Source organism: Streptomyces sp. NPDC040545 (assembly GCF_055595065.1).
In genome coordinates this window covers 1-54,070 of the sequence record NZ_JBVIWA010000011.1, presented here as the reverse complement: position 1 = coordinate 54,070, position 54,070 = coordinate 1, and the positions used below count along the sequence as shown (strand labels likewise).

The window sequence follows — 54,070 nt, the reverse complement described above, 5'->3', positions numbered from 1 at the left end:
ACGGCGGCCGCATCGTCAACGTCGGCTCCTGCCTCGCCACGCAGGTCCCCGCCGCGGGCTTCACCCCGTACGCCATGTCGAAGGCGGCGATCCAGGGCCTGACCGTGGGCCTCGCCCGCGACCTGGGCGAACGCGCCATCACCGTCAACCAGGTGGCGCCCGGCTCCATCGACACCGACATGAACCCCGCCGACGGCCCGTCCGCCGACTTCCAGCGCGGCCTGAACATCTTCGGCCGCTACGGCCGGGCCGCGGAGATCGCGAGCGCGGTCCTCTACCTGGCGAGCGACGAGGCCTCCTTCGTCACGGGCACCACCCTGACCGTCGACGGCGGCGCCAACGCCTGACCGGCAGGACAGCCCTGCCCAACCCCCCAGACCCCGGGCCCCGGAGGCGCACAGAGCCCCCCGCTCGCCTCCGGGGCCCGGCTTCACACCCAGGCCGTCTCTTCCGGATCTTGCCTGACCCGGCAAGATCCGGAAGAGACGGCCTACCCATCGCACAGCCCCGTACCGCACTCGCGCCACGCAAGGGAACCTGTCATGCCGCATCTGGACCGCCGCGGATTCCTCGCCGCCTCGGCCGTCGCCGCGGGCGCCGGGGCAGCCGGCCCCCTCACCGCCACGGACGCCGCCGCCTCCACCGCCCCCGGGGCGGCGGGCCCGAAGATCCTGCCCTCCGACGCCCGCTACCCCTCGCTCCGGACGGGCATCAACCGCCGCCTGACGCTGCTGGTCATCGCGGCCTTCGCGGCCTTCGCGGCGATCCTGTGCTCGATGCTGTTCACCGCGCAGACCCGCCCCCAGCCAAGGGCCGGAGGAGGTCTGCCGAGTTGCGGTTCGTCAACACGGTAAGGTAAGTAAACGGTGTTTGTACGGGGGTAGAAGCCGCGACGCGCTCCCCGAGGAGGCGACCGCGGCCCGGCTCCTCGCGGTCGCGGACACCTTCCGGGAGTGGGCCCGGACCCGCCCGGCGGAGTTCCGCCTCACCTACGGGGACAGCTCGCCGGGGTACGCGCCGACCCACGACATCGTCGTGGCGGCCGCCCGCCGGTGCTGCATGATCCTCCTCGGCCTGGTGGACGCCGCCTGGCCCGCCGCTCCCGAGCAGCTCAAGCGGGCCGAGGCGCAGTGGAGCGACTTCGTGCCCTCCCTCGCGGCCCTCGCCCGGGAGTGCTTCCCCCACCTGCCGCCGCAGGCGCTGCTGGCCTCGCTGCGCGTGTGGGGCCGTATGTACGGCCCCGTCGCGCTGGAGGTCTACGGTCAGTTCGGCCCCGAGGCCAACCCCCGCGTGCTGTTCCAGGCGGAGATGGACTCTGCCCTGGAGATGCTCGGCCTGGACCAGCCCCGGCCGGGCGGCGCCGGGGCCTGAGCCCGTCCCGTCACCCGCCCGCGCTGGGCGGGGCCGCGACGTTCAGCTGCCAGGAGACGCCGAAGCGGTCGTTCACCCAGCCGAACCGGTGGCTGAATCCGTACGAGCCCAGCGGCATCAGCTCCTGGCCCTGCTCGGCGAGCGCGCGGTAGAGGCGGTCGATCTCGGCGTCGTCCTCGCACTGGACGTACAGCGATACCGCGGGCGTGAAGCCGAACGCGTGCTGGGCCGGGCTGTCGATGCACATGAACTGCTGGCCGGCCAGGGAGAAGGTCGCGTGGCGCACCGTTCCCGCGGGCCCGGCCCCGGGTCCGGTCTCGTCGGGGCCGTAACGGCTGACGGCGAGCACCTCGGCGTCGTCGAAGAGCGAGACGTAGAAGCCCATGGCTTCCTCGGCCCGCCCCTCGAACATCAGGAACGTGGTGATCTTCTGCGGGGTCGGCGTGACGGCCATCGTCGGTTCGTGTCCCTTCGGCTCGTGTCCCGGACCAGGAACCATAGCCTCCGCCGCCGCCGCCGGGACCGGACCGGCTTCCCGCTACCGCGCGCCGTACACCGGCAGCGGAGCCTGCGCCGCGGCGAGGAGTTTCAGCGTGGCCTCGCCCGCCTCGGCAGGGGTCCAGCGGGAGTCGCGGTCGGCCGTGGGGCCGGGCCGCCAGCCCTCCATGACCGTGATCCGGCCGCCCTCCGCCTCGAAGACCCGGCCCGTGACCCCCGCCGAGGCGTCCGCCCCCAGCCACACCACCAGCGGGGACACGTTCTCCGGGGCCATCGCGTCGAAGCCGCCCGCCTCGGGGGCGGCCATGGTCTGCGCGAAGGTCCGCTCCGTCATCCGGGTCCGCGCCGCCGGGGCGATCGCGTTGACCTGGACCCCGTAGCGGCCCATCTCCTGCGCCGCGACCACGGTGAGGCCGAGGATGCCGGCCTTGGCCGCGCTGTAGTTGCCCTGGCCGACCGAGCCCAGCAGCCCGGCCCCCGAGGAGGTGTTGACCACCCGGGCCGCGACCTGCCGGCCGGCCTTCGCCTCGGCCCGCCACCACCGGGCCGCCGCCTTCAGCGGCAGGAAATGCCCCTTCAGGTGGACGCGCATGACCGCGTCCCAGTCGTCCTCGTCCAGGTTGACCAGCATCCGGTCCCGCAGGAACCCGGCGTTGTTGACCAGGGTGTCCAGGCGCCCGAATGCGCCGAGCGCCGTCTCCACGAGGGAGGTCGCGCCACCGGAGGTCGCGATGTCCCCGCCGTGCGCCACCGCCTCCCCGCCGAGCGCCTCGATCTCGGCGACCACCTGGGCCGCCGGGCCGTCCGGCCCCGGCAGTCCGTCGAGCCCGACCCCGAGGTCGTTCACGACGACCTTCGCCCCCTCCGCCGCGAAGGCCAGCGCATGGGCCCGCCCCAGCCCCCGCCCCGCGCCCGTCACGATCACGACCCGGCCTTCACACAGTCCCGCCATCTCAGCTCTCCTTGTTGACAGTTGCCGCGTCCAGGAACGCCGGGCGCTCCCCGCCCCCGTGCACCAGCAGGCTCGCCCCGCTCACGTACGCCGCCCGGCCGGAGGCCAGGAACACCGCCGCCTCCCCCACGTCCGAGGGCTGGGCCAGCCGCCCGAGCGGGACGGTCGCGGACACGGCCGCGACCCCGGCCTCGTCCCCGTAGTGCAGGTGCGCCAGCTCGGTCCGCACCATGCCCAGGACCAGCGAGTTCACCCGTACCTCGGGCGCCCACTCCACGGCCATGGACCGGGCCAGGTTCTCCAGGCCCGCCTTCGCCGCCCCGTACGCCGCCGTCCCCGGCGAGGGCCGGGTCCCGCTGACGCTGCCGATCATCACCACCGAGCCGCGGGCCTCCCGCAGCCACGGGTACGCGGCGAGCGAGGCCGTCATCGGCGCCACCAGGTTCAGCTCGACGACCCGGGCGTGGCGTTCGGCCTCGCCCTCTCCCAGCAGCCGGTACGGGGTGCCGCCGGCGTTGTTGACCAGGCAGTCGAGGCGCCCGTACCGGCCGGCGACCGTGCCGAAGAAGTCGTGTACGGCAGCGGGGTTGCGCAGGTCGACGGCGTTGAAGGAGGCCTTCCTGCCGTCCGCCGAGACCGGTTCCTCCGGCGGCCGCCGGGCGCAGACGACGACCTCCGCGCCGGCCGCGAGGAACGACCGGGCGATCCCGGCGCCGACGCCCCGGGTCCCTCCGGTGACGACGACGACCCTCCCGTCGAGCTCCATAGGCTGCTACCTTCCTCGCCTAACAAATGTTTGGTGGAAAGGTAGCTGATCCGCTCATGGGTGTCTCCACCTCCAGCCCCGACAAGGGCATCGCACTCGTCACAGTCGACTTCCCACCCGTCAACGCGCTCCCGGTGCAGGGCTGGTACGACCTCGCCGACGCCCTGCGGGCGGCCGGACGCGACCCCGGGATCCGGTGCGTCGTCCTCGCCGCCGAGGGCCGCGGCTTCAACGCCGGCGTCGACATCAAGGAGATGCAGCGCGACAGCGGACACGCCGCCCTGGTCGGCGCCAACCGGGGCTGCTACGAGGCCTTCGCCGCCGTGTACGAGTGCGAGGTGCCGGTGGTCGCGGCCGTGCACGGGTTCTGCCTGGGCGGCGGCATCGGGCTCGTCGGCAACGCCGACGCGATCGTCGCCTCCGAGGACGCCACCTTCGGGCTGCCCGAGCTGGACCGGGGCGCGCTCGGCGCCGCCACCCACCTGGCGCGGCTGGTCCCGCAGCACCTGATGCGCGCGCTGTACTACACCTCGCGCACCGCGACCGCCGCCGAACTGCACGCCCACGGCTCGGTCTGGAAGGTGGTCCCGCGTACGGAGCTGCGCGCCGCCGCCCTGGAGCTGGCCGCCGAGATCGCGAAGAAGGACGGCTACCTGATCCGGCTCGCCAAGGCGGCCATCAACGGGATCGACCCCGTGGACGTGCGCCGCAGCTACCGCTTCGAGCAGGGCTTCACCTTCGAGGCCAACCTCATCGGGGTGGCCGACCGGGTCCGCGACACCTTCGGGAAGGAAGAGCGCGCATGACCGACAAGTCCATGACCCCCGACGAGGTGGTCGGACAGCTGCGCAGCGGGATGACCATCGGCATCGGCGGCTGGGGATCCCGGCGCAAGCCCATGGCCCTGGTGCGGGCACTGCTCCGCTCCGAGATCACCGATCTCACCGTGATCTCCTACGGCGGCCCCGACGTCGGGCTGCTGGCCGCCGCCGGCCGCATCCGCCACCTCGTCGCCCCCTTCGCCACCCTCGACTCCATCCCCCTGGAGCCCCACTTCCGGGCCGCCCGCGAGGCCGCCGCCTTCACCCTCACCGAGCTCGACGAAGCCATGTTCATGTGGGGCCTGCACGCCGCCGCCAACCGGCTCCCCTTCCTCCCCGTCCGCGCCGGCCTCGGCTCCGACGTGATGCGGGTCAACCCGCAGCTGCGCACGGTCACCTCCCCCTACGCCGACGGCGAGGAGCTCGTCGCCGTCCCCGCCCTGCGCATGGACGCCGCCCTGGTCCACCTCAACCGCGCCGACCGCCTCGGCAACGCCCAGTACCTGGGCCCGGACCCGTACTTCGACGACCTCTTCTGCGAGGCCGCCGACGCCGCCTACGTCTCCTGCGAGCAGCTCGTCGAGACCGCCGAGCTCACCAAGGCCGGGCCCCCGCAGTCCCTCCTCGTCAGCCGGCACTCCGTGACCGGGGTCGTGGAAACACCGAACGGGGCGCACTTCACCTCCTGCGTCCCCGACTACGACCGCGACGAGGCCTTCCAGAAGCTGTACGCGGCCACCCCCTGGGACGAGTTCGCCGGCCGCTTCCTGTCCGGAGCGGGCGAGCACGACTACCAGCTGGCCGTCCGGACCTGGCACGAGGAGCAGCAGTGACGAACACCGACGCCACCACCCCCGCGCCCCGCGCCGTCTCCCGCGCCGAGTACTGCGTGATCGCCTGCGCCGAGGCCTGGCGCGACAACGGCGAGGTGCTCGCCAGCCCGATGGGTCTGATCCCCTCCTTCGGGGCCCGGCTCGCGAAGCGGACCTTCTCCCCCGACCTGCTGCTGACCGACGGCGAGGCCCTGCTCGTCGGCCTCGACGGGACGGCCGAGGGCTGGCTCCCGTACCGGCGCCATCTGACGATGGTCACCGGCGGCCGGCGGCACGTGATGATGGGCGCCAGCCAGATCGACCGGTTCGGCAATCAGAACATCTCGTGCATCGGCGACTGGGAGCGGCCGGCCCGCCAGCTCCTGGGGGTGCGCGGCGCCCCCGTGAACACCCTGAACAACCCGGTGAGTTACTGGGTGCCCAAGCACTCGAAGCGGGTGTTCGTCGAGCGCGTCGACATGGTCAGCGGGGTCGGCTACGACCGCGCGGAGGCGGCCGGGGTGACCCGCTTCCACCGTCTGCCCCGGGTGGTCAGCGATCTCGGCGTCTTCGACTTCGCCGGGCCCGGTCACTCGATGCGGCTGGTCTCCGTACACCCCGGGGTCACCGTCGGGGAGGTCCGGGCGGCCACCGGGTTCGAGCTGGCCGCCGTCGAGGAGGTCCCGTACACGCGGGAGCCGACGCCGGACGAGCTGCGGCTGATCCGCGAGGTGATCGACCCCAAGGGGCTGCGCGACCGCGAAGTGCGGGGCTGATCCGATGGAAACGGCATTCACCAAGCTGGCCGGTGTCGAGCACCCGATCGTGCAGACGGGCATGGGCTGGGTCGCCGGCCCCCGCCTGGTGTCGGGCGCGGCCAACGCGGGGGCGCTGGGCATCCTGGCCTCGGCCACGATGACGCTGGACCAGCTGCGTTCGGCGGTCCGCGAGGTCAAGTCCCGCACGCCGGACGGGACCCCCTTCGGCGTCAATCTGCGGGCGGACGCCGGGGACGCGGCCGAGCGCGCCCAGCTGATCATCGACGAGGGGGTGCGGGTCGCCTCGTTCGCGCTGGCGCCCTCCGAGGAGCTGATCGGGCGGCTCAAGGACGCGGGCGTGGTCGTCATCCCGTCGATCGGGGCCCGGCGGCACGCCGAGAAGGTGGCCGCGTGGGGCGCCGACGCGGTGATCGTGCAGGGCGGCGAGGGCGGAGGTCACACGGGGGACGTGGCCACGACGGTGCTGCTGCCGCAGGTCGTGGACGCCGTGGACATCCCGGTGATCGCGGCGGGCGGTTTCAGCGACGGGCGCGGCCTGGTCGCTGCCCTGTCGTACGGGGCCGCTGGCATCGCCATGGGCACCCGGTTCCTGCTGACCTCGGACTCGACCGTCCCGGACGCCGTGAAGGCCGAGTACCTGAAGGCCACGGTCAAGGACGTCACCGTCACCACGGCCGTCGACGGGCTGCCGCACCGCATGCTCCGTACCGAGCTGGTCGCCTCCCTGGAGCGGGCGGGCCGCGCCCGGGCGCTGGTCCGGGCGGTCCGGCACGCGGCCGGCTTCCGCAAGCTGTCCGGGCTGGGCTGGCCGCAGATGGTCCGCGACGGCCTCGCGATGAAACACGGCAAGGACCTGTCCTGGAGCCAGGTCCTGCTCGCCGCGAACACCCCGATGCTCCTCAAGGCGTCCATGGTCGAGGGCCGTACGGACCTCGGCGTCATGGCATCGGGCCAGGTCGCGGGGGTGATCGACGATCTTCCGTCCTGTGCGGAGCTCGTCTCCCGCGTCATGGCCGAAGCACGACAGGCACTGGAATCACTCGAAGCACTGCACTCGCTCCGCACCCTGCCACCACCAGGGTGATCCCCCTTCTCCGTCACAGGAGTCGCCCCTATGAGCCGTGCCCGCATCCGCCTGGCGAGAGCGGCGGCCGCCGCCGCTCTCGCCGTCGGGACCCTGCCCGCCGCCGCGTACGCGGCGGCGGCGCCCGGAGCCGGGGTCAGCGCCCGGAACCACCAGTACCAGCAGCAAGCCGAAACGATTCGACAGATCCCCCTCCAGGGCGCCGTCAACCTCCGGGACATCGGCGGCTACCGCACCTGGACCGGCGGCCAGGTCCGCCAGGGCCTGGTCTACCGCTCCGACGCACTGAGCAAGCTGACCGACGCCGACGTCACCACCGTCTCCGGTCTCGGCCTCACGAAGGTCGTCGATTTCCGCATTCCGATGGAGCTCCAGTACGACGGCGCCGACCGGCTGCCCTCCGGGCTCTCCCCCACCTCGCGCGCCGTCAGCGACCTCGGCCTCTACGGAACCCTCGTCGGCGCGATCGGCAGCGGCGATCCCGTCGTCCAGGAGCAGATGCTCGGCGGCGGCCGCGCCGAGGCCTACATGCGCGACATCTACCGCACCTTCGTGAGCAGCCCCGAGAACCGGGCGCAGTTCGCGGCGACCCTGCGGGAGATCGCCGACGGCCGCCAGGGCCCGGTCCTGTACCACTGCACGTCCGGCAAGGACCGGACCGGCTGGATGAGTTACGTCCTGCTGCGCGCCCTCGCCGTCCCCGAGGACACCGCGGAGCGCGACTACCTGGCGTCGAACACCTTCCGCGGCGCCTACGACGCCCGGGTGCGGGCGGGCCTCAAGCAGTCGGGCCGGATGCAGAACCCGGACCTGCTGATCCCGCTCCAGGAGGTCCGCCAGGACTACCTGAACGCGGCGACGGCGCAGCTGGAGGCCGACTACGGCAGCTTCTACGGTTACCTGACCCAGGGTCTCGGCCTGGATCTGCGGACGCTGGCGAAGCTCCAGGACAGGATGGTCCGCTAGCGGACAGCACGACGCCGGGCCGTGCGAGAAGCACGGCCCGGCGTCGTGGTCACTGCGTACGGTCAGATCGCGCGGCGGCGGCCCTGCCCACCCGATCCGACGCGGCTGCGCGCCGAAGCCGCGGCCGCACCGCCGGAGGCGGCGCCGCCACCGGTGCGCCGGCCGCGCTCGCCGGAGCCGGCGGCCCCGCCGCCGCCCTGGCCGCCGCGCCGGGCCTGGCCCGAACCGGAGGCCGCCGGGGCCTGCCCGGAGGCACCCCCACCGGAACGGCGGCTGCGACCGCCGGCCGCCGGAGCACCGACCGTGGCGGCACCGGTGCGCGGCCCGCCGCCCGAGCGGCGGCGCGAGCCGGAGCCCGCACCGGAGCCGGAACGCGGCTTGGGCGCGGTCGGCTGCGGAACCTCCAGCACGACCGGGATGCCCGAGGGCTCCTTGGCGCCGGTCAGCCGGGCCAGCTCCTCGTCGGAGGACTTGATCTGCGCGGTGCGCGGGGAGATCCCGGCGTCCGACATCAGACGGGTCATGTCCCGCTTCTGGTCGGGGAGGACCAGGGTGACCACGCTGCCGGACTCGCCGGCCCGGGCGGTACGGCCGCCGCGGTGCAGGTAGTCCTTGTGGTCGGTCGGCGGGTCCACGTTGACGACCAGGTCGAGGTCGTCGATGTGGATGCCACGGGCCGCGACGTTGGTGGCGACCAGCGCGGTGACCTCGCCCGTCTTGAACCAGTCGAGGGTGCGGTTGCGCTGCGGCTGGGAGCGGCCGCCGTGCAGGCCGGAGGCGCGCACGCCGTCCGCCAGCAGCTTCTTGACCATGCGGTCGACCCCGCGCTTGGTGTCGACGAACATGATCACCCGGCCGTCGCGAGCGGCTATACGCGTCGCCACGGCCTTCTTGTCGGTCTCGTCCATGACGTACAGGACGTGGTGCTCCATGGTGGTGACCGCACCGGCCGACGGGTCGACGGAGTGGCCGACCGGGTCGGTCAGGAACATCTTGACGAGCTTGTCGATGTTCTTGTCCAGCGTCGCCGAGAACAGCATCCGCTGACCGCCGGCCTCGACCTGCTTGAGCAGCGCCGTGACCTGCGGCATGAAGCCCATGTCGGTCATCTGGTCGGCCTCGTCGAGGACGGTGATCGAGACCTGCGAGAGGTCGGCGTCACCGCGGTCGATGAGGTCCTTGAGGCGGCCGGGGGTGGCGACGAGCACCTCGGCGCCGCGGCGCAGGGCGCCCGACTGCCGGTTGATCGACATGCCGCCGACGACGGTCGCGATGCGCAGGTTGACGGCCGTGGCGTACGGGGCCAGGGCGTCGGTGACCTGCTGCGCGAGCTCACGGGTCGGTACGAGGACCAGCGCGAGCGGCGCCTTCGGCTGCGCGCGGCGGCCGGCGGTACGGGCCAGCAGCGCCAGGCCGAAGGCCAGCGTCTTGCCGGAGCCGGTACGGCCGCGGCCGAGCAGGTCACGGCCGGCGAGGGAGTTCGGCAGCGTCGCGGCCTGGATCGGGAACGGCTCGGTGACGCCCTGGGCGGCGAGGGTCTTCAGCAGCGCCTCGGGCATGTCCATGTCCCCGAACGACTCGACCGGCGGCAGCGCCGGGTCGATCGGCTCGGGCATGGTGAATTCCTGGGGCCGGGCGACGGGCGCGGACTTCTGCCGTCCCGCGCCAGACTTCGGACGCCCCTGGGCCGCACCTCGGCCCCGGGTGGGGCGGCGGCTGGGTCGTGCGGAGCTGGAGCTGGTCATGCGAGAAAGCCCTCCTGAAACCGGCAGGTAAAACAAAGGTCGAGACAGCAGACAAGCCGGGGCCCGCACCTCGCGGTGCGGACCCCGGCATGCTGAAGAACTTAGGCGGGGATGATGTTCTCCGCCTGGGGGCCCTTCTGGCCCTGGGTGACGTCGAAGGACACGCGCTGGCCCTCCTGGAGCTCACGGAAGCCCTGGGTGGCGATGTTCGAGTAGTGGGCGAAGACGTCCGGGCCGCCACCGTCCTGCTCGATGAAGCCGAAGCCCTTTTCCGAGTTGAACCACTTCACGGTGCCAAGTGCCATTTTAAATCTCCTGAATAGGCGGCAAAGGGCCCCATCCGGAGATTCCGGCAAAACAATAAAAGCGCCTGCGGAGCATTCCCGTCAGGCGCACATAAAGTTCATGGGTACCACAACTGCAACGAGCTCTAAGCTAGCACACCTCGCTGCGGGGAGTCCCGGGGCGAGTGGTGTGACCTGCACCCTCCGCCCCGCCGGCCCGCGGTGCGCCGGCCGGCCGGGTGGAGTGGTCCGCGGGCCGGATCCCCCGCCCCCCTTGGGTCGTGGGCGGTCCTGGGCCTCGCGGACGCCCGCCCCGACCGGGCGGCCCGGCTCCGCCGACGGCGAAAAGATTCATCCCTACGAGGCAGGAGCGGGGTCGGACCGGGGTCGGTCAGGGGTCGGCCAGGGGTCGGACAGGGCGGGCCGGTACGGCCGTACCGGCGGCACAAGCCCCTGGCGGCGACCCGCCCCAGCTGGTTTGATCATGGAATGGCAGCGATCAAGGAGCCCTGGGGGCTCAGTGTGCTCGGCGCGGGCAGCGTGTCCGCCGAACCCCGGCTCGCCCACGTGGACCTGGCGGTCGATCTCCTCGCCCCGACGCCGAAGGCGGCCTTCGCCGAGGCGGGCGCGGCGGTCACCCGGCTGCGGGACGTCCTGCGTGAGCACGGCATACCGGACTCGGACGTGTCCGGCTCCCGGCTGCAGCTCACCTCGCAGTACAAGGGCTACGGCGCGGACCGGACCTTCCACGGATACGGCTGCGAGGCCGCATACACCGTGCGGACGGAGGAGCTGGCCGGGCTGGAGCTTTTGATCGAGGACGCGGTGACGGCCGGTGCGAACCGCGTCGACGCCGTGCGGTTCGAGGTGGAGGACAAGCCCGCGATGCGGGACGAGGCCCGGCGCCGGGCGGTGGCGGCCGCCCGGCGCAAGGCCGAGGTGTACGCGCAGGCGTGCGGGGTGCGGCTGGGGCCGATCATCCACATCGAGGACGTCGACCCGGAGTCGGTGGGCAGCTACAGCCACGGCCGCCGGAAGGGCGGGGACCCCGAGGAGGACGGCGCCCTCACCCCGGGCTCGGTACGCGTCGAGGCGGCCGTCCTCCTCGGCTTCGCCCTGCTCCCGGAGTGACCGGCGGGCCGGTCCGGGCGCCTACAGCCGTTCGATGATGGTGACGTTGGCCTGGCCGCCGCCCTCGCACATCGTCTGGAGGCCGAAACGGCCGCCGGTGCGTTCCAGTTCGTGCAGGAGGGTGGTCATCAGCTTCACCCCGGTCGCGCCCAGCGGGTGGCCGAGCGCGATCGCGCCGCCGTTGACGTTGACCCGCTCCGGGTCGGCCCCGGTCTCCTTCAGCCAGGCCAGCACCACCGGGGCGAACGCCTCGTTGATCTCCACCAGGTCGATGTCGGCCAGCGACATGCCGGTCTTCTTCAGCGCGTAGGCGGTGGCCGGGATCGGCGCGGACAGCATGCGGATGGGGTCCTCGCCCCGTACCGAGAGGTGGTGGATGCGGGCGCGCGGCCGCAGGCCGTGTTCCCGTACCGCCCGCTCGGAGGCGATCAGCATCGCCGCGGCCCCGTCCGACACCTGCGAGGAGACGGCCGCCGTGATGGTGCCGCCCTCGACCACCGGCCCCAGGGTGGCCATCTTCTCCAGGGTCGTGTCCCGGCGCGGGCCCTCGTCCACGCTCACCTCCCCGTACGCCACCGTCTCGCGCGCGAAGCGGCCCTCGTCGATGGCCCGGACCGCCCGCCGGTGGGAGCGGAGCGCGAACTCCTCCATGTCCTGCCGGGTGATCCCCCATTTCTGCGCGATGAGCTGGGCGCCGTGGAACTGGTTCACCGGGGCGTCCCCGTACCGGGCCCGCCAGCCCGCCGAGCCCGCGTACGGCCCCTCCGTGAGGCCGAGGGGCTCCGCCGCCTGCCGCGAGGCGAAGGCGATCGGGATCATCGACATGTTCTGGGTGCCGCCCGCGACCACCAGGTCCTGCGTGCCGGACAGGACGCCCTGCGCCGCGAAGTGCACGGCCTGCTGCGAGGACCCGCACTGGCGGTCGACGGTGACCCCGGGCACCTCCTCGGGCAGGCCGGCCGCCAGCCAGGCCGTCCGGGCGATGTCCCCCGCCTGCGGCCCCACCGTGTCGAGACAGCCGAACACCACGTCCTCCACGGCGGCCGGGTCCACCCCGGACCGCTCGATCAGTGCCTTCAGGACGTGGGCGCCCAGGTCGGCGGGGTGGACGGCGGACAGACCGCCGCCCCGCCGCCCCACGGGCGTGCGTACCGCATCGACTATGTAGGCCTCGGGCATCGGGACTCCTCAGACGGTCGGGTCGGTCGGTCAGGTGGGGCGCAGTGCGATCCCGTCCAGCACCATCGACAGGTACTGGCGGGCGATCTCCTCGGGGCTGTGCTGTCCGCCCGGCCGGTACCAGGAGGCCGCGACCCACACCGTGTCGCGCACGAAGCGGTAGGTGAGGCGGATGTCGAGGTCGGCGCGGAAGACCTGGGCCTCGACGCCCCGCTCCAGCGTCCCCAGCCAGGCTTTCTCGAACTTCTGCTGCGAGTCGGACAGGTAGTGGAAGCGGGGCTGGGCGGAGAGGGTGCGGGACTCCTTCTGGTAGATGGCGACGGCGGCGCGGTGCCGGTCGATCTCCCGGAAGGACTCGGTGACGAGGGCCTCGATGGTCTCCCTGGGGCCGAGCCCGGCGGCGAGGACGGTGTCGTACCCGTCCCACAGTTCGGTCAGGAAGGCCGAGAGGATCTCGTCGAGCATCGATTCCTTGGAATCGAAGTGGTAGTAGAGGCTGCCGGCGAGCATCCCGGCGGCGTCGGCGATCTTGCGGACGGTGGTGGCGTTGTAGCCCTGCGCGGCGAAGACCTCGGCGGCGGTGTCGAGGAGTTCACGACGCCGTTCGGGGGAGGCCGTCACCTGGGGCTTCTTCTGGGATGTCGGCTTGTTCGTTGGCACGCGTCCATTCTCGGCCAAGGCATTCGTCAGGCGTGCTGGCTGCTGACCGAGACCGTCTCGCCGGTCATGTACGACGAGTAGGCGCTGGCCAGGAAGACGATGACGTTGGCGACCTCCCAGGGTTCGGCGTAGCGGCCGAAGGCCTCGCGGGCGGTGAGTTCGGCCAGGAGTTCCTCGCTGGTGACCTTCACCAGGTGCGGGTGCATGGCCAGGCTCGGGGCGACCGCGTTGACGCGTACGCCGAACTCGGCGGCCTCCAGGGCCGCGCAGCGGGTCAGGGCCATCACCCCGGCCTTGGCGGCGGCGTAGTGGGCCTGGCCGGTCTGGGCGCGCCAGCCGATGACGGAGGCGTTGTTGACGATCACTCCGCCGCCGCCGGACGCCCGGAACGCGCGCAGGGCGGCGCGGGTGCAGCGGAAGGTTCCGTTCAGGGTGACGTCGAGGACGCGGGACCACTGGTCGTCGGTCATGTCGACGAGGGCGGCGGTGCCGCCGAGGCCGGCGTTGTTGACGACGATGTCGAGGCGGCCGTGGGTGTGCTCGGCGAGCACGAAGAGGGCCTGGACCTGGTCCTCCTCGGTGACGTCGCAGGGCAGGGAGGTGACGCGGTCGGCGCCGAACTCGGCAGAGAGCGCCTCCTCGGTCTCCTTCAGGCGGCGGGCGTGGGCATCGCCGATGACGATGCGGGCGCCCTCCTCCAGGAGGCGGCGGGCGGTGGCTCCGCCGATGCCGGCCCCGGCGGCGGCGGTGACGACGGCGGTGCGGTCCTTCAGCAGTCCGTGCCCGGGGACATAGGCGGGAGCGGTCACGCCGGTACCTCCATGGGAAGGCCGAGGATCCGCTCGGCGATGAGAGTGCGCTGGATCTCGTCCGGGCCCGCGCAGATGGTGCCGGCGCGGGAGAAGAGGAAGAGCCACCCCCGGACCTCGGTGCGGGACTCCTCGACGCTGCTCATGGCCGTACGTTAACCTACCAAACACTTGTTAGGGAAGCTTCGCTCGTGAAGGATGGACGCCGCATGCCCGACGACCGCAGGCCCCACGACCGCTCGCCCGACGACACACCCGTGCTCCACGAGCGCCGCGGCCCGGTCGCGTACGTGACCATGAACCGCCCCCGCTACCGCAACGCGCACAGCTCGGGGACTGCGGCGGACTCGCTCGGCGGCATCGGCATCGCCGCCCTGAAGGAGGCGAACACCTGATGGACCTCACACACACGGCGGACGTGGAGGCCTTCCGGGCCGAGGCCCGTGCCTGGCTCCGCGCCCATGTCCCGGCACGGCCCCTGCCCTCCCTGGAGACGGCCGGGGGCTTCGCGGCGCACCGGGAGTGGGAGGCGCTGCTGCACGCGGAGCGCTGGTCGGTGGTCTCGTGGCCCGAGGAGTACGGGGGCCGGGGCGTGGACATCGTCAAGTGGCTGGTCTTCGAGGAGGAGTACTGGGCCGCGGGCGCGCCCGGCCGGGTCTCGCAGAACGGCATCAGCCTCCTCGCCCCCACCCTCTTCGACCACGCGAGCGCGCGGCAGCGCGCGCGGGTGCTGCCGTCCATGGCGAGCGGCGAGGTGATCTGGGCGCAGGCCTGGTCGGAGCCCGAGTCGGGGTCCGACCTGGCCTCGCTGACGTCGCGGGCGGTCCGCACGGAAGGCGGCTGGCTGCTGACCGGGCAGAAGACCTGGTCCTCACGGGCGGCCTTCGCGGACCGCGCCTTCGGGATCTTCCGCACCGACCCGGACACCCCGAAACCCCACCAGGGGCTGACGTACCTGATGTTCGACCTGCGGGCGCCGGGTGTGACGGTGCGGCCCATCGGGCGCCTCGACGGCAAGCCGGCCTTCGCGGAGCTCTTCCTGGACCAGGTCTTCGTGCCGGACGAGGACGTGATCGGGGAGCCTGGGCAGGGCTGGCGGATCGCCATGTCGACGACCGGCAACGAGCGCGGGCTGACCCTGCGCTCCCCCGGCCGTTTCCTGGCCGCCGCGGACCGGCTGGTCGGGCTGTGGCGCGAACACGGGGACCCGTCCGACACCGCGCTGCGGGACCGGGTGGCGGACGCGGTGGTCGGGGCCCGCGCGTACGAGCTGTTCACCTGGGCGAACGCCTCCCGCTTCGCGGCGGGCGCGACGATCGGCGCCGAGTCCAGTCTGAACAAGGTGTTCTGGTCGCAGTACGACATCGCCCTGCACGAGACGGCGCTGGACCTGCTGGCCCCGGACGCGGAGCTGGCGGAGGGCGAGTGGGCCGAGCCGTGGGTGTTCTCCCTGGCCGGACCGATCTACGCGGGGACGAACGAGATCCAGCGCGACATCATCGCCGAGCGGCTGCTCGGCCTCCCGAAGGGCCGCCGCTGATGCGCTTCCTGCTGACCGACGAGCAGTCCGACTTCGCCCGTACGCTGCGCTCCCTGCTGAGCTCGGCACAGGTCCCGGCGGCGGTACGGGCCTGGGCGGACGGCGATGCGGGGCCCGGGCGGACGGTGTGGTCCCGGCTCGCGGGGACGGGGCTGTTCGCGCTGGCCGTCCCGGAGCCCTACGAGGGTGCGGGCCTGCTCCCGGCGGAGCTGTCCCTCGGTTTCGTGGAGCTGGGCCGGGCCGGGGTGCCGGGGCCGGTGGTGGAGAGCGCCGCGGTGTCGGTGCTGCTGGCGGAGCTGGCGGACGAGGCGCTCGCCAAGCGGTTCCTGCCGGGGCTGGCGCAGGGCGGGACCTCGGCCACGCTGACCCTGCCGGGCGGGAGCCCGTACGCCCTGGACGCGGACGCGGCGACGTACTGCTTCACGGTGTCCCCGGCGGGCGAACTGCGCGTGGCGGGTGGCGCGGCCGGCGCGGACGCGGCGGGCAGGGCGGACGCGGCGGACGGGGCGGGTGGTACGGGCGGCGCGGGCCCGGCGGACGGGTCGCTGCGGTCGACGGACCCCGCACGCCGGCTGTCCCGCCCGCCGGCCGGTGCGGGTGAACTGCTGGCGGCGGGCCCGGCGGTGGCCCGGGCGGCCGAGGTGGCCGGACGCTGGGCCCGGCTGCTGACGGCGGCCCAGTGCCTGGGCGTCGGCGAGGCGCTGCTGGCCAGGACGGTGGAGTACGTGAAGCGGCGCACGCAGTTCGGGACGCTGATCGGGACCTTCCAGGCGGTGAAGCACCGGCTGGCGGACACCCTGCTCGACCTGGAGTTCGCCCGCCCGCTGGTGTGGGCGGCGGCGCTGTCGCTCGACCCGGGCGAGGTGGCGGCCGCGAAACTGGCCGCCGGCGAGGCGTCCTACCGGGCGGCGATGACGGCGCTCCAGCTCCACGGTGCGGTGGGCTACACCGAGGAGCTGGACCTGTCCCTGTGGCTGCGCAAGGCCCGCCCGCTGCGGGACGCCTGGGGAACGCCGTCGGCCTGCCGGGCCGAAGTCCTGCGGTCCCTCACACCACCGCGACGCTGAGGCTCACGACGTACTGCTCCTCGACGATGCCGTCCGGGAAGAGCGGGTTCAGCAGCTCCCGCTCCGCCGCGAAGTACGCGCGGGTGCGGTCCTCGCCCAGGACCAGGAAGGCGGAGTGGCTGGCGAGGTTGGCGAGGTGGTCGTCCAGGGTGATGCGCCGGGACCACGTCACCGACCGGGTGGTGAACGCGCCGAGCCCCTCGGGCAGGGTGCGGTGGGTCTCCTCCTCGACCCCGAAGAAGACCCGGAGCCGCTCCTCCTGTCCGGCGATCCACGGCACGGTGGCGTCCACGTCGTTCCACCAGAGCGCGAGCGCCCCGCCCGGGCGCAGCACCCGGCGGGCCTCGGGCACGGAGCGGGCCGGGTCGGTCCAGTGCCAGGCCTGGGCGTAGGTGAGCAGGTCGAACGCGCCGGTGGCCAGCGGCAGCCGGTCCCCGTCGCCGCGCACGATCGGGATCCCGGGGCAGGTGCGGCGGAACTGGGCGGCCATCCCGTCCCCGGGCTCCACGGCGACGACCTCGGCCCCGCGCTCGTGCAGGAGCGCGGTGGCGATCCCGGTCCCGGCTCCTACGTCGGCCACCCGGGCCCCGGCGAGCGGGCGCCCGGTGAGGGACTCGACGGCGTCGAAGAGCGCCGGGGGGTAGCTGGGGCGGTGGGCCGCGTACGAAGCGGCTGCTGCGTCGAAGGAACGGGCACGTGTGGTCATGCGTCCATTGTTTTCGATCACGCAACCGGCAACAAGATCCACATACTTGCATCATGCGCGTTCGGCGGTCCAGGCCGTACGGCTTCGCCACACGGCCTGGACCGAACTCGACGGTTCATGTCGACGATGGGTTCTTCCCGTCTCGCCGGCTTACCAGCCCCAGCCACCGCCCCATTGCCAGTTGCCGTAACAATGGCTGTGGTGATGGTGGCCGTGGTGATGGTGACCGTGACCACCGTGTTTGACTGCCATCGTGCTGGTTGCGGTGCTGACGTGCGGCGTCGCCGGCGCGGCGAATGCGCTGGAGGGCAGCAGTGCACCCGCTGCGGCCAGGGCGGACGCGGCCGTGAGGATGGCGAAACGCCGTGTGACGAATGCGTGAGTCATGAGAATCGACCTCCGGTGAGAAAGGACCACGCCGCCAGATCCGTTCCGGACGGCGCGGGTGGGTCACCTGCTCTGCGTGATCCCATGACTCCATTAGGCCCAGCGCGGCGAAATGCCTCACGTCCCGGGATTTCGGGACTTGACGAACGGCAGCGGTCGCGAATCACCGGCGGCAGCCCCAAGACACCCCCTAGTTGCGGGGGCGCAGGGAGAGCCGGCCGACGAGGGTGGTCTGGAGCAGGATCAGGGCCCCGGTGCCGGCCACCGGCCAGAACGGGCGGTCCGGGCGGCCGCCCACGGCCCAGGCCGGGCCGTCGGGGTCCACCGTCACGGTGAGCCGGGCGCCGACCGGGAGGTCCGTCGCCACGGGTCCGGGCAGGTCCCGGCCGGCCGCCGTGCGCAGCCGCAGCGACGGGGAGCTGGTCGAGCCGTCCTGCACCATGGTCCGCTCGGCGACGACCGCCTGTTCCTCCCGGCCCCGGTCGTGCAGGGTGTGCCGGTCCCAGGTGATCCCGCCGGCCACCGCGATGCCGACCGCGAGGAGGGCGACGCAGGTGCGGGCGACGAATTCCGCGCCGGTGCCGTGCGGTACGGCCGCGCCCGCGACGAAGACGGCCAGCAGGACCGGGATCCAGGCTCCCCCGGGCCCCCGGAGCAGCCAGATCGCACCGAACTCCACTGCCAGGAGGAGGCAGTTGCGCAGGACCGCGCCCGGCAGTCTCCCTATCAGTTCGGCCATGGACACATCATGCCTGGGGGTCCGGCCGCCCCGCCCTCCCCACCCCCGCCCCCGCCACCCAGGCCGCAGCCGCCCGGAGCGCGGCGGCGCCCGCCGGAAGCGGCAGGCCCAGGAAGCCGTGGAAGACCCCCGGGTGGAGCTGGAGCGTGCAGTCGACGCCGGCCGCCGCCAGCCGGCGGGCGTACGCGAGCCCCTCGTCGCGCAGCACGTCGCAGTCGGCGAGGACGATCAGGGCGGGCGGCAGGCCCGACAGGTCGGGGGCGCGCAGCGGCGAGACGTGCGGGTGCTCCGGGTCGCCGCCGTACTGGTCCCAGTACCAGGCCATGTGGGCTGCGGTGTGGAAGTAGCCCTCCGCGTACGTCTCCACGGAGGCGGAGTCCATCCAGGCGTCCAGCGGCGGATAGAACAGCACCTGTCCCGCTACGAGTCCGGGCGCGCGCAGGGCCGTCACGGCCGCGAGGTTGCCGCCGCTGGAGTCCCCGGCCAGCACCACCCGGCCGGGGTCGCAGCCGAGCGCCCGGGCCCGGTCCCGGGCCCAGAGCAGGACGGTGAGCGCGTCGTCCGGCGCCGCCGGCCAGGGGTGTTCCGGGGCCAGCCGGTAGTCCGCCGAGACGACCACCGCTCCCGCGGCCACGGCCAGAGAGCGGCAGGTCGCGTCGTGGCTGTCCAGGCCGCACATCACCCAGCCGCCGCCGTGCAGGAAGACGACCAGGGGCCGGCCGGACCGGCCGGGCGCGGGATCGTAGACGCGGACCGGGACCCCGCCCGCGACGGTGTCGGACACCGAGGCCACGGCCGGGCCCTCGCGGCCGGACCCGGACGCGGCGGCCGCCCGCAGCGCGCGGATGTCGCCCGGGCCGGGGAAGCCGGCGGTCATCGCGTCGCACAGCTGCCTGGCGTGCGGTGAGAGGGGATCGGGTGCGCCGAGGCCGCTCATGCCGTCGTCATCCCCCCGTCCACGGTGAACTCGCTGCCCGTCACGTACGAGGACGCGTCCGAGCAGAGGAAGAGGACCAGCTCCGCGACCTCCTCCGGGCGGCCGATGCGCCCCAGCGGTACGTGCGACCAGTCCCGGCCGGCGACCGCCTCGGCCACCATCGGGGTGTCGATGGCCCCCGGGTGCACCGAGTTGACCCGGATCCGGTCCCCGGCGAGGTCGAGCGCCGCCGACCGGGTCAGTCCGCGCAGCCCGAACTTGGTGGATCCGTAGGCGGCGTGGCCCGGTATCCCGACCAGTCCGGCGGTGGAGGAGATGTTGACGACCGAGCCGCCCCCGCCCGCCCGCAGCACCGGCGCGACCGCCTGGATGCCGAGGAACGGGCCGAGCAGGTTGACCCGCAGAAGCGCTTCGAAGTCCTCCAGCTGCTGCTCTTCCACGTGGGCGGTGCGCCACAGGGCCGCATTGTTGACCAGCGCCGATACCGTCCCGAAGGCACGGATCGTCTCCTTCACCACCGTCGCCCAGCCCGCCGCGTCGGCCACGTCGTGGCGGACGTACAGTCCCTGGTCGCCGAGTTCGGCGGCGACCGCCCGGCCCTCGTCCTCCCGTACGTCGGTGACGACGACCCGGGCCCCCGCCTCCGCGCACAGCCGGGCCTCGGCGGCGCCCTGGCCGCGCCCGGCGCCGGTGATGACGACGACCTTCCCGCCGAGCCGCTCCCCCATGGCTCAGCCCTCCAGCGCGCGGAAGTGCGGGATGACCTTCTCGCCCCACTGGCGGATGGTCTCCATGCACGCTTCCTGGGGGACGGTGCCCATCTGGATCAGGCACATCACCTCGTCGACGCCGATCTCGCGCAGCTGCTCGACGTAGGCGATGGCCGCTTCGGCGCTGCCGTACGCGTGCTCCGCGTTGTAGGTGCCGGTGTCGACGGGCCGGGCGGGGATGTTCGCCTCGTGCAGCCGGGCGACGAGCTCCTCCCGGCCCCTGGCCAGCGCCCCCACATGGTCCTCCTCCTCCGCGTGGCCGGTGGGCTCGGGGCCGTTCCCGTACCAGTGCGCGATGGACTCGGCGAAGAAGCGCTGCCCGCGCGTGCCCAGCCGCAGGGCGCGCTCGGCGTCGTCGAGGACGACGGTCGGGCAGAGGGCGGAGAGGTGGTCGTTGACCTCGGCCGAGACGAAGCGCTCGCCGGTGCGCGTGGCGATGGCCTCGTCGTAGACCTTGCGCATGGCGCGTACGTCGTCGGCGCCGGCGAAGCCCATCACCAGGGCTCCGATGCCGAGCTCGGCGGCCAGCTTGAGGGTGTCGTGCTTGGAGCAGGCCATGAACAGCGGCGGGTGCGGGTCCTGGACCGGGCGGGGCAGGATCGCGCCGGGGCCGATGTCGATGGAGCCGTGCCATTCGAAGGTCTCCTCCTTCCAGGCCGAGGAGAAGATCCGCAGCGCCTCCTCCATCTGCGGGTAGGTGTCCTCGGGCCTGACCCCGTACATGGACATCTCCTGGCGGGTGGCGCCGCGCCCGGCGCCGATGTCGACGCGGCCGCCGGAGAGCACGTCGAGCATGGCGGCGCGCTCGGCGACGCGCACCGGGTGCTGGTAGCCGAAGGGCATGGTGACGACGCCGTGGCCGATCCGGATCCGCTGCGTGCGGGCTGCCACCCAGGTCAGGAAGATCTCGGAGGCGCTCATGTGCGCGTACCGGGTCAGGGAGTGGTGTTCGACGGCCCAGATCCGGTCGAAGCCCATCTCCTCGGCGTGGACGGCCTGTTCGACGCAGTCGTGGATGACCTGGCGTTCACGTTCGGGGGTGGGGTCGACGAGCTGCGCCTCGAAGATCATCGAGAACTTCACGGTGAGGTCCCTCCGTCCAGTACTTCGAGCCCGCGTGCCAATATTTCGAATAGGAATACATCTAGCAGTCATATCTCGCAGCGGGAAGGGTGCCGTGAGGACCGGTCGTAGACTGCGCCGCGTGGCACACGAGACGAACAGGCGCACGCTCCCCGCGACCAGCTGGGCGGTGCTCGGGCTGCTCTCCTTCGGAGAGGAGCTCTCCGGTTACGACCTGAAGAAGTGGTCGGACCAGTCACTGCGGTTCTTCTACTGGAGCCCGTCGTTCAGCCAGATCTACAGCGAGCTCAAGCGTCTGGAGAAGGCGGGCTACGCGTCCTCGCGGATGGTCGCCCAGGACACCGGGACGCGCGACAAGCGGGTCTACCGGATCACGGACGAGGGCATGACGGCCGTACGGGAGTGGGCCCGCGAGGCCCCCGTCGACCCGCCCGTCCTCAAGCACGGACCGATGCTGCGGCTGTGGCTGGGCCACCTGCTGGAGCCGGAGCAGTTGCGCGAAGTCCTCCTCCAGCACCAGGAGTTCGCGGAGAAGATGCGCCGTCGCGCGGTGGCCGACGGGGAAGGCGCCAAGGACGAGAGCGCCTGGGCGTACCCGACGCTCACCCTCAAGTGGGCCGAGCGGTACTACGCCTCCGAGCGCGACCTCGCGGCGGGCATGCTCGCCGACATCGACGGGCTCGAAGGGCTCGGCAAGCTGCCGTAGGAGCGCCGGAAGTACAGCAACGGCGGCCCGTCGCCGTGCATGGTCAGGGCGGTGACCCGGCCGAGCGCGGCCGGCCGCGGAGATCGCGGCGGCCGCGCGAGCCCTGGAGGTGACGGTCCGGTACGCGAAGGACCGGGTCCGGTTCGGCCGGCCCATCGGCTCCTTCCAGGCGGTCAAGCCCCGGCTCGCCGACATGCACACGGGGGTGGAGACGGCCCGGGCGCTCGCCCGCGCGGCGGCCGCGCGTGGGGCACCGCCGCACCTCGCGGCCGCCGCGAAGTCGGCCTGCTCGCAGGCGTTCTCGCACCTGGCCGGGGAGATGATCCAGCTGCACGGCGGCATCGGCATCACCTGGGAGCACGAGGCGCACGAGTTCTTCAAACGGACCCACGGCTCCGCCCTCCTGCTCGGCGCACCGGGCGCGCACCGGGCGCGGCCGGCAGCGGGTCTGGGTTTCACCATGGAGGGCCGACCGGCTGACCAGCTGCCGTACGCTCGCCCCATGACGGGCAGCGCTATCAACCTCCGCAAGGTCGAGGAGACGGCTCCGGCGCTCGTGAGCCTCTACAAGAGCGCCGGGGTCTCCCTGCGCAAGTACGGCATGGAGGGCGGACGGGCCGCGGTCTACCTGGTCCTGGACTACTCCGGGTCGATGAAGCCGTACTACGCGGACGGCAGCGTGCAGGCCCTCGCGGACCGGGTGCTGGGGCTGTCCGCGCACCTGGACGACGACGCCCGCGTGCCGGTGGTCTTCTTCTCCACCGAGGTCGACGCGGTGGAGGAGATCTCCCTGGCCGGGCACGAGGGACGGGTCACCGAGATCGCCTCCCGGCTGGGCCACATGGGCAAGACGGCGTACCACGCGGCGATGGACGCGGTCATCGACCACTACCTGGACTCGGGGGCGACGGCCCCCGCCCTGGTCGTCTTCCAGACCGACGGGGGGCCGATCAACAAGCTCGCGGCGGAACGGTACCTGTGCAAGGCGGCCCGGCTGCCGCTCTTCTGGCAGTTCGTCGGCTTCGGGAACACGCGCAGCACGCAGTTCGACTTCCTGCGCCGGCTGGACGAGCTACCGGTGCCGGCACAGCGGGCCGTGGACAACGCGGGCTACTTCCACGCGGGAGCGGATCCCCGCGCGGTGCCGGACGGCGAACTGTACGACCGCCTGGTCGGGGAGTTCCCGGAATGGCTGGCGGCGGCGCGGAGTGCGGGCATCGTGCGCGCCTGACCTGCGCCCGCCGGTACCCGCGCTTTGATGGACGTATGACGCATACCAGCTGGGCAGTCTTCGAGACGGCGGAACCGGAGTTCGCTGCGGCCGTCCAGGCCCGTTTCGCGCAGTATCCGCACCACGTCCTGGCCACGCTGCGCAAGGACGGCTCCCCCCGCGCGACCGGGCTGAACGTCGACATCCGGGGCGGGGAGCTGTGGCTCGGCATGATGTTCGGCTCGATGAAGGCCAGGGACCTCCAGCACGACCCGCGCTTCGCCCTGCACACCAACCCGGGCGCGGACGAGGACATGCCGGACGGGGACGCACGGATCTCGGGGCGCGCGGTGGAGCTCGTGGACCCGCCCGAACTGCACCGGTACGCGGAGGAGACGGCGACCCCGCACCCCTTCCACCTCTTCTACGCCGACCTGACGGAGGTCGTCCGGGTCCGCGTGGAGGGCGACGAGCTGGTGGTGCGGTCGTGGACCCCGGAGCACGGCCTGCGCACCCTGCGCCGGGGCGACGACGACGAACCGCCGCGCGAGGAGACGCCCTGACCGGCAAGACACCCGCTAGCTGAGCGGCGGCAGGCCGCCGACCGGGCCGAGGGCGGCCGGGTTCACGTCCACCCAGCTGCGGTCGATGTTGAGGGTGATCCCGCCGTAGGTGGCGTCGTGGTCGCCGCGGAACTGGTGGGCCCGGCGCGGGCCGGCCCACTGGGCCGTGCCCGCCGGCAGACCCATGTCGGCGTCGCGGACGGAGGGCGACAGGTTCCAGCGGGCGGCCCAGAGCACGTCCGGCATGGCCTGGGGGGCCTGGTGGTAGTGGGCGGTGAGCGCCTTGACCCCGGAGCTCACCGAGACGTAGGCGGCGGAGCGGAAGCCCAGCTCGTGCAGCCGGTCCGTCCAGGCGGTCAGGTAGGCGACGACCGGGGCGTCCCAGGTGGCGCGGTCCGTGTAGTTCTCCAGGTCGTTGTAGAGCACCGTGCCCTCGGCCAGCCCCAGCGACCGGGCCGCGTCCGCCGCGCCCTCGGCGGCCTCCCGGCCCTGCCCGTTGGCTTCGGAGGGGTCGGTGGACAGGCCGGTGGCGGCGTTGTGCCAGGGCTGGGGTCCCACCCAGATCGGCATCAGGTGCCAGCCCGCGGCGGCCTGCCGTTCCACCCAGCGGGCCGTGAGCCGCGGCTGGGCGCAGGCCCGGGCCCGGCCGCCGATGTAGACGCCGACCGCGCCGAAGGGGGAATCGGCCCGCCAGGTGTCCATGGTCTTCTGGGTGGGGGCGGTGCAGGCGTCGAAGCCCTCGCCCTTGAAGGGCTCCTGGGCGGTACGTGGCTTCGGTCCTCGGGCGGCCGGAACGGCGGCGACGGGGGCCGGGCCGGGCGGGGGCGTCATGGCGCGGGCCTGCGCCAGGACGGTGCGTACGGCGTCGGGCGTGGCTCCGTAGGAGACGGTGGCCATGATGCCGGAGCGGTGCAGGGCGTAGCGCAGCTCGTTGCTGTCGGAGCGGGGCGGGGCCTCGCGCAGCACGTTCCAGGAGTCGACGGCGACGGTCGGGATGTCGGCGCGCTCCGGTGCCCCGTCGAGGGGTTCGAGGTGCAGGGTGTCGGCGCGGCTGACGACGGCCCGGCCGGTGCACTCGGCCTGGGTGCCGGCGTGGCCGAGGTACAGGGTGGGCAGGTCGAGGCGCAGGCACGCGCCGGGGTTCCGGTCGAGGTCGACGACCCGCCAGTCGGCCGGGAGGGTGACGCGCAGACCGTGGTAGTCGACGGTCCGGCCGTCGTCGGCGGTGGCGGAGGGCTGGACGGAGACCAGCAGGGCGGCGCCGAGCAGGCCGCTCAGCAGGGTTCGGGTGGGGGCCATGACCCAGATGGGTACCAGACGGCGGGGCCCCTCAACTGTCCTGAGAGGCCCCGCAGATGCTCCGTCCGGCCTAGACCGGCCCTCACGGGCCGACCGGGTCGGTCGCTGGGATCCGTTCCTGCCCTCCGTGCGACCGGCGCGCGGCAGGAGCGTCCCCCGCCCTCCCCCATCGGGTCACCCGCACGAGCGAATCGGGCTCGGCCCCGTCGGCCGGTACGCCGCCGGCCGGGAAGCCGCGCCCGCCGGTCTCACCGCCCCGGCCGCGCCGACGGCCCGGCGGAGATCAACTCCTTCAGCACGTGGTCCAGTTCGGTGGCCCGTACGCCGAGCAGGCGCTCGGTGTCCGAGGCGTCGAGGCGCAGCTCGCCGTCGTACTGGTAGGCCATCTCCGGTATCTCGGCCATCAAGATGGCCGACAGCAACATCGAGGTCGGCTCGCCCGCGAGCGCGAACTGGGCCCCGTACTGGACGGCATCACCGTCCCGGTGCGGTACGTACTGGCTTCGGGAACGTCCTTCGGGAGCAAGGGCGACGAGCAGGAACGGATCCGCGCCGGCCTCGACCCGGTGTTCCGGCGCAATCCGAACATCCAGCTCAGCGCGAAGGTCCCCAGCAACCACGGCGCGATCCTGAGAAAGGACGCTCCGGCCGTCGCCACAGCCGTACGCGAGACCGCCGCCCTGGCCCACGACCGGCCCTGAAGACATGGATCGCCGGTCCGCCGGTCCCGAAGCCCGACCGGGAAACGCCACGGCGCCCGTCATCCCTGTTCGGGGGCATGACGGGCCCGATGCGGGCCGAATCTGTCAGCCGTTGCGCCGGTCAAGGACCTGAACCTCCAGATGCGGCCAGGCCGTGGCCAGGCTCGCATGACCGCCGGCCGCCGGCACGGTCACCGGACCCAACGAACCCTCAGGCATGAAACGGACCAGTGTCCCGGTCGTGCCGTTGATGACAACGGGCTCAAGACCGGTGACGGGGACGCCCTTTTCGTAGCGCTGGGTCCAGGCACCGTTGAGGCGGCGGTTGGTATGGGCGAGCCACTCACTGAGCGCCGCGACCACGGACATGCCACGCCGGGGATGGCCGTCAGGCAGCACCTCGGCCTGCGGGAAATCGAAGAACCGGAGATCCTTCGTGGCCATGACCGGCTTCTTCACGCTCCGGCCGTGCTCGTCCACACGGGTGTCGGTGCCCCGTCCGTCATCCTGGACGGACAGCGAACCGTCGGGATGGAGAACGACGACGCAGCGTCCCCCGCCCGTGCTCGATGCTTCGTCCGCAGCATAGGCAAGTACCTCAAGGACGAGGTGCCAAGGTCCGTCCGGAGCGAACTCCGCGGGACTGTCCCGGATCTGTGCCAGATGATCCGTATCAACGACGCTGGACCAGTCGTGCGTCGTGTTGACCCAGGAAGCCCTCGATATGCCCATCAGGCAAGTATCCAGTGTGACGGACGACGGCTCACGGAATTCGCGCCTGAACCTTCAGGCCCGACCCTTCACGGCCCGGGTGAACGGCGCCCACGCGGCGGCCGGGAACACCACCACCGAGGCCATGCTGGGGAGGTCCCATCTGCTCGGACCTGAACGCCCTCGACAGGCGGACGAAGTAATCCCCGGTGCCGAGCTCCTTGTCGATCAGCTCCACGATCTCCGGACGCAGCCGCCGCGTGCCGCACTCCATCTGCCCGACGTACGCCCCGCTCGTGAAGATCCGCTCGCCCAGACCCTCCTGGGTCAGCCCGGCCGCTTCCCGGTGGCGCCGCAGCTCCTCGTGGGCGAACTCCTCCGGGGCCTGTGCCCCACCCAGATCCTTCGGCTTGGCCATGGGCCAACTCCCCCGCTCCTGCAGTCCCTTGCTCCACGAAAAGCGTAGGCCCCGTCAGGTCCGCGAAACGGCGGAACGGAACGATACGACCACACGACGCCACAGCGCCGGCCGGGAGGACGAAGGCCCCTGTCAGTGCCGCCGGTTAGCGTGATCGGTGTCAGTCGGACCGAAAACACCACAGGGGGACCACATGAAGCAGACACACGGGCGCGGCAAGGCCGCCGCGATCGGCACACTGGCCGCGGCACTCACGCTGACGCTCGCGGCCGGCACGGCCCAGGCCTCGGCGGGGGGCGAGATCGTCGGCTACCCCGGGCCCGACGGGCTGATCTGGATACCCGAGCAGGCCGGCTCCAGCGGCTTCGTCTCGGGCGGCCTCTCGTCCCGGCTGGACACGTTCATCACCTTCGGCTGCGCGGGCGGCGGCACCATAGAGGTGGCCTTCCACCTGGACAACCACCCGGACCGCGACCCGGCCCCGTTCACGGTCGACTGCCCCGAGAGCGACCCGGCGCGCGTCACCGTCCCCCTCGGCACCGGCCTCCAGGGCGGCTTCGGGGCCTGGGTGACGGCCTCGGCCCCGTCCACCCGCTGGGGCGCCACGGTCGTCCAGCCCGAGTAGCCCCGAACACGCCACAGCGCCCGCCACCCCTGGTCGGGGACGTGGCGGGCGCCGTGTCGGGAGTTCCGTACGCCGTTGTACGGACCGTATGAGGGGTCCCGCCCCTTCGCGGGGGCGGGGGTACTGCGCGTAGCCCGGCCCCGCACCGACGGCCGGAGGCCGGCGCAGCCGGGCGAACCCCGGGAGGCCGCCCGCGGCCGAGCGGTGCGAGCGCGGCGTTGAGAAGGGCTACACGGTCAGCGAGCGGTCCGTCGGCTTGACCGGGTACGGGAGGGCGCTGCTGCCGGTCAGGAAGCGGTCCACGCCGCGGGCGGCCGAGCGGCCTTCCGCGATGGCCCAGACGATCAGCGACTGGCCGCGGCCCGCGTCGCCGGCGACGAAGACGCCGTCGACGTTGGTCGCGTAGGAGGCGTCGCGGTCGATGTTGCCGCGCGCGTCCAGCTCCAGGCCGAACTGCTGGACCAGGCCGTTCGCCTGGTCGGTGCCCGTGAAGCCCATCGCCAGGGTGACCAGCTGCGCGGGGAGGACGCGCTCGGTGCCGGGCTTCTGGACGAGCTTGCCGTCCTCGAAGGCGACCTCGACCAGGTGGAGGGCCTGGACGTTGCCGTCCTCGTCGCCCTCGAAGTGGGTGGTGGAGACGGAGTAGACCCGCTCGCCGCCCTCCTCGTGGGCCGAGGTGACCTTGTAGAGCATCGGGAAGGTCGGCCAGGGCTGGTTGGCGTTCCGGTCCTCGCCCGGCTTGGGCATGATCTCCAGCTGCGTGACCGAGGCCGCGCCCTGGCGGTGGGCGGTGCCCACGCAGTCCGCGCCGGTGTCGCCGCCGCCGATGACGACCACGTGCTTGCCCTCGGCCGTGATGGGGGGCGCCATGAAGTCGCCCTCCTGGACCTTGTTGGCGAGCGGCAGGTACTCCATGGCGAAGTGGATGCCGTTCAGCTCGCGGCCCGGGACCGGCAGGTCGCGGGAGACGGTCGCGCCCGCCGCGATGACCACCGCGTCGAACCGCTTGCGCAGGTCGGTGGCGGTGATGTCGCGGCCGACCTCGATGCCGGTGCGGAACTTGGTGCCCTCCGCGCGCATCTGCTCGATGCGGCGGTTGATGTGCACCTTCTCCATCTTGAACTCGGGGATGCCGTAGCGCAGCAGGCCGCCGATGCGGTCGGCGCGCTCGTACACGACCACGGTGTGGCCGGCCCGGGTCAGCTGCTGGGCGGCGGCGAGGCCCGCCGGGCCCGAGCCGATGACGGCGGCCGTCTTGCCGGACAGCCGCTCCGGCGCCTGCGGGGTGACGTCGCCGTTGTCCCACGCCTTGTCGATGATCGAGACTTCGACGTTCTTGATGGTCACGGCGGGCTGGTTGATGCCGAGCACGCAGGCCGACTCGCAGGGGGCCGGGCACAGCCGCCCGGTGAACTCCGGGAAGTTGTTCGTCGCGTGCAGGCGCTCCGACGCGGCGGTCCAGTCCTCGCGGTACGAGAAGTCGTTCCACTCCGGGATCAGGTTCCCGAGCGGGCACCCGTTGTGACAGAACGGGATGCCGCAGTCCATGCAGCGGCCGGCCTGCTTGCTGATGATCGGGAGCAGGGAGCCCGGGACGTAGACCTCGTTCCAGTCCTTCAGCCGATCGGCGACGGGACGGGTGCAGGCGGTCTCGCGCGGGGTGGTGAGGAAGCCCTTCGGGTCAGCCATGGGTCGCCGCCTCCATCATCTTCTCCGTGGTCTCGGATTCCGAGAGTCCGGCGAGCTCAGCGGCGTCCTTGGCGGCGAGCACTGCCTTGTACGTGGTGGGGATGATCTTGCTGAAGCGGTCCACCGAGACGGACCAGTCAGCCAGGAGCTTCGCGGCCACGGTCGAGCCGGTCTCCTCCTCGTGGCGGCGCACCACATCGTGCAGCCACTGCTTGTCGGTGTCGGACAGGGCCTCCACGGCGCCCGCGTTGCCGACGTTGACGTTGTGCGGGTCGAGGTCGATGACGTACGCGACGCCGCCCGACATGCCGGCCGCGAAGTTACGGCCCGTCTCGCCCAGGACGACCGCCCGGCCACCGGTCATGTACTCGCAGCCGTGGTCGCCCACGCCCTCCGAGACGACCAGCGCACCCGAGTTGCGGACGCAGAAGCGCTCGCCGGTGCGGCCGCGCAGGAACATCTCGCCGCCGGTGGCTCCGTAGCCGATGGTGTTGCCGGCGATGGTGGAGTACTCGGCGAGGTGGTCGGCGCCGCGGTCCGGGCGGACCACGATGCGGCCACCGGAGAGGCCCTTGCCGACGTAGTCGTTGGCGTCGCCCTCCAGGCGGAGGGTGACGCCCTTCGGCACGAACGCGCCGAAGGACTGGCCGGCGCTGCCGGTGAAGGTCAGGTCGATGGTGTTGTCGGGCAGGCCCGCGCCACCGAACTTCTTGGTGACGTGGTGGCCGAGCATGGTGCCGACGGTCCGGTTGATGTTGCGGATCGCGACCTGGGCGCGGACCGGCTGGGCCGCCTCGGCGGTCTCGGCGTTCAGCGCGTCGGCGGCGAGCTCGATCAGCTCGTTGTCGAGGGCCTTCTCCAGACCGTGGTCCTGCTCGATCAGGGCGTGGCGGACCGCGCCCTCGGGCAGCTCCGGCACGTAGAAGAGCGGCTCCAGGTCGAGACCCTGCGCCTTCCAGTGCGTGACGGCCTTGGTGGTGTCGAGGAGCTCGGCGTGACCGACGGCCTCCTCGATCGTGCGGAAGCCCAGCTCGGCGAGGATCTCGCGCACCTCCTCCGCGATGTACTCGAAGAAGTTGACGACGAACTCGGGCTTGCCGGAGAAGCGGTCGCGCAGGACCGGGTTCTGGGTGGCGATGCCGACCGGGCAGGTGTCCAGGTGGCAGACGCGCATCATGACGCAGCCGGAGACGACGAGCGGCGCGGTCGCGAAACCGAACTCCTCGGCGCCGAGCAGCGCGGCGATGACCACGTCGCGGCCGGTCTTGAGCTGGCCGTCGGTCTGGACGACGATGCGGTCGCGCAGCCCGTTGAGCAGCAGGGTCTGCTGGGTCTCGGCGAGGCCGAGCTCCCACGGGCCGCCCGCGTGCTTGAGCGAGGTGAGCGGGGAGGCGCCCGTTCCGCCGTCGTGGCCGGAGATGAGGACGACGTCCGCGTGGGCCTTGGAGACCCCCGCGGCGACCGTGCCCACGCCGACCTCGGAGACCAGCTTCACGTGGATGCGGGCGACCGGGTTGGCGTTCTTGAGGTCGTGGATCAGTTGAGCCAGGTCCTCGATGGAGTAGATGTCGTGGTGCGGCGGCGGGGAGATCAGGCCGACGCCCGGGGTGGAGTGGCGGGTCTTGGCGACCCACGGGTACACCTTGTGGCCGGGCAGCTGGCCGCCCTCGCCGGGCTTGGCGCCCTGCGCCATCTTGATCTGGATGTCGTCCGCGTTGACCAGGTACTCCGAGGTCACGCCGAAGCGGCCGGAGGCGACCTGCTTGATGGACGAGCGGCGCGCCGGGTCGTACAGGCGGTCCGGGTCCTCGCCGCCCTCACCGGTGTTGGACTTGGCGCCCAGCTGGTTCATGGCGATGGCGAGGGTCTCGTGCGCCTCCTTGGAGATGGAGCCGTACGACATGGCGCCGGTGGAGAAGCGCTTGACGATGTCGGCGGCCGACTCGACCTCGTCGATGGAGATGGCTTCGCGGTCCGACTTGAAGCCGAAGAGGCCGCGGAGCGTCATCAGGCGCTCGGACTGCTCGTTCACCCGGGCCGTGTACTGCTTGAAGATGTCGTACCGGCGGTTGCGGGTGGCGTGCTGGAGGCGGAAGACCGTCTCCGGGTCGAACAGGTGCGGCTCGCCCTCGCGGCGCCACTGGTACTCGCCGCCGATCTCCAGCGCGCGGTGCGTGGCCGCGATGCCGGAGACGGGGTACGCCTTGGCGTGGCGCGCGGCCACCTCCTTGGCGATGACGTCGAGGCCGGCGCCGCCGATCTTGGTGGCGGTGCCGTTGAAGTAGGTCTCGACGAACTCGTCGTTCAGGCCGACGGCCTCGAAGACCTGGGCGCCGCGGTAGGAGGCGACGGTGGAGATGCCCATCTTGGACATGACCTTCAGGACGCCCTTGCCGAGCGCGTAGATCAGGTTCTTGATGGCCTGCTCCGGCTCCAGGCCGGACAGGAAGGTACCGGCGCGCAGCAGGTCCTCGACGGACTCCATGGCGAGGTACGGGTTGACGGCGGCCGCGCCGTAGCCGATGAGCAGGGCGACGTGGTGGACCTCGCGGACGTCACCGGCCTCGACCAGCAGACCCACCTGGGTGCGCTGCTTGGTGGCGATGAGGTGGTGGTGCACGGCGGAGGTGAGCAGCAGCGACGGGATCGGCGCGTGCTCGGCGTCCGAGTGGCGGTCCGAGAGGACGATCAGGCGGGCGCCGTTGGCGATGGCCGCGTCGGCCTCGGCGCGGATCTCCTCGATCCGGGCGGCCAGGGCCTCGCCGCCGCCGGAGACGCGGTAGAGGCCGGAGAGCGTGGCGGCCTTCATGCCGGGCATGTCGCCGTCGGCGTTGATGTGGATGAGCTTGGCCAGCTCGTCGTTGTCGATCACCGGGAAGGGCAGGGTGACGCTGCGGCAGGACGCGGCGGTCGACTCCAGCAGGTTGCCCTGCGGGCCGAGCGAGGACAGCAGCGAGGTGACGAGCTCCTCGCGGATGGCGTCCAGCGGCGGGTTGGTGACCTGCGCGAAGAGCTGGGTGAAGTAGTCGAAGAGCAGCCGGGGGCGCTCGGACAGGGCCGCGATCGGGGAGTCCGTACCCATGGAGCCGAGCGGCTCGCCTGCGGTACGGGCCATCGGCGCGAGGATGACGCGCAGCTCTTCCTCGGTGTAGCCGAAGGTCTGCTGGCGGCGGGTGACCGAGGCGTGGGTGTGCACGATGTGCTCGCGCTCGGGCAGGTCCGACAGCTCGATCTCGCCGGTCTCCAGCCACTCCGCGTAGGGGGCGGCGGCGGCCAGCTCGTTCTTGATCTCGTCGTCCTCGATGATCCGCTTCTGGGCGGTGTCGACGAGGAACATCTTGCCGGGCTGCAGGCGGCCCTTGCGGACGACCTTGGCGGGGTCGATGTCGAGCACGCCGACCTCGGAGCCGAGGACGACGAGGCCGTCGTCGGTGACCCAGTAGCGGCCGGGGCGCAGACCGTTGCGGTCGAGGACCGCGCCGACCTGGGTGCCGTCGGTGAAGGTGACGCAGGCCGGGCCGTCCCAGGGCTCCATCTGCGTGGAGTGGTACTTGTAGAACGCGCGGCGGGCCGGGTCCATGGAGGTGTGGTTCTCCCACGCCTCCGGGATCATCATCAGCACGCTGTGCGGGAGGGAGCGGCCGCCGAGGTGGAGCAGCTCCAGGACCTCGTCGAAGGAGGCCGAGTCGGATGCGTCCGGGGTGCAGATCGGGAAGATCCGGTCCAGCACGCCGTCGCCGAAGGCCTCGGAGGCCAGCTGGGACTCGCGGGCCTTCATCCAGTTGCGGTTGCCCTTGACCGTGTTGATCTCGCCGTTGTGCGCGACGAAGCGGTACGGGTGGGCGAGCGGCCACGACGGGAAGGTGTTCGTGGAGAAGCGCGAGTGGACCAGGGCGACGGCCGAGGCGAAGCGGCGGTCGGAGAGGTCCGGGAAGAAGGGCTCCAGCTGGCCGGTGGTCAGCATGCCCTTGTAGACGATGGTGCGGGCGGAGAGCGACGGGAAGTAGACACCGGCCTCGCGCTCGGCGCGCTTGCGCAGCACGAAGGCCTTGCGGTCCAGCTCGATGCCCGTGCTGCCGTTGCTGACGAACAGCTGCGAGAAGGCCGGCATGGTGGCGCGGGCGCCGTTGCCGAGCAGGTCCGGGGTGACCGGGACCTCGCGCCAGCCGAGGACCGTGAGGTTCTCCTCGGCGGCGATGGCCTCGATCTGCTCCACGGCGACGGCCTGTGCGGTGCCGTCGGCGGGGAGGAAGGCGATACCGACGGCGTAGCCGCCGGCCGCGGGGAGCTCGAAGCCGGCCACCTCGCGCAGGAACGCGTCGGGGACCTGGCTGAGGATTCCGGCGCCGTCGCCCGAGTCCGGCTCGGAGCCGGTCGCGCCGCGGTGCTCGAGGTTCCGCAATACGGTCAGGGCCTGCTCAACGAGTGTGTGGGTGGCCTCGCCGGTGAGGTTCGCCACGAATCCGACGCCACAGGCGTCCTTCTCGTTGCGCGGGTCGTACATGCCCTGCTGGGCGGGGCGACCGTCCATGGGCGACCAGGCGGTGGTGCTGGAGCCGGTCGCGGAGTGCGTGGATGCGGAACGCATCGGCTCTCCCGTCGTCGTCGTGGCATATGTACATAGCCGAGGGACGACGTTGGCCCTCTGCGAAATTTCGTGCAGATTACATGATGACGACAATCCCGAGAAGCGGATACGCCATTCCAGCATGCGGACTGCACGAGGCAGAAAGAGGGGGACTTTCGCGGCGCTCTACGGAGGTATCGCGCGAGGCGGAGGTCCCGGTGCAGGGCGGGCATCGTTGCCCGGAGCCCTGGTGTGATTCCCGGCGGACACGGATTCGAAACCGCCGGGTAACGGACTACTTATGTTGCGTACTGCATAGTGTCTCACTCCGGCCGCGGTCAGCCTATGGCTCCGCCGATCCAGGTTCCCAGGATGTACGTCACACCGGCGGCCGCGCCACCCAGGACCAGCTGGCGGACGCCGCTGTACCACCAGGACCGCGCGGTGACCCGGGAGACGACCGCACCGCAGGCGAAGAGCCCGGCCAGCGCGAGCAGCACCGCGGGCCACAGGGCGGTGGCGCCGAGCAGGTACGGCAGGACGGGGAGCAGCGCGCCCAGCGCGAACGAACCGAACGACGAGACCGCGGCGACCAGCGGCGAGGGCAGGTCGTCGGGGTCGATCCCGAGCTCCTCGCGGGCGTGGATCTCCAGCGCCTGCTCGGGATCGCGCGAGAGCTGCCTGGCGACCTCGCGGGCGAGCGGCGGCTCGACGCCCCGGGAGACGTAGAGCTCGGCGAGCTCCTCCATCTCGTCGATCGGGTGCCCCAGCAACTGCTGCCGCTCCACGTCCAGTTCGGCGAGGACCAGTTCGCGCTGCGAGGCGACCGAGGTGTATTCGCCGGCCGCCATGGAGAAGGCGCCGGCCGCGAGGCCCGCCAGTCCGGTGATGACGACGGTCTGCGGGGCAACGGCGCCGCCGGCCACACCGGTCATCAGGGCGAGGTTCGAGACGAGCCCGTCCATGGCACCGAAGACGGCCGGCCTCAGCCATCCGCCGTTGACGTCGCGGTGGGTGTGGTTGTCGCGGTGCGCGGTGTGCAGCGGTGCTTCGATGTCGATGATGGACATGCGTGGAATCTCCCCAAATGTGCGATCGGACGCCGCAACGCGCCCCGCTCCCCCTGAACACCTCGAAACTACGCACGATTTCCGCCGTCCGCCAGCAAGGAAGGCCGTACTTACCTGGGCTTTTGCGGGTCGGCGACCGGGTGACGGGGGTGTTCGCGGGGTGTTTCGCGACGGGCGACAAACCACATGCCATGGCACAAATCCCCCAAGGGCTCATGATGAGCCCCATCCAATGTGGGAGAGGCGCGCCATGGAGCCGGTGAAGCTGATTGCATGCAATCCGCAGGTCCTCCTCGAACGGGCCAGGGGCGCTCTTCTCGGACTCGCCGTCGGCGACGCGCTGGGCGCCCCCGCGGAGAACATGAAGCCGTCGGAGATCCGGGCGAAGTGGGGCCGCATCGAGGGGTTCGTGTCGGAGGACCCGGCGGGCACGGACGACACCGAGTACGCGATCTTCTCGGGGCTGCTGCTGGCCCGCCACGGCTCGGCGCTCACCGTCTCCCACGTGGAGCGGGCCTGGCACCACTGGATCGCCGACCTCGACGAAGGCCCGTTCCGGGGCGCCGGGTTCTCGGAGCGCGGCACCCTGGAGAACCTCCGCCGGGGCCTGGCCGCGCCCATCTCCGCCCAGCACCGGCACGCGTGGTCGGACGGCCTGGCCATGCGGGCCGCGCCGTTCGGCGTGTTCGCCGCGGGCCGGCCGGCGGAAGCGGCCCGGCTCGTCGCCATCGACGGCTCGGTCAGCCACGACGGCGAGGGCATCTACGGCGGCCAGGCGGTCGCGGCGGGCGTGGCCGCGGCCATGGCGGGCGGCTCTCCCGCGTCGGTGATCTCGGCGGCCCTGTCCGTCATCCCGTCCGACTCCTGGACGGCCCGCTCCCTGCGCCGGGCGGTCACCGCCGCCCCGCGCGGCGAACGGGCGGTGCGCTCGGCGGTGGTCATCGGCGGCTACCCGTGGACCGACCTGGCCCCGGAGGCGGTGGGCCTGGCGTTCGGCGCCTTCGCCACCTGCCGGGGCGACTTCCCGTCCTCCGTCCTCACCGCCGTGAACATGGGCCGCGACGCCGATACCACCGCGGCGGTGGCGGGCGCCCTGGCCGGCGCGCTGTCGGGCGCCGCCGCGATCCCCGCCGCCTGGTCCTCGGCCATCGGCCCGGTCCGCGGCAGCTGCCTCCCCTCGATGCGGGGCTACCACGTCCTGGACATCGCGGACCTCCTCACCCCGGAATGCGAGGCCGCCCGATGACCCTCACCCCGGACGACCGGAGCCCCGCAGGCCCGCCCCCGGCCCCGGCCGGTCAGGCCCGGTCCGAGGGTCCGGCGCTACCCCCGGCGAACCCGGTCCTGGGTACGGGTCCGGGTACGGCACCGGCGGGGCCGAGGTCCGGAAGCCTGCCCCCGGCCGGTCAGGCCCGGGCCGAGTCGCCCGCGCCGCCCCCGGGTACGGGCCCGGCCCCGTCCGAGGCGCCGCCGCGCACGCTGCCCGCAGCGCACCTGGCCCCGGCCGTCGCAGACCTGGCCACGGGGTCGGGTCCGGCTCCGGCGGAACGGCCCTACGCGGTCCTGGCCCCGGGGCACGCGGCCCCGGCCGGGATTCCACCACGCACGGCACCGGCACTGCCCTCGGGTGCGGAGGGAGGCGGGGTGGGAAGCGTCCTCGCGCCCGCTCCCACGGCGGGATCCCGGATCGTGGTCCGCGCCGGACAGCACGCCCCAGGCACTCCCGGGACCGGGACCGTGACCGTGGCCGGAGCCGGCGCTCCCGAGGCGGGGACCAGGACCGTCGTCCGGGTCGGACAGCACGCTGCGGGCGCGACCACAGCCGCCGGCACGACCGGGGCCGAACCGGATTCCGGGACCGTGGCCGTGGCCGGAGCCGGCGCTCCCGGGGCGGGTACCGGGACCGTGGTCCGGGTCGGACAGCATGACGCAGACACGGCCGACCCCGCCCTCGCGCGGGCCGCCGGCACGACCGCGGTCGAGACGGCGTCCCGGGCCGGGATCAGGGTCCGGGCCCGGGCCCGGGAGCGTTCTGAGCTCCCCGCAGGGGCGCGGCCCATCGAGGGCCTTCTCCTCGGGCTCGCCGCGGGCGACGCGGCCGGGTGGCCCGCCGCCCGCCACCGCGCCAGCCGGATGCCCGAGTGGACCCGCCGCCTCACCCGCGAGCTCGACACCTTCGCCGAGCAGAACGCCACCACCACCCTCCCCGTCCCCATCGCCCTCAACCAGCCCCCCGAACCGCTCCGCCTCGGCCCCTCCGACGACGCCGAATGGGCCGCCTTCGTCGCCGAGTCCGTACTCACCGCCGCCGGTGTGCTGCTCAGCGACCTCTCCCGGTCCCGCCGCATGCGCGCCGCCATCGACCTCGCGTGGAACGCCCTGGCCTCCGAGGTCGCCGCGGCGGCGGAACGCGCGCCCGAGGTCGAGTCCGCCGTCCTCCCCCTCCGCGCCCGGATCTCCGTCCGCGCCGGCCTCGGCAATCTCGCCACCGGCCTGCGTCCGCCCGCCACCGGCCACGACAACCCGCACTACTTCGACGACGCCGCCTGCGTCCGCGCCTGCGTCCTCGCCGTCGTGCATCCCGGCGACGCCCGCGCGGCGGCCGATCTCGCCGAGTTCGACGCCCGCTACACCCAGGACGGCGACGGTGTGCACGGTGCCCGCGCCATGGCCGCCGCCATCGCCACCGCCCTCACCACCTCAGACGTCGACGCCGCCGTGGACGCCGCCCTCGCCCAGCTCCCCGAGGCCACCGAGATCGGCCGCAACGCCCGGCACGCGGTCCGCCTCGCCCGTACCCACAAGGACGGCGGCGCCTTCGCCATCGTCCCCACCCTCGAACACGAGATCGTCGACCACGTCTACAGCTACGGGATCGCCGCCGCCGAGACCGTCCCCGTGGCCCTCGCCCTCGCCACCGCCGCCCGCGGCAGGATGACCGAGGCCGTCCCGGCCGCCGCCTGCCTGTCCCGCGTCGCGGACTCCGCCCCCGCCCTGGCCGGCGCGCTGACCGGCGTCCTCGGCGGCGGCGACTCGATCCCCGCCGCCTGGCGCGAGGCCTGCCGCACCCTCTCCGGCTGCGCCCTCCCGCGCCTCGCCGGCACCGACCTCGTCGAACTCGCCGCGCTCCTCACGGCCACGGAACTCACCTCACCCAAGGGATGATTCGGACATGACGCTCACGTTGGAGGACCGGGCCCGCGGCGCTCTCGTCGGAGCCGCCGTCGGCGACGCGCTCGGCGGCCCGGTGGAGGGCTGGACCCCGGACCAGATCGTGGAACGGCACGGCGGCCGCGTGCACGGCATCGTCGGCCCCTGGTACGAGGACTGGCGCACGGCCCGCCCCATCGCGCCGTACCACAAGGGCGACGGGCACGTCACGGACGACACCCTGATGACGCACGCGCTCGTACGGGTCTACGAGGCCGTACGGGACCACCTCGACGCCTACGCGATCGCCGAGCACCTGGTCCCCGACCTGATGTCCACGCCCCGCTGGATCCCGGAACTGGAGGCCGAGGCACTGCCGTTGCAGCGGATCTTCCTCGCCGAGAAGTGGATCGTGACCCGGCTCCACTACGCGCACGCCGACCCCCGCGAGGCCGGCAGCGGCAACATCGTCAACTGCGGCGCGGCGATGTACATGGCGCCGGTCGGCATCGCCAACGCCGGCAATCCGGCGGGCGCGTACGCGGAGGCCCTGGACATCGCCGGCGCGCACCAGTCCTCGTACGGACGGGAGGCGGCGGGCGTGTTCGCGGCGGCGGTGGCGGCCGCGTGCGTGCCGGGGGCGACGGCCGCCTCGGTGGTGGACACGGCCCTGTCCCTGGCCAAGGACGGCACGCGCGACGCGATCGCGGCCGTCCGCGAAGTCGCCGCCGGTCATCGGGGCTTCGAGTCGGCGCTGGCCCCGCTGCGGGCGGCGGTGACCCCGTACGACTCGGTCGGGCCGGACTACCGCAACCCCTCGCTCGGCGCCCGCCGTCCCTCCCGCCTGCACGCCATCGAGGAGCTCCCGGTCGCGCTGGGGATGCTGCTCGTCGCGGACGGGCGGTACGAGACCGCGGTGCTCGGCGCGGTCAACTACGGCCGGGACTGCGACTCCATCGCCACCATGGCGGGGGCGATCGCCGGGGCCCTGGGCGGCGAGGCCGTGGTCCCGGCCGCCTGGGCCAAGCAGGTCGCCGAGGCCAGCCGCCTCGACCTGCACGCCCCGGCCGAGGCACTGGCCGCGGTGGCCCGGGAGATCTTCGCCCTCGACCGCTCCCGCCGCCGGTCCCACGAGTCGGCCTTCACCGCGATCGCGGACACCCGATGACGGCCGTCCGGCTGACCTGGGCCCAGCCCGAGGACCTCGTCGGGCACGAGCTGCGCCAGGCCGCGGAGGACGGCCGGGACCCGGCCGCCGCCCTCCGCGCCTGGCTCGCGGCGGGCGGCCACCGTGCCCCGGACCGCGCGGGCGCCTCCCCCACCCCCGCCCCACCGGAGCTCCGCGCCCTGGCCACCCGCCTCCTGGACGCCCTGGCACAACTCCCGCTCCCCTCCGGAACCGACGAACCCCAGTCCTGGCCGGCCATCGAGGCTGCCTGCCGGACCGGCCCGATGCCGGGCGCCCACGCGACCGACACCGACGGCCGGACCGGCGGGCCGGGGCGGGAGCCGCAGCCGGCCGGCCGCGCAGCCGCCGCTCCCGGGGAAGGGGGCACCGGCCTGCCGAACCCGGCGGCCCGCCCGCCCGCAGGGCCGGGGAGAGGGGCCGCCACCCCGCGCCCCGCCCGCGCAGCGGAGGCCCTGCCCGCGCCCGATGCCCGGCAGCCGACCCCCTGCGGACCGGCGGTGCGCCCCACCGGCCTCCCGGACCCGGCGGCGCATCCGGGCGAATACTCGACCGCAGGTCTGGGCGCAGGGGCCACCGCCCCGCGCCCCGCACCGGCCCGCGCAGCAGAGGCCGCACCGCCGGCCGGCACCCGCCCAGTGCAACCGCCGAGCGGCGCGGGCTCGCAACCCCTCCTGCGGACCGGGCCGGAGGCCGCCCGGCTGGAAGCCGCCTGGGTGGGGCGGGCCGTCGGGTGTCTGCTCGGGAAGCCCGTCGAGAAGCTGCCCCTGGAGGGGATCCGGGCACTGGCCCGCGCCGCCGGCAACTGGCCGCTGAACGACTGGTTCAGCGAACGCGGCGTACCGCCCCAGGTGCTGGCCGCCCACCCCTGGAACCGCCGTTCCGCCCCCACCTCCCTCGCCGAGAACATCGACGGCATGCCCGAGGACGACGACCTCAACTACCCCCTCCTCGGCCTGCTCCTGCTCCAGCGCCACGGCAAGGGCTTCACCACCGCCGATGTGGCCCGCCTCTGGCTGGACGAGCTGCCGGCCGGGCGGACCTTCACCGCCGAGCGCATCGCCTACCGCAATCTCCTCCTCGGTCTGGAGCCGCCCCTCACCGCCAGCCACCACAACCCCTTCCGCGAGTGGATCGGCGCCCTCATCCGCGCCGACGTCCACGGCTGGACCAATCCGGGCGATCCGGCCGCCGCCGCGGCCCAGGCCTACCGGGACGCCGCCCTGACCCACACCGGCAACGGCGTCTACGCCGCCCTCTTCGTCGCGGCCGCCACCGCCACCGCCGCCACCGGCCGGTCGGACGTCCACACCGCGCTCGGGACCGGGCTGGCCTTCGTACCGCCCCGCTCGCGCCTCGCCGAGGCCGTCCGCTTCGGGATCCGGGCGGCCCGCGCGGAGCCGGAGGACTTCGACCTCGTCGTCGACCGGCTGCACGCCCGCTACGGGCACTACCACTGGGTCCACGCCGTCCCCAACACCGCGCTGATCGCCGCCGCCCTCACCCACGCCGACGGGGACTTCACCCGCTCCGTCTGCCGCGCCGTGTCCGGCGGCTGGGACACCGACTCCAACGGGGCCACGGCCGGCGCCCTCGCCGGGCTGCTCACCGGCTCCCCGCAGGCCCTCCCACACCGCTGGACCGCGCCCCTGAAGAACCGCCTCGCCACCACCGTCCCCGGCTTCGACGGCATCGGCTTCGACACCCTCGCCCATCTCACCGCACAGGAGGCAGCACGCTCATGACGGCCATCGCCGTGCTCGGCAGTACGAACATGGACCTCGTCGCCTACGTCCCCAAGGCTCCCCGCCTCGGGGAGACCGTCACCGGCCGGGCCTTCCGCACGGTCCCCGGTGGCAAGGGCGCCAACCAGGCCGTCGCCGCCGCCCGCTCCGGCGGGGAGGTGGTGATGATCGGCGCGGTCGGGGCCGACGAGTTCGGCGTACGGCTGCGCTCCGCCCTCACCGCGGCCCGGGTCGACACGGCGGCCCTGCGCACCGTCGAGGGCGCCAGCGGCACCGCCCACATCACGGTGGACGACGAGGGTGGCAACAGCATCATCGTCATCCCCGGCGCGAACGCCGCCGTCACCGGCCTGGAGACGGGCGACGAGGCCCGGATCGCCGCCGCCGGTTCCCTCCTCCTCCAGCTCGAACTGCCCTTGGCCGCCGTCCTCGCCGGGGCCCGCGCCGCCCGCGCGCACGGCGTCCGTACGGTGCTCACCCCGGCCCCCGCCCAGCCGCTGCCCGCCGATCTGCTCGCCGCCACCGACCTCCTCGTCCCGAACGAGCACGAGGCGGCGGCCCTCACCGGGCTCACCGACCCGCTCCTGGCCGCCGAGGCCCTGCTGGCCGCGGTGCCCGAGGTGGTGATCACCCTCGGAGCGGCGGGGGCCCTGTACGCCGCCCGCGGCCGGGAGCCGCTGACCGTGCCCGCGCCCCGGGTGCGGGCCATGGACACGACCGCCGCCGGGGACACCTTCGTCGGGGCCCTCGCCGTGGCCCTGGGCGAGGGCCGGCCGATGCCCGAGGCCCTGCGCTGGGCCTCGGCGGCGGCCGCGCTCTCCGTCCAGCGCCCGGGAGCCCAGGACTCGATGCCGACCCGCGCCGAGACCGACGCGTTCGCCGCGGCGCAGCGCGGAGCCGCCTCGTGACCTCCCCCGGGCCGCTGGAAGGGCTGCGCGTGCTCGACCTGGCCACCCTCTTCGCCGGGCCGCTGACCGCCACCCTGCTCGGCGACTTCGGCGCCGAGGTCGTCAAGGTCGAGCACCCCGGCCGTCCCGATCCCTCGCGCGGTCACGGCCCCGCCAAGGACGGCATCGGCCTGTGGTGGAAGCTCCTCGGCCGGAACAAGCGGACGATGACCCTCGACCTGTCCACCCCGGGCGGCCGGGACACCCTGCTGCGCCTGGCCGCCACCGCCGACGTGGTCGTCGAGAACTTCCGCCCCGGCACCCTGGAGAAATGGGGGCTGGGCTGGCCCGAGCTGTCCGCCGCCAACCCGCGCCTGGTCCTCGCACGCGTCACGGCCTTCGGCCAGCACGGCCCGTACGCCCATCGTCCGGGCTTCGGAACGCTCGCCGAGGCGATGAGCGGTTTCGCCGCGATCACCGGGGATCCGGACGGGCCGCCGACCCTGCCGCCCTTCGGGCTCGCCGACTCCATCGCTGCGCTGACCTGCGCGTACGCCGTGATGACCGCCCTCGCCGGACGGGAGCGCACCGGGCACGGTCAAGTCGTGGACCTGGCGATCGTCGAGCCGATCCTCACCGTGCTCGGCCCGCACCCGCTCTGGTACGACCAGCTCGGCTACGTCCAGCCGCGCACCGGCAACCGCTCCACGAACAACGCCCCCCGCAACACCTACCGCAGTGCCGACGGGCGCTGGCTGGCGGTCTCCGCCTCCGCGCAGTCCATCGCCGAGCGGGTGGTGCGGCTGGTGGGCCGGCCCGAGCTGATCGCCGAGCCCTGGTTCGCGACCGGCACCGGGCGGGCCCGGCACGCGGACGTGCTGGACGAGGCGGTCGGCGGCTGGATCGCCCGGCACAAGGCCGAGGAGGTGGTCGCCGCGTTCGAGGACGCCGAGGCCGCCGTCGCCCAGGTCTACGACGTCCGGGACGTGATGGCCGACCCGCAGTTCGCGGCCCTCGACACGGTCACCGAGGTCGAGGACCCGGAGCTGGGCCCGCTGCGCATGCAGAACGTCCTCTTCCGGCTCTCCGAGACCCCGGGAGGGATCCGCTGGGCGGGCCGCCCGCACGGCGCGGACACCGACGAGGTCCTGACCGAGCTCGGTCTGTCCGAGGCCGAGATCACCGCACTGCGGACCGAGGGAGCCCTGTGATCCTGACCTGGCTGTACGCGCCCGGCGACCGTCCGGAGGTGGTCGCCAAGGCCCTCGGCTGCGGGGCGGACGCCGTCATCGTCGACCTGGAGGACGCGGTACCGGCCTCGCGCAAGGAGTACGCGCGCGCCGCGACCGCCGATCTGCTCGCCGAGCGGCCCCCGCTCCCCGTCCACGTCCGCGTCAACGCCCTCGACTCTCCCTGGGGCGGCGCCGACCTCACCGCGCTGGGGGGACTGCACGGACTCGCGGGGCTGCGGCTGCCCAAGATCAGCGCTCCGGGGCAGATCACGGCCGTCGCCGAGCGCACCGGCGGGGTGAACCTGCACGCCCTGCTCGAATCGGCCGTGGGCGTGGAGCGCGCGTACGAGATCGCCCGCGCGCACCCCGCCCTGCGCGGGCTCTCCCTCGGCGAGGCGGACCTGCGGGCCGACCTGGCCGTCAGCGCGGAGACGGGCCTGGACTGGTGCCGGTCCCGGGTGGTGGTCGCTGCCCGGGCCGCGGGGCTGACGCCCCCGGCCCAGTCGGTGTTCCCCGACATCCGGGACCTGGAGTCGCTGGCCGTCTCGTGCGCCCGCGGCCGCTCCCTGGGCTTCCTCGGCCGGGCGGCGATCCATCCGCGCCAGCTCCCGGTGATCGAGCGGGCCTACCTCCCGGCGGACGAGGAGGTCAGCGCCGCCGTGGAGGTGCTGAGCGCGGCCCGCGCCACGCCGGGTGCGCTGGCCCTGCCCGACGGGCGGTTCGTGGATCCGGCGGTGGTGGCGGCGGCGCACCGCACCCTTGAGCTCGCCGCTCGCATGGCGGCCCGCTGACCCGGCGACCGCCGGGCGGAGCCCCCGCCCCGCGGGCTCCGGCCCCGGACCCCGCCTGGTGACCCGCCGAGACCGCGCGCGGCGCCATGTCCCAGGGCTCCGCCCCGGACCCCGCGCCTCACACGCCGGCGGGCCTGAGTTCGGCTGCCGCCGCCGGGCTCGTCACGGCAGCCACAGCGGAAAAGGGGGGTGCCGCGTACGCGACACCCCCCTTCTCGGACCTTCGGGTCAGAGCGTCCCGGCCCCCGGGGCGCCGCCCTCGGCGGGCTGCGCCTTGCGCAGATCGGCCTTGGCGGGCTCGCCCTTCGCCAGAACGGACGCCTGGGCCTTGGCCTCGGCCCCGTCGGTGGCAGAGCCATCGGTGTCCGAGGGCTTGCCCTCGGTTCCCGTGCCCTTCGTCTGCGACGATGCCGCCGCGTCCCCGCCTTCACCGCCGGAGGCACCGGTGTCCGGCTCGACGACCGACTCGCGGCCCGGCCGCAGCTTCGCCGACAGCACCAGGTAGACGACCGCGAGGACGAAGACGACGATCGAGGTCCAGACGTTCAGCCGGAGGCCCAGGATGTGGTGCGCCTCGTCGACGCGCATGTACTCGATCCAGCCGCGGCCGACGCAGTACGCGGCGACGTACAGGGCGAAGGCCCGTCCGTGGCCGAGCGTGAAGCGGCGGTCGGCCCAGAGGACCAGCAGCGCGACACCGATGCACCACAGCGACTCGTACAGGAAGGTCGGGTGGTAGGTGCCGGCGTCCCGGTTCGGGCCCGCGCTGATCTCCACCGCCCACGGCAGGTCGGTGGCCCGGCCGTACAGCTCCTGGTTGAACCAGTTGCCCCAGCGTCCGCAGGCCTGGGCGAGCGCGATACCGGGGGCCAGGGCGTCCGCCCAGGCCGGCAGCGGGATCCCGCGCAGGCGACAGCCGATCCAGGCACCGACCGCGCCGAGCGCGATGGCGCCCCAGATGCCGAGTCCGCCCTCCCAGATCTTGAAGGCGTCGACCCAGTTGCGGCCGGCGCCGAAGTAGAGCTGGTAGTCGGTGATCACGTGGTAGAGGCGACCACCGACCAGGCCGAAGGGCACGGCCCACACGGCGATGTCCGCGACCGTGCCCGGCTTTCCGCCGCGCGCGATCCATCGCCTGTTGCCGAGCCAGACGGCGACGAAGACGCCGATGATGATGCAGAACGCGTAGCCGCGGAGCGGGATCGGTCCGAGATGGATCACGCCGGTCGACGGACTGGGGATGTAAGCAAGGTCCATGGCAGACATGACGCTACCTTGCCGGGCGGTGCGCACCGCAACCCGCCCGGCAAGACGAAACCAAATCCAGACCTGGAGCCGGCCGCGGTCAGTCCTGCGAGGACCCGCTGGAGGAACTGCCGGAGGTCCCGGCGGTGGACCGGTTCGAGGATCCGCCGGACGAGGATCCGCCCGATCCCGTACGCGAGGCCGACGGCGAGGCCTTCGCCCCGGCCTTGTCCGCGGCCTTGTCGCCGGCCTTGTCCGCGGCCTTCGCTCCGGATACGGGGGTCGCGCTGCCCGACGGTGAGGCCTTCCCGGCCCCGGCCCCGGCCCCGGCGTCCGCGCCTCCCGAGCCCTTGGCCGCGGCCTCCACCTGCTCCTTCAGCTTCTGCGGGGTCACCTGGTTGGCCTGGTCGGAAAGGATGTCCTTGCCGTTCAGCAGCACGGTCGGGGTGCCCCGGAACCCTCCGGTGGTGAAGGCGGTGTCCGACTTGGCCACCCAGCTGTTGTGCGTGCCGTCCTCGACGCACGAGCGGAACTCGGGGGTGTCCAGCCCGTCGACCTTGCCCGCCAGTTCCAGCAGCTTGGCGTTCTTGCCGAAGGCGTCGTCGGTCTCCTGCGGCTGGTTCTGGAAGAGGAGGTCGTGGTACTCGGTGAACTTGCCGGCGTCCTGCGCGCAGGCGGCCGCGTTGGCCGCCTTCAGCGAGCCGCCACCGCCCATCCTCCGGTCGATGAGCGTGACCAGGTGGTAGTCGACCTTGAGCAGCCCCTTGGCTTCGAGGTCGTGGATGACATCGCGGTAGTTGTCCTCGAAGAACTTGCAGGAGGGGCAGCGGAAGTCCTCCCACACGGTGAGGGAGGATTTCGCCTCGGGCTTGCCCGCCTGGATGGCGAGGGCGTCCTTCCCGGTGGCCCCGGAAGGGGCGACCACCGGGCCCGCCTTGGCGGAGCCGCTCTTGCCCGTGTTGGCCGCGATCACGCCGACGACGGTCGCCAGGCCGAGGACGCCGACCACCGCCGCCGCCACGACGAGGGTCCGCCGGCGCTTGTCCCGGGTCTTCTGCCGCTCGCGCTCCACGAGGAGTCGTTCCCGGGCCGATCGTTTCGTCGCATCGCGGTTCGCACCGTCGTTCTTCTCGCTCACGTCCCGCCAAACGAAGCAGGGAGGCACGCGCGTGCCTCCCTGCCCGCACTTCCACCCGATCGGGCTACAGAACCCGATCAGACATCCGTGGCTGTGATCGAACGCGCGTCAGCTCCGGCGTACGCCTTCCGCGAGCTCGCCGGCGAGCGCCCGTACCGCGTCCAGCCCGGCCGGCAGGTCCGGCGCGTCCAGGAGCAGCTTCACGAAGGCCGAGCCGACGATGACGCCGTCGGCGAAGCCCGCGACCTCCTTGGCCTGTACGGCGTTGGAGACGCCGAGTCCCACGCAGACGGGGAGCTCGGTGGTGGCGCGGGTGCGCCGGACCAGGTCCTGGGCCTGGTTGCCGACGGACTCGCGGGTGCCGGTGACTCCCATGAGGGAGGCGGCGTAGACGAAGCCGGAGCCGGCCGCCGTGATGGTGGCGAGGCGGGCGTCCTTGCTGCTGGGAGCCACGACGAAGACGGTCGCCAGACCGTGCTTCTGCGCGTGATCGCGCCACAGCGCGGACTCCTGCACCGGCAGGTCGGGCAGGATGCAGCCGGCGCCGCCCGCCGCCGCCAGCTCGGCGGTGAACCGCTCGACGCCGTAGCGGTCGATGGGGTTCCAGTAGGTCATCACCAGGATGGGGGCGCCGGTCGCCTCGTGGGCCTCGCGGACCGTGCGGAGCACGTCGGCGATCTTGACGCCGCCCCGCAGGGCGATGTCGTCGGCGGTCTGGATGACCGGCCCGTCGAGGACCGGGTCGCTGTGGGGCAGGCCGATCTCGACGACGTCCGCGCCTCCGGCGATGACGGCCTTGACCGCCTCGATGCCGCCGTCGACGGTCGGGAAGCCCGCCGGGAGGTAGGCGACGAGGGCCGCGCGGTCCTCGGACTTCGCCTTGGCGAGGGTGGCGCTCAGCAGTTCGATGTTGCCGCGCCCGTGTGTGGAGCTCACTTGTCGTCCCCCTCGGAGAACTCGTCGGCGGCGACTTCACCGTCGGTGTCGTACAGGCCGAAGTAGCGGGCGGCCGTGTCCATGTCCTTGTCGCCGCGACCGGACAGGTTGACGACCAGCAGGCCGTCCTTGCCCAGCTCCTTGCCGAGGTCCAGGGCGCCCGCGAGCGCGTGCGCCGACTCGATCGCCGGGATGATGCCCTCGGTGCGCGAGAGCAGGCGCAGGGCCTGCATCGCCGCGTCGTCGGTGACCGCGCGGTACTCGCCGCGGCCGGAGTCCTTGAGGTAGGAGTGCTCCGGGCCGATGCCCGGGTAGTCCAGGCCGGCCGAGATGGAGTACGGCTCGGTGATCTGGCCCTCCTCGTCCTGGAGGACGTAGGAGCGGGAGCCGTGCAGGATCCCGGGCTCGCCGGCGGTCAGCGTGGCCGCGTGCTCGCCGGTCTCGACGCCGTGCCCGGCGGGCTCGAAGCCGACCAGGCGGACGCCCGTGTCCGGGATGAAGGCGTGGAAGAGGCCGATGGCGTTGGAGCCGCCGCCGACGCAGGCCGCGACGGCGTCCGGCAGTCGGCCGGTGCGCTCCAGGATCTGGCGGCGGGCCTCGACGCCGATGACCCGGTGGAAGTCGCGGACCATGGCCGGGAAGGGGTGGGGGCCGGCGACCGTGCCGAAGAGGTAGTGGGTCCGGTCCACGTTGGCGACCCAGTCGCGGAACGCCTCGTTGATGGCGTCCTTCAGCGTCCGGGAGCCGGACTTCACGGCGATGACCTCGGCGCCCAGCATGCGCATGCGGGCCACGTTGAGCGCCTGGCGCTGGGTGTCGATCTCGCCCATGTAGATCACGCACTCGAGGCCGAAGAGCGCGCAGGCGGTGGCCGTGGCCACGCCGTGCTGGCCGGCGCCGGTCTCGGCGATGACGCGGGTCTTGCCCATGCGCTTGGTGAGCAGCGCCTGGCCCAGCACGTTGTTGATCTTGTGCGAGCCGGTGTGGTTCAGGTCCTCGCGCTTGAGGAAGATCCGGGCGCCGCCGGCGTGCTCGGCGAAGCGGGGCACCTCGGTGAGGGCGCTCGGGCGGCCGGTGTAGTTGACCATGAGGTCGTTGAGCTCGGCCGCGAAGGCCGGGTCGCCCTTGGCCTTCTCGTACTCGACGGCGACCTCGTCCACGGCGGCGACGAGCGCCTCCGGGATGAACTTGCCGCCGAAGTCGCCGAAGTAACCCTCGGCGTTGGGAACGTGACCCTCCGGGTCCGGGATGAAGAACTCGCTGGACATGTCCAGTGCTCCTACGGGTGCGAGATGCGGCGGGGTGGATTCACCGTATTGCGCCGCCCGCCCGTGCCGCGCACACCCCGCTGGGGGATGTCGGGCGTACGGTGCGGGACGGCCCGCGTCCGGGGCCGGCGGCCCGGGACGTCAGGCCGTACGGGAGCTGCGCGCGGCGCGGTACGTCTCGCGTACCGGGCCGCGGCGGCCCTCGTTACAGCGCGCCTCCGCGGCGCCATCGCATGCCGTTGACCTGACCGGGCTCGGAGCCGATCACGTACCGGACCCGCCGCCCGTGCACGCGCCGGGCCGGGGCGCGGCAGCCGCGGGGGCGGCAGCCGCGCGCCAGGGGCGCGTGAGCCGTCGGCACGGCGGCCGGGCGGGAGCCCGGCCGGGTGCGGACGCAGGAGCGGTCGTGGGCCATGGGTACGGGTCAGCTCCGCCCGTGGCGCAGGGCGGGGTGGGCGCCGGCGGCGACGAGGTCGGCCACGGCCGCCTTCGGGTCGCGGCCGGTCACCAGGGACTCCCCGACGAGGACGGCGTCGGCGCCCTCGTTGGCGTAGGCGATCAGGTCGTGCGGGCCACGGATGCCGGACTCGGCGATCTTGACGATGTGGTCCGGGATCTCGCCGACGACGCGCTCGAAGGTGGAGCGGTCGACCTTGAGGTCCTTGAGGTTGCGGGCGTTGACGCCGATGATCTTGGCACCGGCGGCGACCGCGCGCTCCACTTCCTCCTCGTCGTGGACCTCGACGAGCGGGGTGAGACCGATGGACTCGGCCCGCTCGATGAGGGAGACGAGGGCCTCCTGCTCCAGGGCCGCGACGATCAGCAGCACGAGGTCGGCGCCGTAGGCGCGGGCCTCCCAGAGCTGGTACGCCGTGACGATGAAGTCCTTGCGCAGGATCGGGATGTCCACGCGGGCGCGGACGGCCTCCAGGTCGGCCAGCGAGCCGCCGAACCGGCGCTGCTCGGTGAGGACGGAGATGACCGCCGCACCGCCCGCCTCGTAGTCGGCGGCGAGCCCGGCCGGATCGGCGATGGCGGCCAGCGCGCCCTTGGAGGGGCTGGAGCGCTTGACCTCGCAGATCACCTTGACGCTGTCGCCGCGCAGAGCAGCGACGCCGTCCTTGGCCTGGGGCGCCTTGGCGGCACGCTCCTTGAGCTCGTCGAGGCTCACGCGGGCCTGCCGTTCGGCAAGGTCTTCGCGGACCCCTTCGATGATCTCGTCGAGCACACTCACGCGAGCGGCCCCCTTCCGGGTCGATGACGGTCGGCCGCCTTGCAGACAAGTACAGAAGCAAGGTCGGCATTCAAATGGTATCCGCAGGAGGCGTTGCCCTCCGCACGCGGTTGACGCTGTCCCAGTAACTGGACATTCGGAATCCGTGCTTCATAGGGCCTGCCCAGGGGGCTCAGGGCGCCAGAGCGGAGCCGAAAGAAAGATTTCGGACAATGACGAAAACCAGTGCCAGCGCACCCAGCGCCCACCAGTACCTCGCACGCAGGACGATCCTCGGGGTCGGCCCGCCGCGGAACGCGCGGACCAGCCACAGGGCCATGAATCCCGCGAAGACGAAATAGCCCGCGACCGCGAGCGCGTTCGCCCCGAGAGCGGTGACCAGGTCGCCCTGTGCGAAGGCGTGCGCGCTGCGCAGGCCGCCGCAGCCCGGGCACAGGACGCCTGTCAGCCGGAACAGCGGGCACACCGGGTAGTGGCCGGGCTCGTTGGGATCCACGGCGCCCACGTACGCGAAGGCCGCCGTCACCCCGGCCAGGTAGAACGCCGGGACGGCGAGCCGCCGGGCCCGGGACGGCCGCTCGGCGGGCCGCCCCGGGCCCGCCGGCACGGGTGCCGGTGACGGCGGGGCATCGGGGGTACGAGAGGCGTCCACCTGCTGATTCTCTCCGCTCATGACAAAAGGCGCAGCCCGGCGGGGCCGCGCCTTTCGGCTGCGTTGCTTCGGACCGCGTCCCTACGGACCGCGCCGCTCGCGCGCTCAGACCTTGGCGGGAACCTTGGAAGCGGCGATGACCTCGGCGAGGTCCTTGTGGGCGGCCTTCGGCGCGCCCATGCCCGCGGCCTTCATCCCCAGGCCGACGACACCGCCGAGCGCGACGACGACGAGACCGGCCCAGAAGCCGAGCGGGTTCGCGAGCACCATGAAGGCGCCGGAGATGCAGAAACCGATGAAGGCGATGATGACACCGGTCCAGGCGGCCGGGGTGTGTCCGTGGCTAGTGCCCGCCATGAGTTGCTCCTCGTTGCTCTGTCGCGCTGCTGTGTCGAACGTGCGGTCTGTGTCGGACGCTCGGCGACCATTGTCCCGCACCGGGCGGCTTCGCCGTCCAGGGGGGTCGGATCAGTGGGCCCGGTCGGCGCCCGGGCCGGTGGTCGGGTCCTCGCCCCGGTCCAGAGCCTTCCACAGATCTTCCGGCCGGTCCGGATCAACCGCTGCGACAGTCCGGGCGCGCGGGCTGCCGTCACGCTCGTAGCGGCCTCCCATGGAGGGCCAGCTCCGGCCGAAGCGCAGGGCCAGCAGACCGGCCGCCAGGATCAGGACCGCGCCGGCGGCCGTGACGTAGGGCCAGGTCGTCTGGGTCAGCCCGGCCACGTGCGCGGCGCTGTCGGCGGTCGTACGGGCGGCCTGCGCGTCCAGGGCGCGGCGGCCGTCGGCGCCGAGAACGGCCGACAGGGCCGCGCCCAGGCCGCTGAGCGCGAGCAGCCCCGACACCAGCAGCCGGCTCTTGCCGCGTACGGCGAAGACGGCCACCAGTGCGGCGAGGCCCACGATGGCCAGGGCGGCGGGCAGGCCGGTGACGGCCCGCCCGTCGGCGGTCAGCTGGAGCGAGTCGCTGCCGATGGCGGCGGTGCCCCGGGCCCAGGTCCGGCCGGAGGCGAGCAGGACGACGGTGGCGCCCAGGGCGCCGAGCAGCAGGGCGACGGCCACACTGCGGCGGCCGCCGCGGCTGTCGGGAGCCTCGGACTCGGCGTCGGCGTCGTTTCGGGGCGGGGGCGGGGGTAGGGCACTCACGTACCCCACTATCCCCTACGCCCTCAGGAGCCGTGGAGGCGGTTCGCCGCTCCGACCGCGCGCAGCACGGCGGCCGCCTTGTTCCGGCACTCGTTGTCCTCCAGCTCGGGCACCGAGTCCGCGACGACACCGGCTCCGGCCTGCACGTACGCCGTGCCGTCGCGCAGCAGGGCGGTGCGGATGGCGATGGCCGTGTCGGAGTCCCCGGCGAAGTCCAGGTAGCCCACGCAGCCGCCGTAGAGGCCGCGGCGGGAGGGCTCCAGCTCCTCGATGATCTGCATGGCGCGGGGCTTGGGCGCGCCGGAGAGGGTGCCGGCCGGGAAGCAGGCGGTGAGCACGTCGAAGGCGGTCTTCCCCTCGGCCACGCGCCCCGTCACGGTGGAGACGATGTGCATGACGTGGGAGTAGCGCTCGATCGACATGAAGTCGACGACCTCCACCGATCCCGGCTCGCAGACCCGGCCGAGGTCGTTGCGGCCCAGGTCGACGAGCATCAGGTGCTCGGCGCGCTCCTTGGGGTCGGCCATCAGCTCGTCGGCGAGGTCGTTGTCCTCCTGCGGGGTCGCGCCGCGGTGGCGGGTGCCGGCGATCGGGTGGACCATGGCCCGCCCGTCCTCGACCTTGACCAGCGCCTCGGGGCTGGAGCCGACCACGTCGAAGCCGTTCTCGAAGCGGAAGAGGTACATGTACGGGGACGGGTTGGTGGCCCGCAGCACCCGGTAGACGTCCAGCGCGGAGGCGTGGCAGGGGGTCTCGAACCGCTGCGAGGGCACCACCTGGAAGGCCTCGCCAGCCCGGATGCGCTCCTTGATGTCCTCGACGGCCGCCTGGTACTTCTCGCCGCCCCAGAGGGCGGAGAACTCGGGCAGCTCGCTGGCGGGCAGCGCGGCCGGCACGTAGGGGGCGGGCCGCGCGAGGTCGGCCTCCATCGCGTCGAGGCGGGCCACGGCGTCCGCGTACGCCTCGTCGACCCCGGAGTCGAGGTCGTTGTGGTTGATGGCGTTGGCGATGAGCTGGACGGTGCCGTCCCAGTGGTCCAGGACCGCCAGGTCGGAGGTGAGCAGCATGGTCAGCTCGGGCAGCTCCAGGTCGTCGGCGGTGTGCTCGCCGATGCGCTCCAGGCGGCGGACGATGTCGTAGCCGAGGTAGCCGACCATGCCGCCGGTGAAGGGCGGCATGCCGCCCGCGAGGTCGCGGGGGGTGTGCAGGGCCTCGACGGTGGCGCGCAGGGCATCGAGGGGGTCGCCGTCGGTGGGTACGCCGACGGGCGGGGTGCCGATCCAGTGCGCCCGGCCGTCCCGGGCGGTCAAGGTGGCGTCGCTGCGGACCCCGATGAAGGAGTACCGGGACCAGGAGCGGCCGTTCTCGGCGGACTCCAGGAGGAAGGTGCCGGGGCGTTCGGCTGCCAGCTTGCGGTAGAGCCCGACGGGGGTGTCCCCGTCGGCCAGCAGCTTGCGGCTCACGGGGATGACGCGGCGGTCGGCCGCGAGCTTGCGGAACGTCTCAAGATCCATTTCGGGGGACCCTACCTAGTCGGCTGCGCGGAGGAGGACATCTTCGTCGAAACAGGTGCGCGCCCCGGTGTGGCAGGCCGCTCCGACCTGGTCGACCTGGACGAGCACGGTGTCGGCATCGCAGTCGAGCGCGACGGATTTCACGTGCTGGAAGTGACCCGACGTGTCCCCCTTCACCCAGTACTCCTGGCGGCTGCGGGACCAGTAGGTGCAGCGGCCGGTGGTCAGGGTGCGGTGCAGGGCCTCGTCGTCCATCCAGCCGAGCATGAGCACCTCACCGGTGTCGTACTGCTGGGCGATGGCCGGGACCAGACCGTCGGCGGAACGCTTGAGGCGCGCGGCGATGGCGGGGTCGAGGTTGCCGGGGCGGGGGGACGTACTCATGTGGACATTGTGCCGGGCCGGGGCAGGGGTGCTGATCCCCGTCCGCCTGATGGGCGGGTGTTCGGCGGGTTCCCGCCGTAGGCTGGCCCGCATGTCTACCCATGCGAAGCGTGAACGTCTGCTCCTGGCGGACCTGTTGGAGGCGGCCGGTCCGGAGGCCCCCACGCTGTGCGCCGGCTGGACCTGTCGCGAGCTGGCCGCACACGTGGTGGTCCGCGAGCGGAGGCCGGACGCGGCGGGCGGCCTGCTGCTGAACGTGCTGAAGGCCCGCCTGGACAGGGCGATGGAGGAGTACACGGCCAAGCCGTACGAGGAACTGATCCAGTTGATCAGGACCGGCCCGCCGAGGATGTCGGTGTACGCGCTGAAGCAGATCGACGAGGCGGCGAACGCCGTCGAGTTCTACGTCCACGCGGAGGACGTCCGCCGGGCGCAGCCGGACTGGACCCCGCGGGAGCTGGACCCGGTCTTCTCCGACGCGCTGTGGTCCCGGCTGGAGAAGCTGGCCCGCCTGACGGGCCGGCGCTCGCCGGTGGGCCTGGTGCTGAGGCGTCCCGACGGGCGGACGGTGGTGGCGCGCAAGGGTGCGCCGGTGGTGACGGTGACGGGCGAGCCGGGGGAGCTGACGCTGTTCTGCTTCGGCCGTCAGGCGGCGGCGTCGGTGACGCTGGACGGCGAGAAGGAGGCCGTGGCCAAGCTGACGGTGGCGTCCCTGGGCATCTGACCCGGCTACGGCCCCTGGGGCTCCGCCCCAGACCCCGCGCCTCAAGCGCCGGCGGGGCTGGGTTCGGCTTCGCCGGGGCGGGGTCGGGTCCGGGGGTGGGGGTGCGGGGCCGCCGGCGGGTGTCTCCTCGGCTCGCGCGTGACGGGCCATCTCGGCTGTACCCGGTGGTTGCGCGCTCGTCCTGCGGGGACACCCCCCA

The 54,070-nt window shown here is 73.1% G+C and carries 56 protein-coding genes and 2 pseudogenes (1 of these 58 cut by a window edge); 26 read left to right on the top strand and 32 right to left on the bottom strand.

Annotated features, from left to right (window positions below; genetic code table 11):
- The 3 genes from ACZ573_RS21480 to ACZ573_RS21470 all read left to right on the top strand — a co-directional run.
- Nucleotides 1-347 carry the 3' end of an SDR family NAD(P)-dependent oxidoreductase gene (locus ACZ573_RS21480; RefSeq protein WP_471306811.1) on the top strand. Its footprint begins 406 nt before the window's first position, so only the last 347 of its 753 coding nucleotides appear in the window; the start codon falls outside the window, past its left edge; it ends in the stop codon at nt 345-347.
- Between the two features lie 195 nt (nt 348-542).
- Nucleotides 543-854 carry a hypothetical protein gene (locus ACZ573_RS21475; RefSeq protein ID WP_471306546.1) on the top strand — a complete coding sequence of 104 codons (312 nt, stop codon included), beginning with the start codon at nt 543-545 and terminating at the stop codon, nt 852-854.
- 16 nt (nt 855-870) lie between these two features.
- Nucleotides 871-1,371, top strand: coding sequence for a TetR-like C-terminal domain-containing protein (locus ACZ573_RS21470; protein WP_471306543.1), 501 nt, complete (start codon nt 871-873; stop codon nt 1,369-1,371).
- 10 nt (nt 1,372-1,381) lie between these two features.
- Here the strand turns inward: ACZ573_RS21470 and ACZ573_RS21465 are convergent, their stop codons facing one another.
- From ACZ573_RS21465 to ACZ573_RS21455, 3 genes are all read right to left on the bottom strand, one after another.
- A complete protein-coding gene (locus tag ACZ573_RS21465) occupies nt 1,382-1,825 on the bottom strand; it encodes a VOC family protein (protein ID WP_351159461.1) in 444 nt (147 codons plus the stop codon).
- A gap of 84 nt (nt 1,826-1,909) precedes the next feature.
- Entirely contained in the window at nt 1,910-2,821 is a 912-nt protein-coding gene (locus tag ACZ573_RS21460) for an SDR family oxidoreductase (protein ID WP_471306541.1), read from the bottom strand.
- A gap of 1 nt (nt 2,822) precedes the next feature.
- Entirely contained in the window at nt 2,823-3,587 is a 765-nt protein-coding gene (locus ACZ573_RS21455) for an SDR family oxidoreductase (protein ID WP_471306539.1), read from the bottom strand.
- A gap of 56 nt (nt 3,588-3,643) precedes the next feature.
- Here ACZ573_RS21455 and ACZ573_RS21450 point away from each other — a divergent pair, with 56 nt between their 5' ends.
- The 5 genes from ACZ573_RS21450 to ACZ573_RS21430 are packed head-to-tail and all read left to right on the top strand — an operon-like array spanning nt 3,644 to nt 8,049.
- Nucleotides 3,644-4,393: an enoyl-CoA hydratase family protein gene (locus ACZ573_RS21450; protein ID WP_471306537.1), complete on the top strand. Its 750-nt coding sequence runs from the start codon at nt 3,644-3,646 to the stop codon at nt 4,391-4,393.
- Nucleotides 4,390-5,241, top strand: coding sequence for a CoA transferase subunit A (locus ACZ573_RS21445; protein ID WP_471306535.1), 852 nt, complete (start codon nt 4,390-4,392; stop codon nt 5,239-5,241). The genes ACZ573_RS21450 and ACZ573_RS21445 overlap by 4 nt, the downstream gene beginning before the upstream one ends.
- Nucleotides 5,238-5,996, top strand: a complete 759-nt coding sequence (locus ACZ573_RS21440; RefSeq protein WP_471306531.1) for a CoA-transferase subunit beta — start codon at nt 5,238-5,240, stop codon at nt 5,994-5,996. The genes ACZ573_RS21445 and ACZ573_RS21440 overlap by 4 nt, the downstream gene beginning before the upstream one ends.
- Before the next feature lie 4 nt (nt 5,997-6,000).
- Nucleotides 6,001-7,083, top strand: a complete 1,083-nt coding sequence (locus tag ACZ573_RS21435) for an NAD(P)H-dependent flavin oxidoreductase (protein ID WP_471306528.1) — start codon at nt 6,001-6,003, stop codon at nt 7,081-7,083.
- A 30-nt stretch (nt 7,084-7,113) separates the two neighbouring features.
- A complete protein-coding gene (locus ACZ573_RS21430) occupies nt 7,114-8,049 on the top strand; it encodes a tyrosine-protein phosphatase (protein ID WP_471306525.1) in 936 nt (311 codons plus the stop codon).
- Nucleotides 8,050-8,111: 62 nt separating this feature from the next.
- Here the strand turns inward: ACZ573_RS21430 and ACZ573_RS21425 are convergent, their stop codons facing one another.
- Complete coding sequence (locus ACZ573_RS21425; RefSeq protein WP_471306522.1) at nt 8,112-9,794, bottom strand: DEAD/DEAH box helicase; 1,683 nt, start codon at nt 9,792-9,794, stop codon at nt 8,112-8,114.
- Nucleotides 9,795-9,895: 101 nt separating this feature from the next.
- Nucleotides 9,896-10,099, bottom strand: coding sequence for a cold-shock protein (locus tag ACZ573_RS21420; RefSeq protein WP_030010141.1), 204 nt, complete (start codon nt 10,097-10,099; stop codon nt 9,896-9,898).
- 468 nt (nt 10,100-10,567) lie between these two features.
- On the opposite strand from ACZ573_RS21420, the gene ACZ573_RS21415 reads away from it, so the two are divergent.
- A complete protein-coding gene (locus ACZ573_RS21415; RefSeq protein WP_471306517.1) occupies nt 10,568-11,209 on the top strand; it encodes an SIMPL domain-containing protein in 642 nt (213 codons plus the stop codon).
- A 21-nt stretch (nt 11,210-11,230) separates the two neighbouring features.
- On the opposite strand, the gene ACZ573_RS21410 is transcribed toward ACZ573_RS21415, so the two are convergent.
- Genes ACZ573_RS21410 through ACZ573_RS21395 form a run of 4 tightly spaced genes read right to left on the bottom strand, consistent with a single transcriptional unit; the run spans nt 11,231 to nt 14,003 of the window.
- Nucleotides 11,231-12,388: an acetyl-CoA C-acetyltransferase gene (locus ACZ573_RS21410; RefSeq protein WP_471306514.1), complete on the bottom strand. Its 1,158-nt coding sequence runs from the start codon at nt 12,386-12,388 to the stop codon at nt 11,231-11,233.
- A 30-nt stretch (nt 12,389-12,418) separates the two neighbouring features.
- Nucleotides 12,419-13,048, bottom strand: a complete 630-nt coding sequence (locus ACZ573_RS21405) for a TetR/AcrR family transcriptional regulator (protein WP_161293438.1) — start codon at nt 13,046-13,048, stop codon at nt 12,419-12,421.
- A 26-nt stretch (nt 13,049-13,074) separates the two neighbouring features.
- Nucleotides 13,075-13,857 carry an SDR family oxidoreductase gene (locus tag ACZ573_RS21400; protein ID WP_471306509.1) on the bottom strand — a complete coding sequence of 261 codons (783 nt, stop codon included), beginning with the start codon at nt 13,855-13,857 and terminating at the stop codon, nt 13,075-13,077.
- Complete coding sequence (locus ACZ573_RS21395) at nt 13,854-14,003, bottom strand: hypothetical protein (RefSeq protein WP_471306843.1); 150 nt, start codon at nt 14,001-14,003, stop codon at nt 13,854-13,856. The genes ACZ573_RS21400 and ACZ573_RS21395 overlap by 4 nt, the downstream gene beginning before the upstream one ends.
- A 63-nt stretch (nt 14,004-14,066) precedes the next feature.
- Between ACZ573_RS21395 and ACZ573_RS21390 the strand changes: the two genes are divergently transcribed.
- From ACZ573_RS21390 to ACZ573_RS21380, 3 genes are read left to right on the top strand one after another with little or no spacing between them, the layout of a single operon-like run.
- Nucleotides 14,067-14,252 carry a hypothetical protein gene (locus ACZ573_RS21390; RefSeq protein ID WP_471306506.1) on the top strand — a complete coding sequence of 62 codons (186 nt, stop codon included), beginning with the start codon at nt 14,067-14,069 and terminating at the stop codon, nt 14,250-14,252.
- Nucleotides 14,252-15,397: an acyl-CoA dehydrogenase family protein gene (locus ACZ573_RS21385; RefSeq protein ID WP_471306503.1), complete on the top strand. Its 1,146-nt coding sequence runs from the start codon at nt 14,252-14,254 to the stop codon at nt 15,395-15,397. The genes ACZ573_RS21390 and ACZ573_RS21385 overlap by 1 nt, the downstream gene beginning before the upstream one ends.
- The gene (locus ACZ573_RS21380) at nt 15,397-16,464 is read left to right on the top strand and encodes an acyl-CoA dehydrogenase family protein (RefSeq protein ID WP_471306500.1); all 1,068 of its coding nucleotides are present in this window, start codon (nt 15,397-15,399) and stop codon (nt 16,462-16,464) included. Before ACZ573_RS21385 ends, ACZ573_RS21380 begins: the two co-directional genes overlap by 1 nt.
- Here ACZ573_RS21380 and ACZ573_RS21375 read toward each other — a convergent pair.
- The 5 genes from ACZ573_RS21375 to ACZ573_RS21355 form a co-directional block, all read right to left on the bottom strand.
- Nucleotides 16,445-17,170: a class I SAM-dependent methyltransferase gene (locus tag ACZ573_RS21375; protein ID WP_471306497.1), complete on the bottom strand. Its 726-nt coding sequence runs from the start codon at nt 17,168-17,170 to the stop codon at nt 16,445-16,447. The two genes, ACZ573_RS21380 and ACZ573_RS21375, sit on opposite strands and share 20 nt — an antisense overlap.
- Nucleotides 17,171-17,747: 577 nt before the next feature.
- Nucleotides 17,748-18,296 carry a hypothetical protein gene (locus ACZ573_RS21370; RefSeq protein ID WP_471306494.1) on the bottom strand — a complete coding sequence of 183 codons (549 nt, stop codon included), beginning with the start codon at nt 18,294-18,296 and terminating at the stop codon, nt 17,748-17,750.
- Between the two features lie 7 nt (nt 18,297-18,303).
- Nucleotides 18,304-19,233, bottom strand: a complete 930-nt coding sequence (locus tag ACZ573_RS21365; RefSeq protein WP_471306491.1) for an alpha/beta hydrolase — start codon at nt 19,231-19,233, stop codon at nt 18,304-18,306.
- The gene (locus ACZ573_RS21360) at nt 19,230-19,961 is read right to left on the bottom strand and encodes an SDR family NAD(P)-dependent oxidoreductase (protein WP_471306488.1); all 732 of its coding nucleotides are present in this window, start codon (nt 19,959-19,961) and stop codon (nt 19,230-19,232) included. The genes ACZ573_RS21365 and ACZ573_RS21360 overlap by 4 nt, the downstream gene beginning before the upstream one ends.
- A gap of 3 nt (nt 19,962-19,964) precedes the next feature.
- Complete coding sequence (locus tag ACZ573_RS21355) at nt 19,965-21,086, bottom strand: LLM class flavin-dependent oxidoreductase (RefSeq protein ID WP_471306485.1); 1,122 nt, start codon at nt 21,084-21,086, stop codon at nt 19,965-19,967.
- A 121-nt stretch (nt 21,087-21,207) separates the two neighbouring features.
- Between ACZ573_RS21355 and ACZ573_RS21350 the strand changes: the two genes are divergently transcribed.
- The 4 genes and pseudogenes from ACZ573_RS21350 (at nt 21,208) to ACZ573_RS21335 (ending at nt 23,565) form a co-directional block, all read left to right on the top strand.
- On the top strand, nt 21,208-21,792 hold the full coding sequence (locus tag ACZ573_RS21350; RefSeq protein ID WP_471306482.1) for a PadR family transcriptional regulator: 585 nt from the start codon (nt 21,208-21,210) through the stop codon (nt 21,790-21,792).
- Nucleotides 21,793-21,874: 82 nt separating this feature from the next.
- Nucleotides 21,875-22,210: pseudogene (locus ACZ573_RS21345) on the top strand (acyl-CoA dehydrogenase family protein); the annotation flags it as partial.
- Between the two features lie 84 nt (nt 22,211-22,294).
- A complete protein-coding gene (locus ACZ573_RS21340) occupies nt 22,295-23,023 on the top strand; it encodes a VWA domain-containing protein (RefSeq protein ID WP_471306809.1) in 729 nt (242 codons plus the stop codon).
- Between the two features lie 35 nt (nt 23,024-23,058).
- Nucleotides 23,059-23,565 carry a pyridoxamine 5'-phosphate oxidase family protein gene (locus tag ACZ573_RS21335; protein WP_471306477.1) on the top strand — a complete coding sequence of 169 codons (507 nt, stop codon included), beginning with the start codon at nt 23,059-23,061 and terminating at the stop codon, nt 23,563-23,565.
- A gap of 15 nt (nt 23,566-23,580) precedes the next feature.
- Here the strand turns inward: ACZ573_RS21335 and ACZ573_RS21330 are convergent, their stop codons facing one another.
- Entirely contained in the window at nt 23,581-24,864 is a 1,284-nt protein-coding gene (locus ACZ573_RS21330) for a DUF1906 domain-containing protein (protein WP_471306474.1), read from the bottom strand.
- A gap of 248 nt (nt 24,865-25,112) precedes the next feature.
- Nucleotides 25,113-25,268, bottom strand: a complete 156-nt coding sequence (locus tag ACZ573_RS21325) for a hypothetical protein (RefSeq protein WP_471306471.1) — start codon at nt 25,266-25,268, stop codon at nt 25,113-25,115.
- An 81-nt stretch (nt 25,269-25,349) separates the two neighbouring features.
- Between ACZ573_RS21325 and ACZ573_RS21320 the strand changes: the two genes are divergently transcribed.
- Complete coding sequence (locus tag ACZ573_RS21320; RefSeq protein WP_471306468.1) at nt 25,350-25,565, top strand: hypothetical protein; 216 nt, start codon at nt 25,350-25,352, stop codon at nt 25,563-25,565.
- 105 nt (nt 25,566-25,670) lie between these two features.
- Here ACZ573_RS21320 and ACZ573_RS21315 read toward each other — a convergent pair whose 3' ends face one another.
- Nucleotides 25,671-26,297 (bottom strand): ATP-binding protein, encoded by a 627-nt coding sequence (locus ACZ573_RS21315; RefSeq protein WP_471306465.1) that lies wholly within the window; start codon nt 26,295-26,297, stop codon nt 25,671-25,673.
- A gap of 31 nt (nt 26,298-26,328) precedes the next feature.
- On the bottom strand, nt 26,329-26,694 hold the full coding sequence (locus ACZ573_RS21310; RefSeq protein WP_471306459.1) for a helix-turn-helix domain-containing protein: 366 nt from the start codon (nt 26,692-26,694) through the stop codon (nt 26,329-26,331).
- Between the two features lie 193 nt (nt 26,695-26,887).
- Here ACZ573_RS21310 and ACZ573_RS21305 point away from each other — a divergent pair, with 193 nt between their 5' ends.
- Nucleotides 26,888-27,319, top strand: a complete 432-nt coding sequence (locus ACZ573_RS21305) for a hypothetical protein (RefSeq protein WP_471306456.1) — start codon at nt 26,888-26,890, stop codon at nt 27,317-27,319.
- A gap of 228 nt (nt 27,320-27,547) precedes the next feature.
- Here the strand turns inward: ACZ573_RS21305 and ACZ573_RS21300 are convergent, their stop codons facing one another.
- From ACZ573_RS21300 to ACZ573_RS21290, 3 genes are all read right to left on the bottom strand, one after another.
- On the bottom strand, nt 27,548-29,008 hold the full coding sequence (locus tag ACZ573_RS21300; protein WP_189736122.1) for a glutamate synthase subunit beta: 1,461 nt from the start codon (nt 29,006-29,008) through the stop codon (nt 27,548-27,550).
- A complete protein-coding gene (gene gltB, locus ACZ573_RS21295; protein WP_471306807.1) occupies nt 29,001-33,539 on the bottom strand; it encodes a glutamate synthase large subunit in 4,539 nt (1,512 codons plus the stop codon). Before gltB ends, ACZ573_RS21300 begins: the two co-directional genes overlap by 8 nt.
- 374 nt (nt 33,540-33,913) lie before the next feature.
- Nucleotides 33,914-34,645, bottom strand: coding sequence for a VIT1/CCC1 transporter family protein (locus ACZ573_RS21290; protein ID WP_471306453.1), 732 nt, complete (start codon nt 34,643-34,645; stop codon nt 33,914-33,916).
- 259 nt (nt 34,646-34,904) lie between these two features.
- On the opposite strand from ACZ573_RS21290, the gene ACZ573_RS21285 reads away from it, so the two are divergent.
- The 7 genes from ACZ573_RS21285 to ACZ573_RS21255 all read left to right on the top strand — a co-directional run bounded on the left by ACZ573_RS21285 (nt 34,905) and on the right by ACZ573_RS21255 (nt 43,636).
- The gene (locus tag ACZ573_RS21285; protein WP_471306449.1) at nt 34,905-35,891 is read left to right on the top strand and encodes an ADP-ribosylglycohydrolase family protein; all 987 of its coding nucleotides are present in this window, start codon (nt 34,905-34,907) and stop codon (nt 35,889-35,891) included.
- A gap of 614 nt (nt 35,892-36,505) precedes the next feature.
- Nucleotides 36,506-37,810, top strand: coding sequence for an ADP-ribosylglycohydrolase family protein (locus tag ACZ573_RS21280; RefSeq protein ID WP_471306805.1), 1,305 nt, complete (start codon nt 36,506-36,508; stop codon nt 37,808-37,810).
- Nucleotides 37,811-37,817: 7 nt separating this feature from the next.
- Nucleotides 37,818-38,963 carry an ADP-ribosylglycohydrolase family protein gene (locus tag ACZ573_RS21275; RefSeq protein WP_471306447.1) on the top strand — a complete coding sequence of 382 codons (1,146 nt, stop codon included), beginning with the start codon at nt 37,818-37,820 and terminating at the stop codon, nt 38,961-38,963.
- Nucleotides 38,960-40,726, top strand: coding sequence for an ADP-ribosylglycohydrolase family protein (locus ACZ573_RS21270; protein WP_471306444.1), 1,767 nt, complete (start codon nt 38,960-38,962; stop codon nt 40,724-40,726). The genes ACZ573_RS21275 and ACZ573_RS21270 overlap by 4 nt, the downstream gene beginning before the upstream one ends.
- On the top strand, nt 40,723-41,634 hold the full coding sequence (gene rbsK, locus ACZ573_RS21265; protein WP_471306441.1) for a ribokinase: 912 nt from the start codon (nt 40,723-40,725) through the stop codon (nt 41,632-41,634). Before ACZ573_RS21270 ends, rbsK begins: the two co-directional genes overlap by 4 nt.
- Complete coding sequence (locus ACZ573_RS21260) at nt 41,631-42,824, top strand: CaiB/BaiF CoA transferase family protein (protein WP_471306438.1); 1,194 nt, start codon at nt 41,631-41,633, stop codon at nt 42,822-42,824. The genes rbsK and ACZ573_RS21260 overlap by 4 nt, the downstream gene beginning before the upstream one ends.
- Entirely contained in the window at nt 42,821-43,636 is an 816-nt protein-coding gene (locus ACZ573_RS21255; RefSeq protein WP_471306435.1) for an HpcH/HpaI aldolase/citrate lyase family protein, read from the top strand. Before ACZ573_RS21260 ends, ACZ573_RS21255 begins: the two co-directional genes overlap by 4 nt.
- A gap of 228 nt (nt 43,637-43,864) precedes the next feature.
- Here the strand turns inward: ACZ573_RS21255 and lgt are convergent, their stop codons facing one another.
- From lgt to hisI, 11 genes and pseudogenes are all read right to left on the bottom strand, one after another.
- The gene (gene lgt, locus ACZ573_RS21250; protein WP_471306803.1) at nt 43,865-44,893 is read right to left on the bottom strand and encodes a prolipoprotein diacylglyceryl transferase; all 1,029 of its coding nucleotides are present in this window, start codon (nt 44,891-44,893) and stop codon (nt 43,865-43,867) included.
- A gap of 334 nt (nt 44,894-45,227) precedes the next feature.
- A pseudogene (locus tag ACZ573_RS21245) lies at nt 45,228-46,019 on the bottom strand (DsbA family protein); the annotation flags it as partial.
- Nucleotides 46,020-46,127: 108 nt separating this feature from the next.
- A complete protein-coding gene (trpA, locus tag ACZ573_RS21240) occupies nt 46,128-46,955 on the bottom strand; it encodes a tryptophan synthase subunit alpha (RefSeq protein ID WP_471306433.1) in 828 nt (275 codons plus the stop codon).
- A complete protein-coding gene (trpB, locus tag ACZ573_RS21235) occupies nt 46,952-48,223 on the bottom strand; it encodes a tryptophan synthase subunit beta (protein WP_471306430.1) in 1,272 nt (423 codons plus the stop codon). The genes trpA and trpB overlap by 4 nt, the downstream gene beginning before the upstream one ends.
- Nucleotides 48,224-48,428: 205 nt before the next feature.
- Nucleotides 48,429-48,638 (bottom strand): tryptophan biosynthesis modulator TrpM, encoded by a 210-nt coding sequence (trpM, locus tag ACZ573_RS21230; RefSeq protein WP_301371718.1) that lies wholly within the window; start codon nt 48,636-48,638, stop codon nt 48,429-48,431.
- Nucleotides 48,639-48,647: 9 nt separating this feature from the next.
- Nucleotides 48,648-49,457: an indole-3-glycerol phosphate synthase TrpC gene (gene trpC / locus ACZ573_RS21225; RefSeq protein ID WP_030012837.1), complete on the bottom strand. Its 810-nt coding sequence runs from the start codon at nt 49,455-49,457 to the stop codon at nt 48,648-48,650.
- Nucleotides 49,458-49,629: 172 nt separating this feature from the next.
- Complete coding sequence (locus ACZ573_RS21220; protein WP_471306427.1) at nt 49,630-50,130, bottom strand: DUF2752 domain-containing protein; 501 nt, start codon at nt 50,128-50,130, stop codon at nt 49,630-49,632.
- 84 nt (nt 50,131-50,214) lie between these two features.
- The gene (locus ACZ573_RS21215) at nt 50,215-50,466 is read right to left on the bottom strand and encodes an HGxxPAAW family protein (protein WP_030773215.1); all 252 of its coding nucleotides are present in this window, start codon (nt 50,464-50,466) and stop codon (nt 50,215-50,217) included.
- Nucleotides 50,467-50,577: 111 nt separating this feature from the next.
- Nucleotides 50,578-51,258 (bottom strand): TIGR02234 family membrane protein, encoded by a 681-nt coding sequence (locus ACZ573_RS21210; RefSeq protein WP_471306423.1) that lies wholly within the window; start codon nt 51,256-51,258, stop codon nt 50,578-50,580.
- A gap of 14 nt (nt 51,259-51,272) precedes the next feature.
- Nucleotides 51,273-52,763, bottom strand: a complete 1,491-nt coding sequence (locus tag ACZ573_RS21205) for an anthranilate synthase component I (protein WP_351159577.1) — start codon at nt 52,761-52,763, stop codon at nt 51,273-51,275.
- A gap of 15 nt (nt 52,764-52,778) precedes the next feature.
- The gene (hisI, locus tag ACZ573_RS21200; protein ID WP_030012381.1) at nt 52,779-53,147 is read right to left on the bottom strand and encodes a phosphoribosyl-AMP cyclohydrolase; all 369 of its coding nucleotides are present in this window, start codon (nt 53,145-53,147) and stop codon (nt 52,779-52,781) included.
- A 91-nt stretch (nt 53,148-53,238) separates the two neighbouring features.
- Here hisI and ACZ573_RS21195 point away from each other — a divergent pair, with 91 nt between their 5' ends.
- Nucleotides 53,239-53,871, top strand: coding sequence for a TIGR03085 family metal-binding protein (locus ACZ573_RS21195; RefSeq protein ID WP_471306419.1), 633 nt, complete (start codon nt 53,239-53,241; stop codon nt 53,869-53,871).
- Nucleotides 53,872-54,070: the final 199 nt, after the last annotated feature.

What these genes read in the sequence shown, in the direction of transcription:
- ACZ573_RS21375 (WP_471306497.1), bottom strand. Translation starts at nt 17,170, where the DNA reads ATGACCACACGTGCCCGTTCCTTCGACGCAGCAGCCGCTTCGTACGCG.
- rbsK (WP_471306441.1), top strand. Translation starts at nt 40,723, where the DNA reads ATGACGGCCATCGCCGTGCTCGGCAGTACGAACATGGACCTCGTCGCC.
- ACZ573_RS21215 (WP_030773215.1), bottom strand. Translation starts at nt 50,466, where the DNA reads ATGGCGGGCACTAGCCACGGACACACCCCGGCCGCCTGGACCGGTGTC.
- trpM (WP_301371718.1), bottom strand. Translation starts at nt 48,638, where the DNA reads ATGGCCCACGACCGCTCCTGCGTCCGCACCCGGCCGGGCTCCCGCCCG.
- ACZ573_RS21460 (WP_471306541.1), bottom strand. Translation starts at nt 2,821, where the DNA reads ATGGCGGGACTGTGTGAAGGCCGGGTCGTGATCGTGACGGGCGCGGGG.
- ACZ573_RS21435 (WP_471306528.1), top strand. Translation starts at nt 6,001, where the DNA reads ATGGAAACGGCATTCACCAAGCTGGCCGGTGTCGAGCACCCGATCGTG.
- ACZ573_RS21270 (WP_471306444.1), top strand. Translation starts at nt 38,960, where the DNA reads ATGACGGCCGTCCGGCTGACCTGGGCCCAGCCCGAGGACCTCGTCGGG.
- ACZ573_RS21415 (WP_471306517.1), top strand. Translation starts at nt 10,568, where the DNA reads ATGGCAGCGATCAAGGAGCCCTGGGGGCTCAGTGTGCTCGGCGCGGGC.
- ACZ573_RS21430 (WP_471306525.1), top strand. Translation starts at nt 7,114, where the DNA reads ATGAGCCGTGCCCGCATCCGCCTGGCGAGAGCGGCGGCCGCCGCCGCT.
- ACZ573_RS21445 (WP_471306535.1), top strand. Translation starts at nt 4,390, where the DNA reads ATGACCGACAAGTCCATGACCCCCGACGAGGTGGTCGGACAGCTGCGC.
- ACZ573_RS21315 (WP_471306465.1), bottom strand. Translation starts at nt 26,297, where the DNA reads ATGGGCATATCGAGGGCTTCCTGGGTCAACACGACGCACGACTGGTCC.
- ACZ573_RS21410 (WP_471306514.1), bottom strand. Translation starts at nt 12,388, where the DNA reads ATGCCCGAGGCCTACATAGTCGATGCGGTACGCACGCCCGTGGGGCGG.
- ACZ573_RS21325 (WP_471306471.1), bottom strand. Translation starts at nt 25,268, where the DNA reads ATGGCCGAGATACCGGAGATGGCCTACCAGTACGACGGCGAGCTGCGC.
- ACZ573_RS21455 (WP_471306539.1), bottom strand. Translation starts at nt 3,587, where the DNA reads ATGGAGCTCGACGGGAGGGTCGTCGTCGTCACCGGAGGGACCCGGGGC.
- trpB (WP_471306430.1), bottom strand. Translation starts at nt 48,223, where the DNA reads ATGTCCAGCGAGTTCTTCATCCCGGACCCGGAGGGTCACGTTCCCAAC.
- ACZ573_RS21305 (WP_471306456.1), top strand. Translation starts at nt 26,888, where the DNA reads ATGAAGCAGACACACGGGCGCGGCAAGGCCGCCGCGATCGGCACACTG.
- ACZ573_RS21205 (WP_351159577.1), bottom strand. Translation starts at nt 52,763, where the DNA reads ATGGATCTTGAGACGTTCCGCAAGCTCGCGGCCGACCGCCGCGTCATC.
- hisI (WP_030012381.1), bottom strand. Translation starts at nt 53,147, where the DNA reads ATGAGTACGTCCCCCCGCCCCGGCAACCTCGACCCCGCCATCGCCGCG.
- ACZ573_RS21340 (WP_471306809.1), top strand. Translation starts at nt 22,295, where the DNA reads ATGACGGGCAGCGCTATCAACCTCCGCAAGGTCGAGGAGACGGCTCCG.
- ACZ573_RS21450 (WP_471306537.1), top strand. Translation starts at nt 3,644, where the DNA reads ATGGGTGTCTCCACCTCCAGCCCCGACAAGGGCATCGCACTCGTCACA.
- ACZ573_RS21365 (WP_471306491.1), bottom strand. Translation starts at nt 19,233, where the DNA reads ATGAGCGGCCTCGGCGCACCCGATCCCCTCTCACCGCACGCCAGGCAG.
- ACZ573_RS21425 (WP_471306522.1), bottom strand. Translation starts at nt 9,794, where the DNA reads ATGACCAGCTCCAGCTCCGCACGACCCAGCCGCCGCCCCACCCGGGGC.
- ACZ573_RS21275 (WP_471306447.1), top strand. Translation starts at nt 37,818, where the DNA reads ATGACGCTCACGTTGGAGGACCGGGCCCGCGGCGCTCTCGTCGGAGCC.
- ACZ573_RS21420 (WP_030010141.1), bottom strand. Translation starts at nt 10,099, where the DNA reads ATGGCACTTGGCACCGTGAAGTGGTTCAACTCGGAAAAGGGCTTCGGC.
- ACZ573_RS21465 (WP_351159461.1), bottom strand. Translation starts at nt 1,825, where the DNA reads ATGGCCGTCACGCCGACCCCGCAGAAGATCACCACGTTCCTGATGTTC.
- gltB (WP_471306807.1), bottom strand. Translation starts at nt 33,539, where the DNA reads ATGGACGGTCGCCCCGCCCAGCAGGGCATGTACGACCCGCGCAACGAG.
- ACZ573_RS21330 (WP_471306474.1), bottom strand. Translation starts at nt 24,864, where the DNA reads ATGGCCCCCACCCGAACCCTGCTGAGCGGCCTGCTCGGCGCCGCCCTG.
- lgt (WP_471306803.1), bottom strand. Translation starts at nt 44,893, where the DNA reads ATGGACCTTGCTTACATCCCCAGTCCGTCGACCGGCGTGATCCATCTC.
- ACZ573_RS21290 (WP_471306453.1), bottom strand. Translation starts at nt 34,645, where the DNA reads ATGTCCATCATCGACATCGAAGCACCGCTGCACACCGCGCACCGCGAC.
- ACZ573_RS21220 (WP_471306427.1), bottom strand. Translation starts at nt 50,130, where the DNA reads ATGAGCGGAGAGAATCAGCAGGTGGACGCCTCTCGTACCCCCGATGCC.
- ACZ573_RS21370 (WP_471306494.1), bottom strand. Translation starts at nt 18,296, where the DNA reads ATGGCCGAACTGATAGGGAGACTGCCGGGCGCGGTCCTGCGCAACTGC.
- ACZ573_RS21395 (WP_471306843.1), bottom strand. Translation starts at nt 14,003, where the DNA reads ATGAGCAGCGTCGAGGAGTCCCGCACCGAGGTCCGGGGGTGGCTCTTC.
- ACZ573_RS21310 (WP_471306459.1), bottom strand. Translation starts at nt 26,694, where the DNA reads ATGGCCAAGCCGAAGGATCTGGGTGGGGCACAGGCCCCGGAGGAGTTC.
- ACZ573_RS21360 (WP_471306488.1), bottom strand. Translation starts at nt 19,961, where the DNA reads ATGGGGGAGCGGCTCGGCGGGAAGGTCGTCGTCATCACCGGCGCCGGG.
- ACZ573_RS21390 (WP_471306506.1), top strand. Translation starts at nt 14,067, where the DNA reads ATGCCCGACGACCGCAGGCCCCACGACCGCTCGCCCGACGACACACCC.
- ACZ573_RS21380 (WP_471306500.1), top strand. Translation starts at nt 15,397, where the DNA reads ATGCGCTTCCTGCTGACCGACGAGCAGTCCGACTTCGCCCGTACGCTG.
- ACZ573_RS21195 (WP_471306419.1), top strand. Translation starts at nt 53,239, where the DNA reads ATGTCTACCCATGCGAAGCGTGAACGTCTGCTCCTGGCGGACCTGTTG.
- ACZ573_RS21335 (WP_471306477.1), top strand. Translation starts at nt 23,059, where the DNA reads ATGACGCATACCAGCTGGGCAGTCTTCGAGACGGCGGAACCGGAGTTC.
- ACZ573_RS21385 (WP_471306503.1), top strand. Translation starts at nt 14,252, where the DNA reads ATGGACCTCACACACACGGCGGACGTGGAGGCCTTCCGGGCCGAGGCC.
- ACZ573_RS21300 (WP_189736122.1), bottom strand. Translation starts at nt 29,008, where the DNA reads ATGGCTGACCCGAAGGGCTTCCTCACCACCCCGCGCGAGACCGCCTGC.
- ACZ573_RS21475 (WP_471306546.1), top strand. Translation starts at nt 543, where the DNA reads ATGCCGCATCTGGACCGCCGCGGATTCCTCGCCGCCTCGGCCGTCGCC.